The following is a 57,671-nucleotide window of genomic DNA, read 5'->3' as shown; positions in this document are numbered from 1 at the left end:
AGCCTGATCCTCTCCGGGCATCCTATCCCTGCATTGTGGACAGGCAGGAGATAAAGGACATGCTCGGCGGCGGGCCAATGGTCGGCGTGCTGTCCGCTCATGTGGCCTATCCGGGAGTAGCCTGGCTCGTCGTTGCCTGCGACCTGCCATTGCTGGATGATACGACGCTTGCCGCCCTTGTGCATGAACGCAATGCGGATCTGGCTGCCACGGCCTATGTAAGCGAAAGCGACGGACTGCCTGAGCCGCTTTGCACGATATGGGAGCCCGCGACACTGGCTGCCCTGCACAATCAGGCGGCAAACCAGAAAATTCGGCTGCGCCGGATGCTCGGCGGTTCTGCGGTTCGTCGCCTTGAAGTAAAAAAAACAGGTGCGCTGGAAAACGTAAACGTACCTGATGAACGCGACCAGGTGTTGAAACGCCTGGGTTGCTTTGAACAGGAAGTATGATGCTCAATATAGAGTTGCAGTATTTCGCCCAGCTTCAGGATGAAGCCGGACGGGCACACGAAAGACGACAGACCCCGGCCCCCACGGCAGCCGCGCTGTATGATGAACTCCGTGACGCCTATGGCTTTGTGCTTGAACCGGCCCGCATGCGGGTTGCGATCAATTCGGCATTCGCGCCATGGGATCAGCCGCTATGCGAAGGCGATCATGTAGCCTTCATCCCGCCGGTGACGGGCGGATGAACGACTTCATCATGGCGGAGACGCCTGTGGACATCAGCGCGCTGCGCAAGGTGCTCCTTTTCCCTGAAGCGGGCGGGTTCTGCTCCTTTGAAGGGTGGGTCAGGCAGACGAACGAAGGTCGCGCCGTCTCCGGGATTGATTACAATGCTTTCGTTCCACTTGCCCTGACGGAAGGGCAGGCCATCCTGCAAGAGGCGAAACAGCGGTTTGCAATCTGCCGTGCGACTGCCATCCATCGGACCGGCTATCTGTCCATAGGCGAAACGGCAGTGTGGATTGGTGTCTCCGCGGCACATCGCGATGCGGCTTTCGACGCCTGTCGTTACATTATCGATGAAATCAAGCAGCGCGTTCCAATCTGGAAAAATGAACATTATGCGAGTGGAGAGACCGGATGGGTGCCGTGCCATACCCTCTGACCATTGAACAATGTCCCTCTCGATTCCTGAGGCTGCCGTGATGTCCGCTCTCTTTTACCCGTTGGACGTGCGTTCCCTGTCCCGGCCGGATGAAACATTCAGCCTGAACGTGGCAGAAGAAGTGCCGGTCAGTCTTCTGTTCAACGGAATTTTTCCGTATGGCACGATGATGATGACGCCTGCGGACCTGAAAGATTTCGCTTATGGGTATTGTATAACTGAACAGATCGTTGGTTCAGCTGCAGATATTCGTTCGGTGAACATTGTACAGGTGAAAGACGGCCTGACCCTTGATATTTTTATCAAGGGCAGGGCGCTGACGCAGCTCATGCGCCGTAATGTCCGCATGCAGACGGGCCATTCGAGTTGTGGCATATGCGGCAGCGAGACCGTGCCGGAACATGATGCGGTAGCGGCGGTGCCGTTGGAGGATGGGCCGAGCCTGTCCGTAACAGCAATACGCAACGCATTGCATGAACTGCGTAAGTGGCAGACGCTGAACGCGGCGACACGCATGGTGCACGCAGCCGCATGGGCAAACAATAACGGTAATATTCACATGATCCGGGAAGATGTAGGGCGACATAATGCGCTCGATAAACTGATCGGTGTGCGTGCCTGCCATCCTGAAGTTTTTCACGAAGGTTTCTGCCTGCTGACAAGCCGGTATTCATTTGAGATGGCGCTCAAGACCGTGCGGGCAGGTATCGCCGTTGTGGTCGCAATTTCTGCCCCGACCTATCGTGCGTTCCGGACGGCCGAAACAATGAACCAGACCCTGATCGCCATTGCGCGGCAGGACGAGCAGACGCTGTTTTGCGGCGGAAGTCGTCTTACCTGATCATATCCTACATCCTGAACAAATAAAAGATTCCCGTTATTCTGATCGTTCCGGAATATGGAGAAAAATATCACATAAATAGGGAAATGATCGCGCCATATGGCTGGCGGTCAGTAAGTATTCGTGGAGTATGACATGTTTCTCAAGCAGCTGTACTATCTTCGGGAGATAGACAAATTCAAGAGCTTTTCGAAGGCGGCGGCTGCATGCAACGTATCGCAGCCATCCCTCTCGCGTGCCATACGTGTCATGGAGGAAGAGCTCGGCGTTGTTATTGTTGACCGGAAGAGAAAAGTTTTTGGTCTGACACCTGAAGGTACCCAGATACTCAAATGGGGACATGAAATCCTGCACGGTGTTGCAGAGATCCAGAATGTTGTCTCCCTATCCCACCAAAAACTGGCAGGTGCGATCAGAATAGGCGTCATTCCAACGGCCGTTCACATCATCCCTCTCCTGATGGATGCGGTAAAGGAGCGTATCGGGGACTTCGTATGTGACGTTCTGGTTCTTTCCAACGCAGAAATCATTGAAAAGCTGAATATAAAGCAGCTGGACATTGGCATCATGTATTGCGAGGAGTGCCCCAGAGCACCAGCCTTCGCCATGCACGAACTTTATAAGGAAAACCAGGTCCTTGCCGGAGCGGCGGATTACGATTTTCCGCCAGGCGATGAAGTCAGTTGGGAGACGGCCGGACAGTTTCCGCTTGCTTTACTTAACCGAAGCATGCGCTGCAGGCAGTTTATCGATGTGGGGTTCCAGACCGCGGGGGTCAAGCCGGCTGTCCGGCTTGAAACCACCTCGCTGGAACTGATCCATGCTGCGATCATGAAGGGAACGCATGCGACAATATTGCCAATTTCCTCGTTTCCGCTAAGGGTGCCCCCTCGGGGCAGATTGCAGATACGGCGTCTTTCCGGGTTTTCCGCGGGTTCGATTGGTCTGGTGAGATTGTATGAATCCCCGTTGCCCTCTTTTGTGGGGGAGGTCTGGAAGATCATCGTAAAGATAGATTTTGAAGGACAACTGGATGATCTCTGTCGCCAGCAGCGATAATGAATAAAAAACCTTACATAAAGAATATATATTAAAAATAAACGCATAAATACGGTTTATGTTTTTCACCATTTAGAACATATATGGAGCATTCGATGCATGACTGCCCGATCGTTACGCGTATAGGTAGAGACGATATCCGGAGACAGGTTGTAACTATTGTTTTGTCGTATATAAATAACAATAAGATTGCGGCAGATGATATTGATCCATTGATCAGATCTGTCTACGCTGCGCTCAGCGGTGAACGACCCGGGAAATCGGGAAAGGGTCTCAAGAAGAAACCAGCCGTCCCTGTAAGCAAATCAGTGTTTCCTGAATATATCATCTGTCTGGAAGACGGTACAAAGCGTAAAATGCTTAAACGCTATCTCCATACTGTTTACGGTATGACGGTAGATGAATATCGTGAACGATGGGACTTGCCCCGGCACTATCCCATGGTTGCGCCAAATTACGCGATACGACGATCAGCTATCGCACGCGTGGCGGGTTTTGGGCGCGTAGTTCAAAGTCGCGCCGGCGACGATATAGACAAGGGTGTCTAACTTCTTTCGGGCATTCGACGGGCTGTCATATTCTGGATACACTTATCGTTTTAGATATATATGTGTATATAGGCATAAATAAAAATATACATAGACGAATATATTCGGTGAAAGGGACACACCATTCGGTGTGTCCCGATATGATATCTAGAATAATTGTCTACTTCTGCTTGTACAACAGGCGGGCACGCAATGTGCCCCTGAGTGCGCGCAGGCGGTCAAGGAGACGGTTGTCTTTTTCGACATCGTGGCCGGTATCGGCTTCCACCACCACATAGCCCAGTTCGCCCGCTGTCTGCAGGTACTGCGCGGTGATGTTGCAGGACTCACTGGAGAAGATCTCATTGACCTGTGACATGATGCCTGGCACGTTTTTATGCACATGCATGAAGCGCGTGCCGCGCGGGTTCTCGGGCAACTGCACGATAGGGAAGTTCACCGCGCCCAGCGTGGAGCCGACGTCGGAGTATTCCACCAGCTTGCGCGCCACTTCCACGCCAATGCGCTCCTGCGCTTCCGCTGTGGAGGCTCCGATATGGGGCGTGAGGATCACATTATCCAGGCCACGCATGGGCGTTTCCAGAGATTCACCGGCCTGCTTTGGCTCCTTGGGGAACACGTCGATCGCGGCACCCAGCAGGTGGCCGTCCTTCAGGGCGGCGGCCAGCGCGTCGAGGTCCACCACGTTGCCACGGGCGTTGTTGATCAGGAACGACCCCTTTTTCATCGCGCGGATCTGGGCTTCGCCAATCATGCCCGCCGTTTCCGGGGTCTGGGGCACGTGCAGGCTGACAACGTCGCTCTGCGCCAGCAAGGTTTCCAGCGTGTCGACCGGCGTTGCGTTGCCATGCACCAGCTTGTCGATCACGTCGTAATAGAACACGCGCATGCCGAAGGCTTCGGCCAGTACGGAAAGCTGCGACCCGATGGAGCCATACCCCACGATACCCAGCGTCTTGCCGCGCACTTCCCAGCTGTTGGTGGCGGATTTCTTCCAGATCCCGGCATTGCATTCTTCCGACTTGGGGAAGATGCGGCGCATCAGCATCACGATCTCACCCATAACCAGTTCTGCCACCGAGCGGGTGTTGCTGTACGGCGCATTGAACACCGGGATACCGGCCTCACGCGCGGCATCCAGGTCCACCTGATTGGTGCCGATGCAAAAGCAGCCGATGGCGATCAGGCGATCGGCCTTCTCGATCACTTCGCGCGTCAGCTGCGTGCGCGAACGGATGCCCACGATATGTACGCCTTCAAGCGCCTTCTGCAGGGCTTCGCCTTCCAGCGCCGTTTTCAGGAATGTGATGTTTTCGTAGCCGTTGACCTGTAGGAGTCTGACGGCGCTTTCATGAACTCCTTCAAGCAGGAGGATACGGATCTTGTCCTTGGGAAAGGAAAGGTGCCGATTGGATTGGCTGGTCATATCGCATGCTTTCGCTTCGGTAGGGAAGGGCTGGGGCAGGCCGCGCGAATACCCGACACGGTCCAGTTGCTGGAATGCGGCGTAACGCCAGGGAACGGACACTGTCCGGCGCAGGGCGGAGTTTAAGGGATTTGCCTGCCTTCCGTCCGGATCGGTCTTATCGTCCATGTATGAATAAACGTCTGCCCCCAAAACATCCCGACGCTGTCTGTTGTATTTTGATATGCTGTCTATATCGTCATGTAATTAGGTGTCTAATACTATCTGTTTATCTTAATATGCGTTTTGGTTATGACGATATCTGTGTTCCTTTGCTCCCGGTTATGCTGTAAGGTCATCAAATCAGGATTATTTGTCAGGTTTTTCGCCAGAACGCTTTCTCCATGTCTTTCGAAAGCGATACAAGGAGGTTCCATACATTGGTCACACCTCAATCCGTTGATGCCAGGCTGACCCGGGCGGCTGTATTCCTCGTCCTTACCCTGAACGAAGGCGATCGCACCGTTCTTGGCAAACAGGTTCGTGATTTGCTTGGTGATATGTCTTCGTTATTGCGTGGCGTCGGTTTTCGCATACCCGATGGACGCCTGACCTGTGTGACCGGGATCGGGTCGTCAGCCTGGGACGTGATCTTCGGTATGCCCCGTCCACGGGATCTGCATCCGTTCAGGGAAATCCATGGCGTTCATCATGCGCCAACAACATCTGGTGACTTCCTGTTTCACATTCGGGCTACACGAATGGATCTGTGTTTTGAACTTGCCGCGACAATTGTTTCACGCCTTGAAGGTGCAGCAACGGTTGTCGATGAGGTCCACGGGTTCAAATCTTTTGACGAGCGTGATTTGCTTGGTTTTGTGGATGGGACCGAGAACCCGTCAGGTCAGGCGGCCATCAACTCTACGATCATTGGCGAGGAAGATCCGGAATTCGCTGGCGGCAGTTATGTCATTATTCAGAAATACCTACACGACCTGAAAAAATGGAACGCCCTCCCGACCGAAACGCAGGAAGACGTTATTGGTCGCAAGAAGCTTTCCGACATTGAACAGGCAGATGCCGCCAAGAAAAGTTATGCCCACAACGTTCTGACGACGATTGAAGAAAATGGCGAGCAACTTCAGATCGTCCGCGACAATATGCCGTTTGGCCAGGTGGGGAAGGGCGAATTCGGTACATATTTCATCGGATATGCCCGTTCCCCCGCGCGGATGGAACAGATGCTACGAAACATGTTCGTTGGACAGCCGCCGGGGAATTACGACCGTATTCTGGATGTCAGCACGGCAGTCACCGGCGCGCTGTTTTTTATCCCGACAGCTGACTTTCTGGATGGCGCGCCGGACATGGGGCCGCCTGCTTCTTCGGCTGATGCCGCCTTCCATGCAGAGGTATCTCCAGCGCCCGCAATCGTAGCAGCAGCCGATGGCACGTCCCTGCGTATCGGTTCACTCAAAGAGGACTCATGATATGAATAATCTCCATCGTCATCTTGCCCCAATTTCCAGTGCGGCGTGGAGGCAGATTGAAGAGGAAGCTTCACGCACCATACGGCGCCATCTGGCAGGTCGACGCATTGTTGATATGCCTGAGCCAAAGGGACTGTCGCTGGCGGGTATCGGAACTGGGCGCGGCAGCGAGATCGCATCGCCGGATAATGGTATGCATGTTATAAAGCGAGAAGTCCTGCCGCTCATCGAACTGCGTGTTCCCTTTACGCTTTCACGCGACGAAATTGACGCCGTGGAGCGCGGTTCCCTGGACTCCGACTGGCAACCGGTCAAGGACGCCGCAAAGAAAATCGCTTTTGCTGAAGACCGGGCCATTTTCGATGGTTATGATGCCGCCGGGATCCCAGGCATTCGGGCAGCCACGTCCAATATTCACCTGAAACTCCCGTCCGTCGTAAAGGATTACCCGCGCGTCATTGCCCAGGCGCTGACCGAACTGCGTCTGGCCGGTGTTAATGGTCCGTATTCGATTGTTCTGGGCGCGCAGGCCTATCAGGCAATCAGCAGTGGCGATGATGATGGCTATCCTGTTCGTAAACACATCGAGGCCATGATTGACGGCAAACTCATCTGGGCGCCTGCTATTGAAGGGGCATTTGTCGTTACCATGCGTGGTGGTGATCTTGTACTGGATATCGGACAGGATTTTTCGATCGGTTATCTGGCTCACACGGCCGATACTGTCGAACTGTATCTGGAAGAAAGTTTCGTCTTCCGTGTACTGACGACCGAAGCGACGGTCGCCATTGATACATATGGTCAGTCTACAAGATCCTGATACGCAGAAAAGTCGCTATTCTTCGGCGTTGGTCCATGACCGATAATATAAATCATGGAATATCTTGTCGATTAGGTTTCTTTTTATAGCATAAAAGGTTTGAGTTATGTCTGATGATCGCGTTCCGCATGCGGCAAGTTCACTGCGAGACCTTGGACGAAAAGCCTTGCATTCGCCAAAACTTCTTACGCGTGAAGAAGTTATCCGCCTTGCCGAGCACGTGCTCAAAGGCGACGAGCATGCAAACGAACTGGAACGAGAAATAGCCAAAAAGGCAACGCACAATCCCGAAGGCGTTGAAGTCGATCAGTTGGAGCTTCTTGGGAAAAAGATACTCAAAGACAAATAATAGTATCTTATTGTGCGGATCTCGTTGCGGCGTCCTTTGTTTTGTCGTTAGACGAGTATCAACAAACGGGCATTGCTGTTCAGAAACGGAGAAAACATTATGATCCCTTTATTTCTCGATAAAACGACGAACCCACCAGCACCTCAGGAAGATGGTTGGTATGTTCTCAGTGGTTCCAGGATTCTTGACGGTGGCCCATTCACAAGCGAGGGGGAGGCATTGCTCTGGATCGATGATCGGCAGCCAGATCCTGATGCGGGTGGACAGTCACCGTTCTGAACACGCTTAGGTCATTGTTCCAGTGACATTGGTTCTGTAATACACTCAGGCGCTAAGGTAGTAGGAGCGCCTGATTGTCATCGTATAGATAATATGATTTATTCCCGGAATCATGAATTATATTGTAGGAAATAATTTAAGTTATAATATTCTATACTGAATGATTCGGTTTCGTATTTCCTGTATATATTACGGTTTCTTTCGTAATAGCCAAAGCGTTATTAGGTAAGGGACGTTGCAATCGCAGCGCTTCGGCCAGAGGCGCATTTATCCACAGGTCCAGTTCTTCCGGCCGGGTCAGGATGACCGGCATGGCTTTCGGATGAATGGCACCGACCTCCCGATTGGCAGCGGTGGTCAGGAAGCCAAACAGGTCATCCGTCGTCTCGCCATCGGCCAGTTTCCGCACTGACGTCCACTGGCACCAGATCCCGGCGAAGAAAGCCAGCGGTTCCCCATCACTCCGGGCAAACCAGACGGGCCTGCTGGTGCCATCCGGCAGGCGCTCCGGTTCAGAAAAAGACGTGAGCGGCACCAGACAGCGATGCGCGACACCTTCCCAGCGCTTCCACCAGGTTGAAGTCGGATTGCGGATATTGGTTACACCCCGATCGACCCTATGGCCTTTCAGGTAGCCCGGCGGGGTCGGCATGCCCCATCGCGCCATGACCAGTTCGCGGCCATCCGGCGCGTTCCGCACGATGGGCGCCATGGTGTTGGGCCAGATCTCAGGCAGGGGGCAGAGATTGCCGGTGCGGTCGGTCATGACCCTGGCTGCCTCCCGGATCGCCTGCTGGTTGCCGGTCATCGCATAGAGGTTGCACATCACGCCATCCTTTCGCGCGTCCGAATATGGGTGTCCTGCCGGACGGTATCCACCCTGAACAAAGGGGATGGCCGGACTGTTTCTGATAAATCCCTGTAATTCAGACAGTTTTCATCAAGCTTGGACCGTGTGGCAGGCCTGTGCCTGCGTCCGGATCACAGCTGCTTTTCCAGAATGGGTTGACATTCGTCACCGCACCAGAACAAATAATGAACACAATCACTGATTCCGTGCCAGAAACACCCGAATGGACTGTCCGACCCCATGCCCGCACCCCAACCCCATCCTGCGCTGGAGACGCTGAGAGCTCAGGTCAGCCGCCTTGAAGACCAGGGCCGACGCAGACGAGGGGTGCTTCCCTTCGGCGTGCCCGAGATTGACAGTCGCCTGCCAGATGGCGGCCTGGCGCTGGGCGCGCTGCATGAGGTGGCCGGCGGCGGCCATGACGCCCTGAATGCTGCAGCATCCGGCCTGTTTTCTGCCGGGATCGCTGCCCGGACACGAGGAAAGGTGCTGTGGATCGCCACCCGCCAGGACCTGTATGCCCCCGCATTGCAGCAGGTTGGCCTGTCGGCGCGACGGACCATTTACGTCGCGGCCAGTTCGGACGTCGATGTCCTGGCCTGTTTCGAGGAAGCACTGCGCCATCAGGGTCTGGGCGCGGTCGTGGCCGAGGTGGCCCGCCTGTCCATGACAGCGTCACGCCGCCTGCAGCTGGCGGCCGAGACATCCGGCGCACTGGGCATCGCCATACGACGCTGGCGGCGACAGACGGATGCCGCGGATTTCGGCCAGCCCACGGCCTCGGTCACCCGGTGGCGGGTATCCGTCCTGCCATCCGTGCCGCTGCCGGTCCCCGGCGTCGGCCGGTCCCGCTGGCTGCTCGAACTGATCCGTGCCCGCGCGGGCGAATGCGCCGATTTCGAAGTGGAGGCCTGTGATGCCAAAGGGAGACTGGCACCGTGTCGTCTCACTCTACCTGCCGCTCTGGCCGACAGACCGGATCAGAAAGCGGCTGGGGACCGACGCGCCCGCGCCTGACTGCCCACTGGCACTCGTCGGGCGGGAAGGGCGGCGACGGGTCATCCTGTCGGTCGATCTCGCCGCCCGCAGGCTGGGTCTGCGTCCCGGCAGGGCTGGAGCGGCTGGCGCTGTGGTTCCAGCACCGCATCGCCCCCATCGTGGCTCCCGATCCGCCAGATGGCATCGTGCTGGATACGACCGGTGCCGATCACCTGCATGGGGGTGAGGCCGCCATGCTGGAAAACATGGTCACGCGCCTGAAGGAGTCCGGGATTACGGCCCGGGCCGCGATCGCCGATACATGGGGTGCGGCCCATGCGCTGGCGCGCTATGGCCGGGGACGCATTACCCTCGTGCCGCCCGGTGAGACGGCGGCAACGATCACTGATCTGTCCATCGAAGCCCTGCGCCTGCCGGTGGACATCATCGATGGCCTCCATGGGCTGGGCGTGTCACGTATTGGCCCGCTGGCCGGCATGCCGCGCGCGCCGCTGGCCCTGCGCTTCGGCCCGGATGTCACCCGCAGGCTGGACCAGGCTTTCGGGCGGCAGGCGGAAGCCATTGTCCCGGTCCGGCTGCAAGCGCCAGTGCAGGTCAGCCGGAACTTTGCCGAACCGATCAGTGCCGCCGAGACCATAGCCCGCTACATCACCAAACTCGTCCCGCCCCTATGCGCCGGGCTGGAGGAACGCGAGCAGGGCGTGCGCCGCCTTGACCTGCTGCTGCACCGGGTGGACAGCCGCACCGAGGCCGTCCGTGTGGCTACGGCCATGCCGGTGCGGGACGTCAGACGCCTGACCCGTCTGCTCTGTGACAGGATCGAGACCATCGATCCGGGCTTCGGGATCGAGCGCATGGTGCTGACGGCTTCGCTGGCCGAGCCGATCCTGCACCGCCAGGGTGTATCCGCCCTGATCGAGGAGGAAGAGGCCGACGTCTCCGACCTGATCGATACCCTGGCCAACTGGACTTGTGACGGTTTTGTGCCGGTATGTGATCTCTTTTACGCGGCTTTGGCCTCGAAAGCGAGTGGGCTGATACTCCCGAGATAGGAGTGGCGCCGTCGCGGATTATAGAAGCCGTTGATGTATTGAAAGATGGCGGCTATTGCCTGTAATGCGCCCTTTTCCGGTGAGATCGAAGTTGATGAAAGCTATTTCGGCGGACATCGCAAAGGCAAACGGGACAGAGGTGCTACCGGAAAATGCGTTTTTCAGGGTCACAAGAGCATTGTCTCAAGGGTTTGTTGGCCGCAGGTTATGCGCTCAACGCGGTCAGCCTGTGTTCTGATCCTGTCCTTGTATATCCCCCAGGGCAGGGATTGTTCATATTGGGAAAGGGCGGTACGCCGCCTACCCGTGGGGGCGGACGGCGCGCGGATCCATGATCCTTACACGCCCACCATACCCTGTCGCGGGATCAACCGACGCGAATGTCGTGCCACTGCCCGTTGTTCCTGCTGGATTGCAGGGCGGCTTCGATAAAGCGCATGCCCCGCAACCCGGCGCTGAAGCGCGGGAGCAGGGGGGCAGGCTGGTTGGTTAGAAGATTGGCGGCGTCATCATACAGCCGTGCAAAGGCGCTGACGTACCCCTCGGGGTGGCCACGGGGCACAAAAACGGGTTCGGACACATCCGTGCTTCCCCGTTCAAGGATCTGCGTGGCCTTTCCCAATGGGGTAAAGGAAAGCTGGTCGGGATATTCCTGCTGCCAGCCAAGGGCGGCTTTTTCCCCATATATACGGATGCACAGGGCATTGCCGCACCCGGCGGCCACCTGACTGACCCACATTCCGCCCGTGGCATTATCGGCAAAACGCAGCAGTAGCTGGGCACTGTCCGGCACGGCAGCATTTTCATCTATCCGGGTCAGCAGGGCGGAAACCTGCCGGCATTCCAGCCCGCTTGTAAATTCCGCCAGATGGAGTGCATGCGTTCCGATATCCCCTAGGCATCCGCCAGCGCCGCCAAGGCGTATATCCTGTCGCCATCCCAGGTTTCCCGATGATGGCAGCGCCATCCAGTCCTGCGGATATTCCACCTGTATCATGCGGATCCGGCCCAGCGCACCTGATGCCACCAAATGGCGTGCATGGCGGACCATGGCATAACCGCTATAGGTATAGGTGACGATGAACCGGGCATCGGGATCGGGAATGTCGCGGGCAAATGCTTCCGCTTCGGCCGGATCGGCAGATAACGGCTTGTCGCATATGACGGTTATGCCGTGGTCCATGAACGCGCGGGCGACGGGTAGGTGCAGGTAATTGGGGGTCACGATGCTGACGACCTGTATGCCATCAGGGCGTGCAGCTTCCCGTGCCGCCATGTCACGCCAGTCGGCATAGCTGCGATCAGGCGGCAACCCCAGCATGGTTCCGGCCGTCACGGCGCGTTGCGGATCGGACGACAATGCGCCCGCGGCCAGCATGAAACGACCAGTCATGCGTTGTGCCATACGGTGTACATCGCCCATGAAGCCGCCGGGCGCGCCGCCCACCATGCCCAGCCGGATAGGGTGCAGTCGTGTCATTTCAACCCCAGCATATGCCTGTAATACGATCTGTCCCGTGGGGACGAGGCGGCAAAATCATCGAACGCCTGTCCACTTGCATCAATCATGTGACTGTTGATGAAGGCAGCGCCTTCACGCGCGCCCTGTTCGGCGCTTTTGAGAAAGCATTCCCATTCCAACACGGCCCAGCCCGCGTATCCATATTGCGTCAGACGCGAGAAGATGCCCTTGAAATTGATCTGCCCATCCCCCGGTGAACGGAAACGCCCCGCCCGGTCAGACCAGCCTGCGTAACCGCCATAAACCCCCTGCCGCCCCGATGGCAGGAATTCCGCGTCTTTGACGTGGAAGGCCCGGATGCGGCTGTGATAGATGTCGATGAAGGCCAGATAATCCATCTGCTGCAATAGCTGATGACTGGGATCATACAAGATGGCGCAACGGGGATGTTGTCCCGTCGCATCCAGGAAACGTTCGAAACTGGTCCCGTCATGCAGATCTTCACCGGGGTGCAGTTCGTAGCATACATCCGTTCCCGCAAGGTCGAACGCATTGAGGACGGGTGCCCAGCGTCGGGCCAGTTCATCAAACGCCGCGCTGACCAGTTCCGGGGCACGCGGTGGCCATGGGTAAAGATATGGCCATGCCAGAGCCCCCGAAAACGTAGCATGCGCCGTAAGGCCCAGATTGCATGACGCGCGCGCCGCCAGCACAAGCTGCTGCGTTGCCCATTGCGGCCATGCATCGGGGCGGTCTTTCAGTTCCGGCGGGCAGAAATCCGAGAATGCCATCCGGTAGGCTGGATGCACGGCCATCAACTGGCCCTGTATGTGTGTTGACAGTTCAGAAATCTTCATGCCGTAGGCGGCCAGCATGCCCGATACCTCATCACAGTATGTCCGGCTGTCCGCCGCAAGTTCAAGGTTGAAGAAGGAAGGAATGTGCGTGGGAATCTGTATGCCCCTGTACCCCAGCGCGGACGCCCAGCGTGCCATGCCTGCAAGGGTGTTGAAGGGGGGGGCAGGACCAATGAACTGGGCTGCGAAAATGCCCGGACCCAATATTGTTTCCATGGTTATTTACCTTGACTGGCTGAGATGGCGTACAATCCTGCGGTAACGACCCGTCAGCTTGTACGCGGCAATTCGGTATCAGGCTGATTCACGGCGCACCAGATGGGTGGGCATCGTGATCAGCTGCGGTTTCAGGTCAAAGCGTCCTGAACAGGCATCGATCAGCAGTCGCGTTCCGGCTTTGCCAATTTCAACCGTAGGTTGCGATATTGTTGTCAGGCTGGGGGAGGTATAGGCGGAATAGGCAAGGTCGTCATAACCGATGACGGCGACATCTTCGGGCACACGCAGCCCGGCATCCTTGATCCGGCGGATGAAGCCCAGCGCCACTGCGTCACTTACGCCGATGACGGCGGTGGGTTTGTCGGGCAGGTCAAGGAATGTTTCCGCCGCGCGTGTCCCCGATGAAAAATCATAGCTGCCCCCCTCAATGCGGACATGGCCATCCAGCAGGCCGCTTTCTTCCAGCCGCCGGCAGAAGCCCTGGTAACGTGGCCTGTCATGTTCAGATATGTCCAGCGGACCTGCGATATAGGCCAGTTTTACATGTCCCTGCCTGATCAGGTAATCCGCGGCCTGGTAAAGGCCGGCTGCCTCATCGGCGATAAGGCTCGGAATGTTCAGCTGTGTCTGGTCAGTCAGAAGACTGATGAGCGGAAGATGCGCCATTTCCGCCGCCAGGCCACCTGACTGGATAATCTCGGCGGTGCCGGAGATGCTGATGATCCCGTCCGCCAGACCACTCAGCGGGCGCCGATTGGTCGGTGCCATGCCTGATGGATCGGTTTCACGGATGAAGACACTGTAGCCCATCCGTCCTGCCTCGAAGAAAATACCGTGCAGCACATCAATGACAACGGGCGATATCGGCAGCCCCGGTTGGGAAGGGGCCGCGACAAGTAATGTATTGGTCCGCCCGGTACGCAGGCTGCGGGCAAGGTGATTGGCGGTATAGCCCATGCGCCGCGCCGTCTGCGCTACCAGTTTGTGCGTTTCGGGATTGACGCGGTTGGGATTAGAGATGGCGCGGCTGACGGTAGATGGATTTAGCCCCAGTTCCCGCGCGATATCGGCAATCCGGACACGACCGGACCTGGCCGCTCCGACATCATCTTCCGTATTGCCCATAACCTGCGTACGTCCACTGTTGCTGTTTTGCCAATGATATATCCCGCCGAGGTCATTGAACAGAGGCGCGGAGTTGCCATTCATGTCAGGATAGCCTTCACGGTTCAGGAAAAATCGGGCCAAGGACCGCTTCGGGTCAACAGTGGTTGCAGGGAGCCGGAACAGGCATTTCAGGTTTACAGGACTGTTATCCGGATAATCATTTCATTGAGTTTGTTATATATTTCTATGTATACTTGGCAAACGAATGCCATGTGAATACAAACATATAACGATTCCGAAATGTGTGACAAACACCAAAAACGTTCTGGTTGGATAGGAAAAATATATAACAGACAGTAAAATCATATAAATCATAGGTTTATTTAAATAGAAACCGTAAAATCGGCATATCGTTACGAAAAAGAAATTGACGGAAGGAGGGGAGTCTTGATACGGCAATCGTATGCCGTGAAACGTAATGGCTCCAGATTCCTCTACAAAACGTGCCTTGATACATTTTTATCAATAAATCGTGAATGTCGTCTTCTGATGGAAAACGGTTTCTGACGAAGGATTTGCAGAAATGGCCCTGAAGGTTTCTACCTTAACATTTCGATCCGTGCTCCTGAGTTTCTGCAGTACATTCTACTTCCTGCATGACGCGCACGGAAACCCGGTTGCTGCTGCCACGACGGGGATTACGGATACAGCCGGTCATAGTGCCCCCCGCCATCCCCCGACGCGACAGGCTGCAAGCAGGACGGCATCGCCTGCAGCAAACGCGCCTCCCGCGCCGCATGAAGACATTCATGTCACCTCCGGACGGAATGCCGATGACGGCGGCGGGGGGATGATGCGGCTACAAACCGCGCCGCACGGGGTGCAGACGGTCGGGCGGCAGTATATTGAAATGCGCTCGCCGCAGGCTGCGGTCGTGGACCTGATCCGCAATGTGCCGAGCATGAACGTCGCGACCAACAATACATCCGGCATTACGGGCGGGGTGACCGGTGCTGCCGAAATCCGCAGCCTGACGGACGCTGACCAGACGACAACAATCAATGGTGGTCCGGCAACCGGCATCAACTACATCAACCAGGATATTGACGCCGAGGATATCGAGGCGATCAACATCACGCCCGGCAGTGCAAGCACCGACCTACCCGCCACGTCATCGGCGGCTGGCGTCATGTCCCTTGTCACGCACAACGCATCGAAGAAGGCGGGCGGCATGGTCGATTTCTCCTATGGAACAAATAACATGTCCCGTGAGTATATCCGCCTGGAATCCGGCAATATCGGTCATACCAACCTGCGTTCCTATGTATCGTTTTCCCATACGCATGCACGGTCATGGATGGGTGCGGGAATCAACGAACGCAAGAACGTGGATTTCGGCATACAGGACAATTTCAAGAATGGATCGTATTTCAAATTCTTCCTGTCATGGGACCACACGGCCGCCGTGGTCGACAACTATGCCACCGCACAGGAGTTCCTAGACTACAAACATACTGGCAACGGATTTGGCTGGAAGAACTATTACGACAAATCCAATAATAATTATTGGGGCAACAATATGAGTTATTGGAATGAAGTTACGATTTCATCTCCAATCCATATTGAACTGCCTGCACGTTTCGCATTTGACCTGACACCCTATTTCAATACCGGCTTCGGCCCCGAAGGCTATAGCGGTGGCACCACCGCCAGTGGCGAGTATTTCACCAGCAACGGTTCCCCGGTGGCGGCAGGGCAGGCCGTGACGGCGTATTACCAGCAGCAGATGTTCATCCAGACCGGCGCCGTGGCACAGTTGAGCTATCGCCCCGACCGGCATAACCGTGTCAGCCTTGGCTACTGGTATGAAAACGACGACCAGATTTTCAAGGAACCCAATAACCTGACGCAGTCGAATGGCGCGATGCCGAACGTGGACAATACCGCCACGCAGCTGTTCTATGGCAACGGCGAACGGGCCACTGCCCGCACGCGCGCGGGCTATGAACTGCATGCCATTTTCCTGCAGGATCAGGCAAAATACCTGCATGATCATCTGACGGTGGAAGCGGGCCTGAAATATGTCATGACCAATTACTGGTATATGTCGGACGCCAATTCGGCCACCGGGACAAGCCATGACCGTCTGGGCATGAATACCGGCATACCGCTGCCGCATTTTGCCGTAGGTTACCAGATCGATCCGCACAACCAGGTCTATATCAATGCGGAAGGCGATTTCCGCCAGCCGTCGCCCGCCAACCTTGCGGTCAATCCCCGCACCGAATCTCTGCCACGTAACCAGTATGCCATCAAGGAGGAGCTGGGCTACCGTTTCCACAATGACCTGGTCATGGTTGACCTGGCCCTATTTAACTACAACATCACCAACCGGCTTCTGACCACCTATGTCGCGGCAGGGCAGTCCGCTACCATCAATGCGGGTAACCAGACCGCGCGTGGCCTGGATCTTATGGTATCGACAAAGCCGTTCCATGGTTTCAGCCCGTATGCTTCGGTCGAATACCTGCATGCGACGATGGACTCAAATATTCCTCTGGATGGATCCTATATTCCCACCAAGGGACATGAAGCGGTCATGTCACCCAAGGTCATGGCCAATTTCGGGCTGACATACAATTACCGGGGCTTCTTCGCCAATGCCAGCCTGCATTATGCCGGCTCCCAGTCGGTGACGCTGGCGGGTGATGAACGGATGCCAGGTTATGTATCCGATACCCTGTCGCTGGGGTACCGCGCCCGTCCGATCGGATTTGCGAAATCACCAACATTCCGCCTCAACTTTACCAACCTGACCGGCTCCATCGTCCGTACCGCGCCGACCGGCGTCACGACCAATGCGCAGCAGGTCCGACTGATGAACGGGCAGATGTCCAACGCGGATGAAGTGTCCCCCAATACCTTCTTTGTCGAGCCGCGCTTTTCCATGACCGGCACGGTTTCCACGTCATTCTGAACAAAGTTGCCGTAATTGACGAAAGTAAAACCCTGATGTCTGCTGATTTTGGTGCCGACCTTGTTACATTCTACAATCCCGCATTCTGGGGCGTGCCGGATTCCCAGGGAATCGCCACACTGGCCGGACAGGATCCGCGTCATTTCTGGACCCGCATACTTGATACCCTGCACAAAGCGGGCATCCGGGGGATAGAGCTTACATTTCCACCATTCAACTGGTCGGGCCTCATTGAAGCCTTCGGTACGACACAGGACGTACGTGACGAACTGGGGCGCAGAGGGCTGGAGATATGGTCCGCCTTTTTTGCCGACATCGAAGCGGCCCCGCCGGTTGCAGAGCGGGGGACGCAATGGGACAACATGATCCGCTCCGCCACGGATGCGGCCCGTTTCTTGTCACAGACAGGGGGGCGGATCTTGGTGGCCGGACTGCCGCTGCGCCAGACTTTCCTGCACAAGCCGCTATGTTTTGTCGATCTTCATGCGGCCCTGCCGGTGGCGGACCTGCTGAATCATATTGGCGCGGCGACTGCGGAACATGGCATTGCCCTGGCGCTGCATACCGAAGCGCATACGATGTTCTGCCAGTCACGTGACATTGCACTGTTCATGCTGCTGACTGATCCACGTTATGTCGGGCTATGTCCCGACAGTGCGCATATCACGCTGGAAGGCTCCGACCCCATCGAGGTACTGCGCGCCCACCGTGACCGTATCGTGACCGCGCACTGGAAAGACGCCCTTGGCCCTATGCCGCGTGAAACCCCGATTGATGCGCATATCCATGAACGCCACCGGGACTATTTCTGTGAAATGGGCCATGGCGTGGTTGATTTTGCGCAATGGGCGGACGTGCTGGAGCGTGCGCCATTGCTGAGTGGCCCCATACTCGAACTGGATGCCTGCAAGGATCCTGCCGCTGCCCTTGTCCATGCCCGAAAGACATGCGCCCGTATGCTGGCGCGCCAGTAACGGCACCCCGATCCGGTTGTGGATTATTACGAGATATGGAGATTGAGATGAGTCCAGACACGCATGATGTCATTGTGGTCGGTTCTGGCGCGGCGGGCAGTTTTGCAGCAAAGGAACTGACGGAACAGGGACTGCGTGTCCTCCTGCTAGAAGCGGGCCGGTCGATACCGCAGCAGGAACTGTCGGATATCGCGCGCAAGCGCCCCACGCGTGATGCGCAACTGATGCCGCGCATCCGTGCGACACTGTCGGGCCAGCACCTGCAGTCGCGTGTGGCTTTTTTCAATGAACAGATGAAACGCCTGTTCGTGAATGACTGGTCGCATGGGTATACCGCGCCAAAGGACGCCCCGTATCTGTGGATACGGGGTCGTCAGGTCGGCGGGCGGCTGCATGTATTCGGCAGGGTACTGTTCCGGTGGTCGGATTATGATTTCAAGGGTGCAAGCCACCAGACAGGCGGGGTGAACTGGCCTATTTCCTATGCCGATCTGGTGCCTTATTATGAACAGGTCGAACGCTTCCTTGGCATTCACGGAAATATGGATGCGGTGGAGACCGCGCCTGACGGCGTGATGGCCGAACCGGCGGTCCTGACCCCTACGGAGAAATATTTCTGCCAGACGGTTGAGGAAAAATGGCCCGAACGCCATGTCGTGGCCTGGCGCTTTACGCCCCATGACGGTGCGGCCGTGCCCCCGGCCCTGAAGGCTGCGCTGGAGACAGGACGGCTGACCCTGCAATCCGATGCGATCGTGCAGGAAATCACGACGGACCCTGAGACGGGCAGGGCGACCGGCGTGCGCTATATCAACCGCGAGACACGGCAGGCGGCGCATATCCCAGCCCGTGCCGTGGTCATGTGCGCATCACCGGTGGAGACGCTGCGCATCATGCTCAACTCCCGCAGTGCGCGACATCCCGACGGAATTGGTAACAGCACGGGACAACTGGGCCATTATTACATGGACCAGTGCGCATCGCTCATGTTCGGGGCATTTCCCCGCGCCAATGCCACGGGGCAAGCGACCGAACTGCCCGACCACCCGTTTTATGGCAAGACCGGCGGGTTCTATATCCCGCGTTACAGACATACGGACCCCGGCAATCCGCATCCCTACGCGCATGGATATTCGTTCCAGGGATCGATTGATCGCTATGGTGGCCCGTCATCGGCGCAGTCCACGCTGATTTCCATCATGGGATTTGGGGAAATGCTGCCCCATTATGACAACCGCGTCAGTCTGGACCCGAAGCGGACGGACCGCTGGAAAATGCCCCTGCCGCATATCCGCTGCGCTGTGCAGGCGCCCGAACGCGCGACCTTGGAAAGCCAGATCAGGGACTGCGCCCGGATGATCGAGGCAAGCGGCGGTACCGTCCACTTCTGGGCATCGCCGCTGGGGCTGGAGGAGCGCGGGCCGGGACTATACCCGAATCGTAATTTTCTGGCCCGGATGCTGATCCGGCATATGTTCCCCAAAAGCATGGTCATGGGGGCCGCCATTCATGAAAGCGGGGGCGCGCGTATCGGCACGGACCCGAAGGTATCGGTGCTCAACCCGTATAACCAGTGCTGGGACGCGCCTAATGTGGTCGTGACCGACGCCAGCAGCTTTCCCAGTGGAGGGACACTTGGTACGACACTGACCGTCATGGCCATGACAGTACGGGCATGCGTCCATCTGGCGCAGGAATATAAGGCCGGCCGGCTATAACAAGGATAATCCCCATGAAGGCCTTGGCAACACCGCCCTGCGATGACACGCCACCCGTCAGCGACATGGTTCCGGTGACATTGCGTGAAAAGATTGCATATGGTTGTGGTGACCTGTCATCCAATCTGATGTGGGGAATGACGGCATCCTATCTGCTGTATTATTACACGGACATCTACCGGCTGCCGTTGGCGGATGTCGGGTGGATCCTGCTGGTTGCGCGGATATTTGATTCCATATGTGATCCACTGGCAGGTTACCTGATCGACCGCAGGGGCGGCGGGATCATAAGTATTTTCATTGGCAAGCTGAGTGTGCCGTTTGGCATTTCGGCCTTCATGTGTTTCCTGCCGCTGCCATTTTCCGACACAGGCAAAGTCATTTGGGCCTGCCTGTCCTATATCATTTTCGGCGCGGTCTATTCGGGTATCAATACGTCATACGGTACGTTGGGTAATCTCATGACCACCCGGGCCGATGAACGGATCGGCCTGAATGCGTTCCGCATGATGGGGTGTTACGCGGGCCAGTTCATCATTGCGCTGCTGACCATTCCCGCCATCAATTTTCTGGGCGGGGGAAGTGACCCCACCCAGCAGCGCACGGGCATCACGATCTATGTCCTGCTGCTGGCAATACTGGGCAGCCTGTTGTGGCGGATGGTCTATCGTGGCTGCATTATCCGCAATCCCCTGCCGGGGCGCCGGACATCATTGCCGGAACTGCTGTCCGGGCTGATGCGCAACGGACTGTGGCATATCAGTAATGCCGTTGTTTTCCTGCAATTCCTGTGTATTGCCGCAACCAGTGGTTTTGCAGTCTATTATGCCCGCATCGTACTGCATGGATCGGCCACGCTGGGGGGCATGCTGCTAACGCTTGCCACCGTTTGCTGGTTCATCGGGGCGTTGCTGACGCCGGTGGCATGCCGGTGGCGCGGTTACCAGCATGCTTTCGTAGGGGCCGTGATTGTGCAGGCCACTTGCGAAATCTGTATCGGCAACAGCGTAGGGGGAACGTGGGGGATCATCTTTACGTTCGCGTTGTTCAGTATCGTGACGGGCCTTGCCTCACCACTATATTATGTCCTGCTGGCGGATGCGATTGAACATGGCCATATCCGGCATGGAAAAAGCATGGCGGGCATGGCCTACGCACTGAATACGCTGGTCAGCAAGGTTTCCATGGCCATTGGGGGCTTCATTCTGGTCTGGTTCCTCAGGATGGGACATTACACACCGACCGGAAATGCCGATAATCCCGATATCGCGTTCTGGATCCGTATGGGGTTTGTCTGGCTGCCGGCCGTAGCGCTGGTGGGGCAGGGGATTATCCTGTACGGGCTGCTGCATAAAACTCGTGACAGAAGCCTTGCCTGAAACGCGCCATCGGGCCAAGCCTGATGGCTGGCGCGGCGCCGTGCATTTCGTTTCTTTGTAAAAATCAGTGTGAGAATCGGTAATTGTTGCGAATCCGGATCATGTGTTGCTTTCTATAAAAACCCTCAGCATACTGAGTAATTGAAAAGGGAGGGGTCTGATGACAGAATTCGATACCTTGTTGCGTGGCGGTCGAGTGATCGATCCCATGACGGGATATGACGGCATTGCCGATATCGGGGTCAGGGACGGACGCATTATCGCCATCGCACCCCACATCGACCCGGCCGCGACAGCGCGTGATGTAACCGACGTGTCCGGCCAGATCGTCATTGCGGGCATGATCGACACCCACGCCCATATCTACCAGCATGTGACGGGTCGCTTCGGGCTGGAGGCGGATCTGGTTGGCGTGCGTTCTGGTGTGACCACGCTGGTGGACCAGGGAGGCCCCAGTTGCATGACCATTGGCGGGTTCCGGCATTTCATTGCCGAACCGTCGGACAGCCGGGTGCTGTGCTTTCTGTCCGCCTATCTGGTGGGCGGGCTGGAAGGGCACCTGTACCCGGAACTTTATGGTCCCGGACAGACAAATATCGAACATACGGTCCGCGCTGCGCGGGAAAACAGGGATCTGGTGCGCGGCATCAAGGCGCATGCCGAAATTGGTGGCGTTTCCCGCTGGGGGCTGGAAGTGATCCGCATCGGCAAGGAGATCGCGCGGGAGGCCGGTGTTCCGCTGTATATTCATCTGGGTCAGCTATGGCCCATGCCGGATGATGCACCCGATATCGAGCCGGATGAAATCGTGCGTGAACTTGTGCCGATTATGGAGGAAGGCGACGTGCTGGCCCATCCCTTCACCCGGCATCCGGGTGGCTTCATCTCCACCGAAACGGGACAGGTCCATCCGGTGGTCTGGGCCGCGCTGGAACGCGGGGTGACGGTCGATGTCGGGCATGGATCGCATTTTTCCTTCGAAATGGCACGGACCGTTATTGATGCCGGTATCCATCCCTATACGCTGGGGGCGGACATGCATGGCTATAATGTCCGCCTGCCCAAGGGCGGCAGCGATGACGTGCGGGAAAGCAATCCTTTTTTTGGCGTTGCCCCCTTCAACCTGACCAACGCTATGTCGAAGCTGCTGGCGCTGGGGGTTGGAATGGAGGAGGTCATTGCAACCGTCACCTCAAACCCCGCGCGCATGCTGCGTATGGAAGATGAGATCGGGTCCCTTCAGGTGGACAGGGAGGCGGATATTTCCGTCCTCGACCTGCACGAAGGCCAGTTCTCCATGACGGATAACAGCAGGTTCACCATGCAGACGGAACGGATGTTCATGCCCGCGTTCTGCCTGCGGGCGGGCAAGCGCTTCGAGGCCGACAGTCCCCTGATCCCGCCGCTGTCATGATGGTGCGGGCTGATACGGACCCCGCTGCCGCGCCCATGCGTGACTGGGGCATGCTGAGTGCGCGCGAACGCAATGCGGCCTATGACAATGCCGGCGCGGTGCCAGGCAGCCGAGCCTACATGGCAGCGTTGCGCGTGGCTTCGGCACAGGTCATGCAACCCATACCCGATCAGGCCTATGGCGCGGGGGAGCGTAACCGCTGGTCGCTCTATCCCGGCACGCGACCGGATATGCCATGCCTGATATTCATCCATGGCGGTTACTGGCAAATGAACCGGCACGAGGATTTCGCGGCCCTTGTCACGGGCGTGCAGGCGCTGGGCTGGTCCGTGGCCATGCCTGGTCATACGCTGGCGCCACAGGCCTCCCTGTCCCGGATTGTGGCTGAAGTCGATGCGGCCATTGACTGGCTGTCCCGTTATGGCGGGGCGATGGGCATATCGGGACCGTTTCTTGTCGCGGGGTGGTCGGCTGGCGCCACGCTGTCGGCACTGGCGCTGGATCATCCGTCCATCGCGGCGGGGCTTGCGATTTCAGGCATATTTGAACTGGGTCCCCTGCGCGACACATGGCTCAATGACGCGCTGCGTCTTACGGATGATGAGATCATGGACCTGTCCCCCCTGCGGCGTGCCATTTCACCCAAGCCGCTGGGGATCGTGTATGGTACGAGGGAACTGTCCGCGCTGAGCGGGGACAGCCGCGCCTTCCATGATTACCGTACGGCCAGCCATGCGCCGGGCATGCTGCTGCCTGTGCCGGGGGCGGACCATTTCAGCATTCTTGATGGCCTGCGCCAACCTGATGGCGTGCTGGTTCACGCCGCCACGCTCCTCATGTCCATGGTGGACGGGCAGGATAACGCCCATGATCAGGATACTCCGTAAAAAAAAACCACAGGATCTGATTGACAGAAAACGTTTCGATTTGTTTTCATTCCGCCTGGATGTAATTTGGGATCCCAAACTGGATATCACGTGGATTCCCGAAAAGGAAACAAGTATGACCGATGAGATTTCCGACATAAACGTGACCTCCATCATGCCGTTCGTGAAGCCGGACGGCGCGCGCGGCACACTGGCGCAGGGGACGTACGAAACCCTCAAGCGGGAAATCGTCGATTTCCGCATGCCGCCGGGACAGCGTTATTCGGAACATGAACTGACGGCTGTCCTACAGGTGTCCCGTACGCCGTTACGGCTGGCGCTGCACCTGCTGGCGCATGAGGGGTTCGTGCAGCACGTGGGGGGACATTCCTGCTGGCAGGTCAGGCCGGTCGATCTGGAATACTACCGTGACCTGTATGATTTCCGCACGGATATTGAGGTCATCGCCATCCACCGCCTGTGCGCGCAGCCGTCCCGCCCCGACCTATCCACCCTGCGCGCGGTATGGGACGTGCCACACGCGGCGCGGCAGACGGATGGCCTGCTGGTGGCCGAAGCGGACGAAGCCTTCCACCACACGCTGGTGCGTCTTGCAGGCAATGCGGAAATGCTGCGCTCCTTTACCCGCCTGACCGACCGCATCCGCGTGATCCGGCGGCTGGATTTCATAAATCCCGACCGGATCGCCGCCACTTATGACGAACATGCGGCCATCATACGGGCACTGGACAATCCTTGCGCCACAACGGCGGAAGGTCTGATCCGGGCGCATATCGGTGCGTCCCGGACCGAAATCAAGAAAATCACCTATCACCAGATGGCGCAGGCCGTGGCCACGGCAGGCAGTGCGTCCGTCGTCTCGCAATAGAAAACTGCTTCGGCGTGGAAGTGACGTATCATGAATGTTGTCAAGAATATCAGTGAAGACCTGCAGGGCTGTCAGGATGCGGCGCTGCTGAATGACTGGCATGTCGTCGGTTTTTCAACAGACGTGACGCCGGGCGACCTGGTAGCCGTCACCCTTATGGAACGTGACCTCGTGCTGTGGCGCGCAACCGATGGGCAGGTGCATGCGTGGGACGACCTGTGCATCCACCGTGGCGCGCGGCTGTCCAAGGGGTTCGTGCGCAATGATACCGTCATCTGCCCGTATCACGGCTGGACATATGATGGATGCGGCACCTGTATCCTGATCCCGGCCGCACCGGGCGAAAAGCCCATGAAGAAGGCCCGGGCCATTACCCACCATGTGCACGAACGCTACGGATTCATATGGGTGTGCACGGGCACGCCCGCGCGTGATATTCCCGTCTTTCCCGAATGGGATGACCCGGCGTACCAGAAAGTGAACTGCGGTCCCTACCGTTTCCGGTCCGGCTATCGTGCGGTCGAAAACTTCATGGATCCCAGCCATTTTCCCTTTGTCCATGCGGGCGTGAACGGCATTTATGACAATCCCGATCCCATCCCGCCCTATGAGGTGGAGGAAACCGCCGATGGCCTCTTCACGTCCGAGGTACGCGTGACACAGCCCTATGGCGATCCCCGGCAGGTGCCCGTTATCGCCTATTATGCCTATAAATGTTTTCGCCCGCTGGTCGCGTATTTCAAAAAGCGCCTGATCATTTCCGATCCCGCGCGCCAGCATGAAGGCAACGAGGCCGACCGTTTCTGTACCTATCTTACGGCACAGATCGTGGATGAACAGACCAGCATCATCCGTATCTGCTGCGCCACGAATTTCGATCCACAACCCACCGTGGAAGACGTTCGCCGCAGGCAGGATCTGGTCTATGCGCAGGATGCGGCCATTGTCGATACCCAGCGCCCTGAACGCATTCCCGTGGACCTGCGGCAGGAACTGCATCACCGCAGTGACCTGCTGGGACAGAAATACCGTGCATGGATCAAGGGCATGGGCATTACCTATGGCGTTTACTGACCCCGCAGCGCCGGACGGCACGATACCCGTCCGGCTGACCACTATTACCTTCGGCGCGCGGGATCTGTGGACCTTCACGCTGGAAGCCCCTGACGGAAATCCGCTCCCCCCCGCAACGCCGGGGGCGCATATCGACCTGCACCTGCCCGACGGAACTGTCCGGCAGTACTCGCTGCTGTCCACCCGGCCCTATACCATTGGCGTCAAGCGCGAAGCGGAGGGGCGGGGGGCCTCACGCTGGCTGCACGACCATGCGCGTGTAGGCATGATTTTTGCCATAAGCCCGCCCCGCAATGCCTTTGCTTTGCGCGAGGATGCTGCCCATACTGTGCTGCTGGCCGGTGGCGTGGGTATTACACCGCTGCTGCCTATGTATGAACGGCTGCGTAAACTGGAGCGATCGGTCCATCTGCATTACTGGTGCCGTAGCCGCGAACATGCCCTGTTTGTCGGTCGCCTTGAACAGCGGCCTGATGTCACGCTGCATTTCGGTGATGCCACCCGCCCCCGGCTGGTCGATGTGGTGGGGAATATCGTGGCGGGCAGCGAAATCTATTGCTGCGGGCCGGAACGGATGCTGGCGGAACTGGCGCTGGCAACTGCCGGTTTCCCGCCTGAAACCGTTCATGTCGAACGTTTCCATGCCGCCCCGATGCAGGGGGACGAAACCGGGGGAGACGCCTTTACACTGGTTCTGGCGCGTTCGGGGCGTGAACTGCACGTGCCGGCCGACCGCTCCGTGCTGGAGGTGGTGACGGAAGCGGGCATAGATGTGCCGTATTCGTGCGAGGAAGGCATATGTGGCGCGTGCGAGACCATCGTGCTGGAAGGCCAACCCCTGCACCGCGACAGCGTGCGTAGCGCGCAACTGCATGATAGCCGGGGCAGGATGATTATCTGCTGTTCACGCAGCCGCACGCCCCGCCTTGTGCTGGACCTGTAAGGGGTATGTTACCCGATGCGCAGGGGCGCGCGTCCGTGTTCGTTTCCGGCTTCGACCAGATAGGAAAGGTAACTTATGAACAATGCACGTTCATTTTCGGGCAGGGCGGCTACGGTGCGTTCATGCGCGCGCTGGGCCGCACCGTCCATCTGCGCCAGTACGGCCGACCCACGCGCCGTGACACGGATCAGGTTGACCCGCCGGTCGGTTGCCTTCTTGCTGCGGCTGATAAGGCCGTGCGCCTTCAGCCGTGCGATCACGTTGGCCAGCGTCGCCCGGTCCACGCCCACTTCATGCCCCAGGCTGGCCTGATCGATGTCAGGATGGACGGCAGCGACCGTCAGGATGCTGTACTGCACCGGTGTCACGCCAAAGTCCGCGCATTCCTCTGCAAACAGGGATAGGTGGATCTGGTGCAGCCGCCGGATCAGGAAGCCCGCCCGATGGGACAGATGGTTGCGGTAAAAGCTTGATGTGGCATCCGCCGATGGCGGGGCGGCGCTGTCCGGCAGGTCGTTCAATATGGTCTCCAGTCCTGTCGTGTGGTGCAGGTGGGGGTAGGCGAAGGAAAGTTCGTGATGCCAGACAATGTGACCATTGTCCCGTAATCGCAAATTCCGGCCGGAATGGCATGGCCTGATTATTCAGTATGCTGAACTTATGTTTGGAGGAAGGTTGGCCGCGCAGGGAATGGATGATCCCGCCAGCCGGTCAGAAGCCGGCATCACAGGCGGCAATGCATAAGGATGCACAGGGTATCATTATCATCTCCGATGGGGTGACGGACATGCAGCGCAGGAAAATCTGCCTGCGCAAACAGGGGGCAGGATCGTGAAGCTGATGGAAAACTACGATATTATTGTCTGCGGTGGCGGCACATCGGGATGTGTTGTTGCGGGCTGGCTGGCGGATAATCCGCACCTGCGCATTCTGTTGCTGGAAGCAGGCGGCGATGACCGGGTGCCCGTCATTACTGATTCCCGTGTATGGATGTCCAATATCGGCAACCAGTATGACTGGGGTTTCCGCGCCACGTCCCAACCCGCGCTGAACGGCCGGACCCCACCACTGCCCATGGGCCGCGTACTGGGGGGGGGCTCCAGCACCAATGGTCTGGTCTGGGCACGTGGGCATAAGGTCGATTTCGATTACTGGGCCGAGGTCACGGGCGATCCGGGCTGGGGGTATGATGCTGTTGTCGATCTGTACAAACAGCTGGAAGACTGGGACGGGCCGCCTAACAGCCGCCTGCGGGGATCTGGCGGTCCCGTTTATGTCACCCGTCCGGCCAATCCCGTGCCTGTGGCGCACGGACTAGTATGCGCGGCACAGGCGCAGGGGATCCCGGCGGTCGAGGACCTGAATGCCGAAGCCATGGAACAGGCCGGGGCCGCGGGCATTCCCAACGTGACGGTCCGTGGCGATCACCAGCGGGTTTCCATGGCGACGGCTTTCATCCGCCCACGCATGGACCGGCTCAATCTGACGGTCCTGCTGGGCACCACGGTCCGCCGCCTGATCATGCAGGGCAGCCGTGCCATTGGGGTTGAATGCGTGCGCGACGGTCAGGTCCAGCGTTTTTACGCACCCGAAGTCGTACTGAGCCTGGGGGCCATCAATACGCCAAAGGTGCTGATGCTGTCTGGCATAGGAAATGCGGCGCATCTGTGGCAGCATGGCATACGCACGGTCCAGCACCTGCCGGGGGTCGGGCAGAATTTTCAGGATCATATCCTGCTGGCCGGGTGCGTGTTTGAATACCGGCGGCCTGAACCCCCGCGCAATAATTCGGCCGAGTTCACGTTCTTCTGGAAAAGTGATTCCGCCCTGCCGGGACCGGACCTCCAGCCAGTGCTGGAGGAAAAGGCGTTCGGCAGCGAGGTCACGGGGCCGCGCTACAACCTGCCGGTCGACCCCGCACTGTGCTGGACGCTGGCGCCGGGCCTGATCCAGCCCAAAAGCCGGGGTTCGGTGGAACTGACTGGCGCGGACCCTGATGACCCGGTAAGAATCAACGCCAATTTCCTGTCAGAGGAAGCAGATGTCAACGCGCTGCTGCGGGCCACGGAACTGTGCCGTGAAATGGGTAATGCACCGGAATTGCGGGAATTTGTCCGGCGTGAAGTCATGCCCGGCCCACTGGATACGACCGATATGAATACGTTCATACGCGATGCGGCGGGCACCTATTTCCATCAGACCTGTACCGCCAGCATGGGACGTGATGAACGATCGGTGGTGGACGGGTCGCTAAAGGTCCATGGCGTACAGGGACTGCGCATTGCCGATGGGTCGGTCATGCCGCGCATTACCAGTGGCAACACGATGGCCCCCTGCGCCATGATCGGCGCGCGCGCGGTCAGGCTGATCCAGTCGGAATACGGCATGTAATGATTATAATCCGCGAATATGGGCTGGAGAAATAAACGGTGAACCCTGAATCCTTTTCCCTGACTAATAGTGTGCCGACCTACCGGCTGTATATTGATGGTGCGTGGGTGCACGGTACGGGACAGCCACTGGCTGATGATTTCAACCCTGCTGATCGTTCCCTGTTCGCCCGTGTGGAACAGGCAGGGCCGGCGGAAGTCGAACGCGCGCTGGATGCCGCCGCACGCGCAGCCCGGACATGGGGAGCGACACTGGCAGGCGCGCGTGAATGCCTGTTATTACGTGTGCGCGACGTCATACACCGCCGCCGGGATGAAATACGCGATGCGCTGATTGCGGAATGCGGCTCCGTCTTTTCCAAGGCATTGTGGGAAATCGATTACGTCATCGACCTTTTGCAAAGTGCTGTCGGCGATGTCCGGCATGCATTCGGTGAAACGATGCCCATGACACAGGCAGGGCAGGTTTCCATGTCGGTGCGGCGGCCGTTGGGGGTCATTGTCGGGATCGCGCCCTTCAACTCCCCTTTTCTGCTGTCCATGAAGAAAGTGGTCATGGCACTAGCGGCGGGGAATACCTTTATCCTGAAACCGTCGGAGGAAACGCCTGTTTCGGGCCTACTGATCGCCGATATATTTGCCGAGGCCGGATTGCCGCCAGGTGTGCTGAACGTCGTGGTCGGGGACCGTGTAGCAGTGGGGGAGGCACTGGTGCGTGACCCGCGTGTACGCAAGATCACGTTTACCGGTTCAACGTGCACGGGCAAACATCTGGCGATGGAGGCGGCGCGCAACCTGAAGCGCTTTACATTGGAAATGGGCGGGAAAAGCCCGCTGATCGTGCTGAAGGATGCCGATCCGGATTATGCTGTGGATGCAGCGGCATTTGGCATTTTCCTGCATCAGGGGCAGGTCTGCATGGCCAGTTCGCGCGTGATCGTGGAAGCACCGCTATATGATGCATTCTGTGAAAAATTCGTCGCAAAGGCCCGCACGATCAGGACAGGCGACCCACGCGACCCGGCAACGGTGATCGGACCGCTGATCCGTCCTGCGCAATGCGACTTCATTGACGGGCATATCGTGGATGCCCGCGCCCATGGCGCCACGGTCATGCTGGGTGGTACGCATGATGGCCCGTATTACGCGCCAACCATCCTGACAGGCGTGACACCGGCGATGCGTATTTATCATGAGGAAAGCTTCGGTCCCATCGTATCCATCTTTCGTGCGCAGGATGCGGAAGATGCGTTGAGACTGGCGAATGACACGTCATACGGCCTGTCCGCCGCCGTTATCACCAATGATCTGCAAAAAGCGTTTGACCTGTCGCTGCGCCTTGAATCCGGCATGGTCCATGTCAATGACTGCACTATTTCAGATGAACCCCACGTGCCCTTTGGCGGCGTAAAGAACAGTGGCTTTGGCAGGGAAGGCGGACGCTATTCCATGGAAGAAATGACGGAAGTAAAATGGATCACGATCCAGCTGGGAAAGAACAGTTTTCCCTTCTGATGTCTCCCCGGGCTGATTTATTGTCGTTGCAGTACGTCCTGCACCATAGTGCCGTGATTACGGGAGCAGACAGCATCATGCCGATGGGCAGGGTATACGCGTGTATTTTCACCAAGAAGAACAGTGACGGCAGTCCCGCCATGCTGTCCGATTGCGTGAAACAGCCATAGGAGACGAAGACTGGCTGTCTGTCGCTTTCTGGCGTCATGACATCCGCATGGCTGATTTCGGATGGAAGGGAGGACGGATCGCGGTCAGCAGGAACGCAATCCGGGTGCACAGGTCGTCAGGCCCACGCCGCAGGGTGCCCCACTGCTGTGGTCACGGCACTGGAGTGGGGTCCGCCTGTCTGTACGCAGCCAGACGGCTCATCGCCTCACAGAGAGCCTCGGCATCTGCCGCATCATTCTTGCTGCGCCTGACGTACGGTTTGACAAGCTGTGGCGCCATCAGCCTTACTTTGTGGCCAAGTGCGCCAAGGGTTCTGGCCCGGTGATGGGAGGCCTCACAGGCTTCAATGCCAATCACTGTCGGCGGAAGTTTCTCGAAAAACCGGATCATCTGATGCCGGCTCAGTTTCCGGCTTGGCGCAACCTGATCTTCGGCATTCACGCCGTGGAGTTGAAACACTTTTCTCAAGCGGCATTCGGCCGGTCAGCGTGGGTTCTCCAACAAGTGCATCGAGATAGACCGTGATGGCCGTACATTCCGCAAGGCAGGTTCCATCCTCAAGTTCGAAGACCGGCAAGGTTCCGGAATAATTTTTGGCGAGGAAATCAGCTTTTTTGTGTTCGCCTTTCCACAGGTTGATCGGCACGAATTCGACATCAGACAAGAGATTTTTTGCAGTCAGGGCAATCCGGACGCGGGCCGGATAGGAGCCGGTGGGCTAGAGCACGTCCACTGAACGATGAATCGTGTGGGGTGACAAGGGGCATAGATTGTGATTCACCGTTTCCATTGATGGAGATGGTGATGGCACGAGCATTGAGTGACGATCTTCGGGTGCGCGTTCTGGAAGCCGGAGCAGCGTGCGGGTCAGCCCGTTCAGTGGCGAAGCGGTTCGGGATCGGGATTTCGACGGCGATCCGGTGGCTCCGGCGTGAGCGTGAAAGCGGCGAACGGGCGGCGCGGCGTCCGGGCAAGCCACGCGGCTCAAAGCTGGACGGACATGAAGCCTTTATCGTCGGCATGATCGAAGCGCAGAAAGATATCACGCTCAAGGAGATGGTAGCGCGCCTGAAGGATGAGCAATCCGTCGGGATCGGCCGCAGCATGCTCAGTCGATGGCTGCGTCAGCATAGGTGGACATTCAAAAAAAGACCGCACATGCATTGGAGCAGGAGCGTGAAGATATCCTGAAACGTCGGCAGGACTGGTTCGACGGCCAGGCTGACCTCGATCCGCACCGTCTGGTCTTCATTGATGAAACCTGTCTCTCCACGAAGATGGCCCGTCTGCGTGGTCGTGCTTTACGCGGAGAACGCTGTCGGGCAGGCGTTCCTCATGGCCATTGGAAAACCACCACTTTCACCGCTGGCCTGCGCCTCACGGGCATGACCGCACCCTTCGTCCATGATGGCGCCATGAACAGCGAGATTTTTCAGGCCTATGTGGAGCATGTTCTCGTGCCGACGCTGAGCCCAGGCGATATTATCGTGCTGGACAATCTGCCCGTCCACAAGGTTCCGGGAGCGCGGAAGGCCATCGAACGAGTGGGGGCACAGATGATGTTCCTGCCTCCCTATAGTCCCGATTTCAACCCGATCGAAATGGCATTCGCCAAACTCAAAGCCCTTTTACGCGCCAGGGCAGCAAGAACCGTCACAACCTTGTGGGATGCCGCCGGATCAGTCCTGGATGCTTTCACTCCTGACGCATGCGCCAACTTCTTTACAGCCGCTGGATATGAGCCGGAATAAAGTGGACGTGCTCTAGCCATAAGACGGGCCGCGCAGATGCATGGCTATAACGGCCTGAATTTCCGTGATCTGGCGGAGGAAGTCGGCATCAAGGCAGCCAGTATCTATTATTACTTTCCCAGCAAGGCCGATCTGGGTGCTGCGGTTGCACGGCGTTATTGGGAGGATATCAGGGCCGCGCTTGACGCCATGCAGGCAGAAACTCCCGATCTCCGCCTATGTCTGCGCCGTTATCCCGAGATGTTCCGCCGATCGCTCGAAAACGGCAACCGCCTGTGCCTGTGCAGTTTCATGAGTGCTGAATATGCGGACCTGCCGGAAGCCGTCAGGCATGAGGTTCAGACTTTTGCCGACATCAATGTCGCATGGCTGGATACGATCCTATCCGCGATGCTTCGAAGCAGCCTGCCTCCATCCAGCGACGAGATTGCTGATAGACTGCCGACCAGGGCGGCAGATCGTTCGGCATGACGCGCTAGGCAATCCCGTAGCGGATCACGTAGCGCAGACCGTTGAACAGTTCGCGCAGATCATGCCGCCGCTGTTCCACATCCTCTCGCATCAGAACCAGATACGGGACAACCAACGACCATTCTTCGTCTGATACGTCAGAGGAATACGGCTTCCGAACTTGCGTCATTCAGCATTACTGAACCAATCATGCACGAAAGTACATAACACCCTCTAGGGTAGCGAGTTCGTTAGTGCTGTCTATCCGCACGCGATGCTGCAAAAAAAATCAATAGCGTCTTGGCTATGCTCGTCCCCTATTTTTTTCTTGAAAACCGACCGTCCGGACGGTATTTAATAGGCATGACCAGAAAACCAAAACGCACCAACAAACCCGAAGTCGTAAAGAACGACCTGCTTAACGCAGCAGGCCGGATACTGATCACGAACGGCATTCAGGCGTTTACACTGGAACTGGTAGCCAGGGAGGCAAACGTCAGCAAAGGCGGCCTGCTGCACCATTTCCCGAACAAGAAAGCCCTGCTGGACGGGCTTTTCATGCGTGAAATGGACCTGTTCAGGCGTGAGATGCTTACCTCCATGCAGGATGATCCTGTTGCGTTCGGCAGGTCTGCGCGGGCGTATATCGGGTTTAACCATGATGAAGCGAAAGAGACGCCGGTCATCATTCGTCATCTGCTTGCAGCCATGCTGATTGATCCACAACTCAGTCAGGAATGGATCCAGCATTACTGGAGCGTTATCCGCTCCATCGGCCTGTTCGAGAACATGACTCCAGCCCTTCTGCTCGCCTGTATGGCTGCTGATGGCCTTTCCCTGTGGGACATTCTGGAGGCTGGTATTATAGACCAGACCATGCGCGACAGCCTGCATGACCTGATGGTGCAGTTAACACAGGCCCCTGATAAAGCCGGCTGAAATGCAGGGAATTTTCTCTTTGTCATGGACGGTTGTTTCAGGTGTCATGGCAACCGCGGCGCAGAAACAGGCTCTGGGTTTTACCAGAGCTCCGCCAATGGCCGTCATGATGGCAGGCTATATATCGTCGTTCATCTTTTTTGCTGGCTGGTTCTACTTCCGGAACCGGTTTAATGGGCAACAGGCCACCATGATTATTCTTGTCCTGTTGGGAATTTCGGCTATCGCGGCACTGCCGTAAAGAAAAAATCCTGTATTTTTCGGAAATCAACATGTCCTGTCGAACGTGCACAGACATCCTGACAAGGGTGCTGCCTCTGGTTGCGGCATCATGCCTTTTAGGGTGCAAGCCGACCTCTTCCCCGGTAAAACATGCAGCCCTACCGGTTGTGCAGGCCCTCAGAGTGCATGACGCCTCTCCACAGAAGGCTGTCTTCATTGGATTATACGAGGCCGAAAGAAGTATTTCTCTCGCCCCGACACAGGCCGGGCGCCTGACATCAGTATCGGTTGTCAGCGGTCAATATGTTCATCAGGGCGATGTTCTAGCCACATTTGAAGACAGGCTACTGCTAGAGATGGAAGCCCAGGCACAGGGCGAGGTTGATGCCGCCCGCGCCGAAATGAATCAGGCTGCCGCAACATATAAAAGAAGCCGGGGACTGGACACCATAGGGGGGCTATCCGCCGGAGCAGTCGAAGAACGTGCCTATTCGTGGCATCTGGCACAGGGAAAATACAGATCAGCCCTTGCCGCCCTGACGCAGGCCCAGATTCAGGTGGCTGAAAGCAGAATCCGGGCGTCTGAAGATGGCTGGATCATGAGCGTCACGGGTGTTCCGGGTAGCCTGGTTGGTGCCGGGAGCGAAATCATACGGCTGTCCGCAGGGGCACCTGAAGTCCATTTCAAGGTTCCATCATCTTCATTCTGGAGTGTTGGTGCCAGGGCGGAAGTTGGCCTGCCTGATCAGGATGGCCAGCCCGTTCAGGCTGCCATCAGGGAAATTGGCGCGGTTGATGCAACCAGCCAGATGCAGGATGTCAAATTGGAACTGGATCATCCGCTTCCCGTGGCTGTCAACAGCCTCGTCACTGTTGTCCTTGCCGCGCATGACGTGTCCCATGCCGTGCGCGTGCCGCTTACTGCCGTGGATTCAGCAGGCCAGACGCATGCCCATCTGTGGGGGTTGACGGATGGGCAGGCGCCCCATCTTGTCCTGCGACGCGTCCGTATTGTCGGGCTGAGAGGGGCAGATGCGCTGGTTGAAGGCCTGACGGACGGTGAATGGATTGTCACCAATACTGACGGTTCGTTCCAGCAGGGACAGGCTGTTCTTGTTGCCGGGCAGGCAGGTGAACGCTGATGATGGATCGTTTCAACGTCTCACGCTGGGCTGTTGGCCATCCGGCACTTGTCAGCTTCATGATGGCCTGTCTTTTCCTTGCCGGTGGATACGGTTTTTTTCACCTGGGCCGGGCGGAAGATCCCGCTTTCACGCTCAAGAACATGATTGTTTCTGCCCAATGGCCGGGCGCAAGCGCCCAGCAGATGCAAAGGCAGGTTGCCGAACCACTTGAGCAGGGGCTGCGTGATATCGAAGCCATAGATGTTCTCAGCACATATTGCGTTCCGGCAGCCTGCGTGACGCAGATATTCCTGCGCGATGACGAACGAAAGGAACGTGTTCCGGTTATCTGGCAGCGGGTCCGTAATCGACTGTCCGACCTTTCTCCCAGCCTGCCGTCTGGCGTGACGCTCGCCGCCAATGATGATTATGCCGATGTCTATGGCTATGTATTTACCCTGACCGGGGGAGAAAATGCAGACCTCATCAGGGAATCCGAATATCTGAAGAAGATTTTCCAGGCTGTTCATGGCGTAGGCAAGGTCCAGATCAGCGGCGAGATCCCCCGGCAGGTTAGCGTCGATCTTGATCCGCAACAGACTGCCGCAAGGGGAATAAGTCCCGATCAGGTGGCAAGGTCGCTTCAGGGCCGATCGGCCCTGGCATCTGGTGGCTCGGTGGATTTTACAACCGTTGTTCCCATGAATATGTCCGGGGCCCTCGACGGTGTGCAGTCCGTTGAAGAGACGCCACTGGCAGGCCATTCCGGCACCATCCGTGTCAGGGATATTGCCCAGGTGAGCCGTGAGTATGCAGACCCGGCACCGTCGCTGATCCGTTACGGGGGCAGGCCGGCCGTTGTCATTGCTGTCGCAATGGCTGACGGCGCGGACGGACTTGCGCTGGGCAGGGCGCTTGAGAAGGCGGCGGCCTCGGCAACGCTGCCCGCGGGGATGACGCTGACGCAGGTGGAAGACCAGAGCCGGGTTATCCGGGAGGCCGTAAATACATTCCTGATCAAGTTCGTCGTGGCGCTGAGTGTTGTTCTTCTGGTGGCTTTTGTCAGCCTGGGCCTGAAAGCGGGGATTATCGTAGCCTGCTCCGTGCCGCTGACGCTTGCCGGGGTCAGCCTGTATATGGGCACGGAGCATATCGGGCTCGACCGTATTTCGCTTGGCGCTCTCATCCTTTCCCTCGGGCTGCTGGTAGATGATGCCATCATCAGTATCGAAGCGATGGTCGTGAAGCTTGAACAGGGGCGCAGCCGCGAAGAGGCAGCCTCTTTCGCGTGGAGCCACACCGCATTTCCAATGCTGACGGGCACGGTGCTGACGGTTGTAAGCTTTCTGCCGGTTGGCCTGGCGCAGTCGACAACGGGTGAATACGCCGGTGAAATTTTCTGGGTCAGTGCCGCGGCACTGCTGTTCAGCTGGGTTGTGGCGGTCGTTTTCATCCCGTTTCTGGGGGTTCATCTCTTGCCTGAGGCCAGGCAGCCCTCACAGGCATCACGTGAGTCCCGGCTGACGGGTATGCTGCGCCACATGCTTAGCGCCAGCCTGCGATATAAAAAAGCCGTAGCGGGTGGCACGGTCATGCTGCTGATCGTAGCGTGCGGCGGTTTTATGTTTGTTGACCAGCAGTTTTTCCCGCAATCCGATCGCCCGGAAGTGATCGTGGATGTTGCCATGCCACCGGGAACAGCCATTGGGGAAACCGATGCGGCCGTCGGCATCATGGAAAAGCGCCTGGCGGGAAGCCCATCGCTGCGCCACATGCAGGCCCATATTGGCGATGGCGCGCCGCGCTTTTACCTTCCGTATGCCCCGGCCACACCCAGTGCCGCCCACGCGACACTCCTTCTGGTTGCACAGGACCTTGATGCACGGGAACAGCTTATCCAGCAGGTTGAGGCAATCTCCCTGCCTGCAGGCGTGCACCTGCATGTGCAGCGTCTGTCGCTGGGCCCCACCGCTGACTTTCCGGTACAGTACCGCATCATAGGGCCAGATCTGGACACCTTGCGGGCCATTGCACGCAACGTGGATGAAATCCTGCGCGGTACACAAGGCGCGGTCTCGGTGCAGGCAGACTGGGGGAACCGGACACCCAGCCTGACCCTTGAAGCGGATCCGGATAAACTCGCATATTTCCAGACAGATCGCGCCAGTGTTGCCGCACAGCTTCAGGCGGCCATTTCCGGACAGGTCGCAGGTGATATTCCCGATGGTCACCATCATATCCCGGTCATGGTGCGGGCCGCCCGCTCCGTGCGCTCTGATCCCGGGCTATGGACGAACCTCCCCATTGTAACGGGAACCGGGGTCGTGCCGCTTGGTCAGCTTGGCACCATACAGGTGACAACCGACTTCCCGATCCTGTGGCAGAGAAATGGCGAACTCTGCATGACCGTTCAGTCGGGTGTTGCAACGGACATCCAGCCCGCGACTGTGGTGCAGCGCGCAACGCCAGCAATGGAAGCCCTGCGCATGCGCCTTCCTGCGGGATACAGGATTGAAACGGGGGGAGACGTGGAGCTTTCCTCAACAGCGGATAGTGCGATCTTCGCTTTCCTTCCGCTGACCGGGGGGCTGATGCTTCTGGCGCTGATGATTCAGTTGCAAAGCTTCAGCCGCTCCCTGCTTGTGCTGTTTTCGGCACCACTTGGCCTGATCGGGATGGTGCCCGGCCTGCTGGTGACAGGGGCGCCGTTTGGCTTTGTGGCCCTGCTAGGGCTTATTGCCCTGGCCGGCATGATCATGCGCAATACGATCCTGCTGGTCGATCAGATCCAGGCCAGTCACCAGGGCGCCACATCGCTGCATGCGGCCATCATTGATGCGACGCTGACCCGCGTGCGCCCTGTCTGCCTGACGGCGGTGGCGGCAATTCTGGCTTTCATTCCCCTGAGCTTCAATGTGTTCTGGGGGCCAATGGCCATTGTCATGATTGGCGGGCTTGTTGGTGGCACGGCCCTGACCCTGATTGCCGTGCCCGCGTTCTACGCTGTCCTGTTCGACCGCAAGGCCACCACCATGAAAGCAGCCGTCCATGTCTGAAATGCGCTCTTTCCATTACAGGGCGCGCATGCTTCTGTTTCCCGTGCTGCTTGTGGTAGCCGGCTGCACTATGGGGCCAGATTTCGTGCGGCCGAAGCCGGTGCTGCCGGAGCAGTGGCAGAATGCCGGGGCTGTGGTGCACTCGCCCCCGTCATCCCTGCCTTGGTGGCGTATGTTCAATGATCCTGTGCTCGATCAGCTCATGCTTCGTGCCGAAAGCGGAAATCTTGATATGGCGCTGGCACGTGAACGGGTCAAAGCCGCCCGCATACAGCGTCGCGCCGCATCGGCTGAGAGTCTTCCGTCACTGAACGGGCAGGCTTCCTATACGCATGACCGCCTTGCCACAGCGGGGGTAGGGGAGGTTTTGCAGCCCCTGCTGGGTCTTGCCCCGGATGCACTGAGGCAGGAGCCGGAAGGTGTCTCCTATACAAATTACAGTATTGGCGCGGTGGCCTCATGGGAACTGGATATCTGGGGACGCCAGCGTCGGCTAAGGGAGGCGGCAAAGGCGGAGTTGTCTGCCGTACAGGCCGATGTGGATGCCATGCATCTTTCGACACAGGCAGAAATTGCAAGAACCTATTTTCAGTGGCTGTGGGTTTCGGACCGCCTGAAACGCGCCGAAAAATCGCTGGAACGGGCAACGCAGCTTCTGGCCATAGCCAAGGCTGTCAATGCACGCGGTCTCCTTGCAGGTGTTGATCTGGAGAAGCAGCAAAGCGTTACTCAGGCCGCACTTGGTGAAAAAGATGAACTTGCCCTGCAACAGGCTTCGTTACATCGGGCACTGGCCGTGCTTGCGGCAGGGCGACCGGATGCGGACATACCCGAACTGGCAAAACCCGCAGACCTTCTGGATGTGACAATGCCACAGGTTGCTGTTGACATTCCTTCCGATATGGCCCGGAAACGTCCGGATATCCGGGCGGCGGAAGCGCGGCTTCACGCGGCCACAGCGACGATTGGCATGGCGCAGGCCGATTTCTATCCGCAGGTTACCCTGACAGGGCAGATCAGTCTCGATGCCCTGACGGTGGCCGAACTGGGGTGGAATGCACGCAACACGTCCTTTGGTCCGACACTTACCCTCCCGATCTTTAATGGGGGGCGTCTGTCCAGTCAGCTTGCGCTGCGCCATTCTGAACAGAGGAGCGCGGGTATATTTTATCAAAGCGTCGTTCTGAATGCATGGGTTGAGATCGAAAACCTGTTGTCACACGAAAAATTTTTCAGGTCACAATATCAAAGGCAGCTCTCTCTCCTTGATGCTGAAAAATCGCGCACTGCAGTAATTCAGAAACGCTATCAGCATGGTGACATGTCACGGGAGGAACTATTGACTGCCGCTCTTTCTGAAAGTGAAAGTGAAGCAAACCTTGCCAGAACATATGTAGCGTTGCTGACCAATGCCGTTGATCTCAAAACAGCACTGGGTATCTAGCATTACTTTGGCAGAAAATTCGGAATAAGGATTCCCAACGGGCGTGATGGGTGTTTCATGGAAGACCAGCTATAGAGTTCCAGACCGACAGATATGTGAGGTTCGCGATATCCATTTTGTTGGCATAAGAAATCTTATAAGACCTAAAAATCTAATTGCAGGATCTGAATTGCCCCGGGTTTTGTGGAGACGTTTTTATCTGAACTACGCAGCTAATGCATGTGATTTCTGTTGTGCATAAAAGCGAGCCTCAGCTTCTGCTGGCGGGATGTTTCCAATGGCGGACAGGATCCGTCGATTGTTGAACCAGTCGACCCATTTAAGTGTTGCCAGTTCAACCGCTTCTTTGTTTTTCCATGGCCCCTGCCGATAGATGAGTTCGGTTTTGTAGAGACCATTTATGGTCTCAGCCAGAGCGTTATCATAGGAATCTCCAACGCTTCCGACAGAAGCAACGAGACCCGCTTCAGCCAGTCTTTGCGTGTAGCGAATGGACACATACTGACAGCCGCGGTCCGAATGATGGGTCACTTTTCCCTCAGGCCGCCTCTGGCACAGAGCCTGCTCCAGGGCGTCCAGCACGAAGTCGGTATGGGCGGTGGACGAGACGCGCCAGCCCACAATCACGCGGGCAAACACATCAATGATGAAGGCCACATAAACAAAGCCCTGCCATATGGAAACGTAAGTAAAATCCGAAACCCAGAGCCTATTGGGGGCTGGAGCATGAAACTGGCGTTGCACCAGATCCTGCGGACACGGACGTTGCGGATCAGGTCGGGTGGTTATGACCCCCTTGCCACGAATGACGCCTTTAAGTCCCATCTGGCGCATCAGCCGCTCTACCGTGCAGCGGGCGATAGTCCTGCCTTCGCGTCTGAGCTGATGCCAGACCTTGCGCACTCCGTAGACACAAAAATTATCGTTCCATACCCTGCGGATTTCATCGCACAGTTCTTTGTCTTTCTGGCGGCGCACACAGGGATTTTTCTGCCTGGCCACGGTTGCATAATAGACAGATGGCGCAATCGGCAGGATCTTGCAGACTGACCCGACACCATATGTCTGCCGGTGTTCATCAATGAAGCGCGTCATGGCCTGAACCGGCGGTCGAGTTCCGCCTGGGCAAAATATGCCGACGCCTTACGCAGGATTTCATTGGCCTGACGCAATTCGCGGTTCTCCCGCTCCAGTTGCCTGATCTTCTCCCGATCAGGCAACTCACTCACCGCAGGCGCATTGGCCCGCTCATGCAGACGGGTCCATTTTGACAGCGTGTCAGGGTGAATATCCAGCTTTGGAGCGATCATCATCACCGCAGACCACCGCGCAGGATGGTTCTTCTCTTCCTCCAGAACCATGCGGGCTGCACGTTCACGAAACTCAGGCGGAAAACGCTTCGATTTGTTACTCATGAATTCTTCTTACCTCACGGGTCTTGCTGTCTCCACAAAACCCGGGGCAATTCATATGCCCGGGGAGGAAGCCTGGCTGATTGACGAGCACCGTTCCACCGGAGAACGGAAATACTATCTGTCCAACCTGTCTGCCGACACCTCCCTCAGGCTACTGGCCGCTGCGATCAAGGCCCGATGGGTCTGCGAACAGGCGCATCAGCAACTCAAGGAGGAACTGGGCCTCGATCACTTTGAGGGACGATCATGGATAGGCCTGCACGGACACGCCCTGATGTCCGTGATGGCCTACACCTTTCTCCAGTCCCGGCGCCTCACGGTGGTCGGACGAAAAAAAGAGTCACCGGCCCACCACCACAGCCCAGTCTGCCAGCAATACGACAGGCCATTCTTGATCGCATCCTGCGACCACCCATCGGGCAATGCCCGCACTGTGGAGACCTTCTACTCCAGACCCCGCAACACATTCTGCCAAAGTAGTGCTAGTATGGTGCATTAGCCCTATACATTATAGTGAACATGCTCTTTATAGTCGATTGGTCTCAGAGCCTGAATCAGAAAGCGGTTTGATTGATTTTCCGCAGAACTCTGCGGATATGGGCGATCATCAACCACGCGCAGGATGACGAGATTGTTGCCTCGACATCCTTCGTGAGGCGCCGGCAGTGTCCGAGCGCATGCAAAGCTGCGCTCCACGATCCAGCGTTTGGGCAGGACGACGAAGCCTTCGGCCCGATCGCTACGCTTGACGATTTCGATCGTCCATCGGCCGAGTTCAGCCAGCGCACCACGCAACTTCTCGCCAGCATACCCGCCATCACCAATCAGATCGCTACCAGCGGCGCGCCGTCACGATCCTGAATGTCGGCGGGATGCACGACAGCTGCCACGACATGACCCAGCGTGTCGGTCGTGATATGCCGCCTGCGGCCCTTGATCTTCTTGCCCGCGTCATAACCGCGTGGACCGCCGTTTTCAGCGGTTTTAACCGACTGGCTGTCAATAATGCCTGCCGAAGGCGTGGCGTCTTGCCCGTCCTGCTCACGCGACAGGATCACGAGAATATGGTTCATCGCTTCCCATCGTCCCTCGCGGATCCAACGGTAGAAATAGCCCTGCACGGTCGTGAACGCGGGAAAGTTACGAGGCAATTGTCGCCACTGGCAACCCGTAGTGACGATATAAAGGATCGCCTCCATGACCCGGCGCAAATCCGTACGTCATGGTCTCCCCAGTCGTTTCCTCTCGGGCATCAAAGGCGCAATCAGCGCCCACTCCGCATCATGAAGGTCGCTTGCATACTCCAGGTCGTCCCGGCGATACTGCGCGCGGGTGATTTCAGTCCAGGCCATCTTGATCTCATCAGGTTTTCACAAACCCAGGAATCATAACCCGGTGAAATCACTCAACTTACTTTTCGGTCAGACACTCAGGGAACATTTTTTCTGTTATGATGAGAGAAAAATAGAAAATGACAAAAACATTAATTACATTTATATTTTCGTGCCCCAGAATGTAAATGATTCATATCAAAAATACTATATTTACTTCATTATGACAAAAGAACAATTTGTTCATAACATGAAGTTCCTCCTCAAACAACACAATAGACGGTGTCGCATCTTGTAATGGTCATGATGCATTCTGTCTGGAGTGAGACCTCATTTATGATATGATTCTAAAGTAATTCCAGTTCTCTACGGAGGGTTGGGGCGAGCAGGCCACCAATTCCGCTGCCATTACTATTTTATTTTAGATACCTTGACTAACATATTTATATTTGATAGATTAAAGTGAAAATTTTCGCTAGATATAGATAATGAACACCATATCCCTTGTTCGTCTTTGCCGACCACATCAATATATAAAGAACCTTTTTGTTTTTGCTGGTCCTGTGTTCTATAACATTCGTGAATACGATCTTCTTCTAAAAGATTTACTTTCATTTATAGCCTTCTCAATGATGGCAAGTGCAATATATGTCTTTAATGACATAATTGATGTCAATGCAGACAGGCAGCATCCAGTCAAATGTAATCGTCCGATTGCCAGTGGGAAAGTATCAGTCAGGGTTGCCATTATTCTGGCAATCTCCCTTGTTGTCATTGCATTGGGGATGGGGATGATCATAGGTCTCTGGGCGCTGACGTTTCTTGTACTCTACATGGTCATCAATATTGGATACTCTCTTCGCTGGAAGCATATCCCCGTCATTGATGTGTTCCTGATTTCTTCAGGCTTCATGCTGCGTATCCTAATCGGCACGGTAGGGCTGGGCATTCATGCCACGTCATGGATCCTGCTGTGTGGCCTCATGTTGACCCTTTTCCTGGGGTTTGCGAAGCGGTGCGCCGAGCTGCTGGCGCTGGAAAACAGCAACGATGTCAATCCCGCTTCTATTCGCCGCGTGCTGGATGACTATTCTCCTGAAATGATCGAGCAGTTCACCGCCATCAGCGCAGCCTGCACCATCATCTGCTATAGCCTGTATACCGTCTCGCCTGAAACTGTGGCGCGACACCACACCGCAAACCTGATCTATACGGTTCCCTTGGTGGTTTACGGCATTTTTCGCTATCTTTTCCTCCTGCATCGGGGGGCTGGCGGCAATGACACCGCGCACGACCTGCTGCGCGATCCGCACCTGCTGATAACCGGGCTGCTCTGGCTCATGGTCACGATAGGGGTCATTGTATGGCCGGTCTGAAAATTCCCTCCCAGCAAGCGCTCAGTCGCGGTATTGTCCTATCCGGTGTACTGGCAGCGCTAGGGTATCTGGGGTTTTCCCTTTGGGCGGGCTGGGGTGAGGTCCTTCATGCCCTCGGCACGGTCGGTACCGGGGGTATTTTTCTGGCCCTTGTCCTTTCGCTGGTCAATTACGGGCTACGCTTCGTGCGCTGGCAGATATACCTGTCGAGGCTGGGCCACAGGGTGGGTGTGGTTGATAGTGCCCTGATCTATTTTTCCGGCTTTGCCCTCACCACCACGCCCGGCAAGGCGGGTGAACTGCTACGCGGCATCTTTCTTGAAAGTCGAGGCATGCCGTTTTCACGTAGCATTGCTGCATTGCTGAGCGAGCGCCTGTCCGACATGATCGCCATCGTAGTGATCGGGCTGCCGGGCCTGTCTCTCTATCCGCCCGCTCGTCCCATCGCCGCTCTCTGCCTTGTCCTGATCTTCATTTTCGGATTTGTCGTGTTGTACGGGCGCATACTGGAAACCATCGCGACATGGGTTTCCGCCAGTCGGTTCAAAGCTGTCAGGGCGCTGCGGCACCTGCTTGATATCCTGATCGAAGCCCGGCAGTGCTACACGGTCAATGTCATCGTGATGATGCTGCCCCTCTCGCTGGCTGCATGGTCGGCCGAGGCCTTCGCCTTTCACCTTGTACTCGAACGCATGGAGGCGGATGTCGGGTTGTGGACGTCAATGTCCATATATGCGCTGGGCATGCTGATCGGCGGCATAAGTTTCATGCCCGGCGGACTGGGCGGCACCGAGGCGGTAATGACGACGCTGCTGGTCATGACAGGCGTCTCCAGTGTCGATTCTGTCGCCGCAACCATCATCATCCGTTTGACAACGCTGTGGTTTGCCGTGTTTCTTGGCCTTGTCGTGCTGCTGGCGGGGCGCAGGCGACTGATGCCACCAACGCAGCAGGCCGCCGCATGAGAGACGATATCAGATCCTGGAACCGCCTACCTACAGTCGGACACAGGCATGTGCTTGAAGTGAGGACACGCAATGACCGCCTGCCCCTGCCGCCGGGTGATGAGACCTGCATTCCCTTTGGCAACGGGCGCAGTTATGGCGATGTCTGCCTCAATCCGGGTGCGACCGTGTTGCGGACCCGCGCGCTCGACCACCTGATTGCCTTTGACCGCGCGTGCGGCCGCGTAACCTGCGAAAGCGGGATGCTGCTAGCTGATCTGCTTGAACTGGTCGTGCCGCAGGGCTGGTTTCCGGCCGCCACGCCGGGCACGCGCTTCGTGACGTTGGGCGGCTGTGTCGCCAATGACGTGCATGGTAAGAACCACCACGACACCGGCAGTTTTGGCAACCATGTCCGCTCATTCGAACTCCTACGCTCGGATGGGCAGCGCCTGACCTGCTCGGCGGAGCACAATGCCGACTGGTTTGCCGCCACCATCGGAGGGCTGGGCCTGACCGGCCTGATCACGCAGGTAACGTTTGACCTGTTGCCGGTCTCCAACCCGTTCATGATCACGCAGGGCTACCGGTTCGCCACGCTTGATGAATTCTGGCGCCTCAATGCGTGCGCCGAGCGCGAATGGCCTTATACGGTGGCCTGGATAGACTGCACGCGCCACAGTGGGCGCGGTATCCTGTTTGCGGGTCAGCATGCGCCGCCGCAGCCTGAACTGCCGCCATGGAAGGACCACCACCGCGATGTGCCGGTGGATCTGCCGTTCTCATGCATCAACAGCCTCTCTCTTCGGGTGTTCAATGAAGTTTACTACCGACAGAAATTACCACGTGGCCGCCACCTGACCCATTACGTACCCTATTTCTACCCACTGGATGCGGTCAAAAACTGGAACCGCATCTATGGCACAAGGGGGTTCTACCAGTATCAGTGCGTGCTGCCGCCGCAGGTTTCGGCAGACGGCATTGCCGACATGATGCGCCAGATCGCGGGCTCGGGCATGGGGTCATTCTTGGCAGTGCTCAAGACTTTTGGCTCCCGCCCTGCCAGCGGGATGCTCTCTTTTCCCCGCCCTGGCGCTACACTGGCGCTTGACTTCCCCAATCTGGGTGAAAAAACGCTGCGGTTGCTGAACCGCCTGGACAGCATTGTTGCTTCGTCTGGTGGCGCCCTGTATCCCGCCAAAGATGCTCGCATGTCGGGTGCCATGTTCCGCCGGGGTTTTCCGCAGTGGGAAAAGATGCTGGCCTTTATCGATCCTCGATTTTCCTCGGGGTTCTGGCGTCGTGTAAATGAACCTGAGGGATGACCCTAAATGAGCAATATCATTATATTCGGCGCCACGTCGGCCATTGCCCGCGCATGTACGCGCGACTGGATTGCGGCGGGCCATAATCTCTTTCTGGTCGGGCGCAACGCGGACAAGCTGGAGATCATGCGCACCGACCTGCTGGCGCGAAGCACGCAGGGGCAAGTTGTCGAGATTGCCACCGCCGACCTCAATGATTTTTCCACGCATGAACCCCTTTACGCCAAGGCTGCCGAGGTCCTTGGTATGCCGGATACCGTGCTGGTCGCGCATGGCTCCCTGCCGGACCAGAAAGCCTGCGAGGCTTCGGTTGACCTGACGATGTGTGAAATCCGCACCAATGCGCTGAGCGTCATTTCGCTGGCGACACTGGCGGCCAACCTGTTCGAGCCGCGCCGGGAAGGCACGATTGCCGTGATCGGCTCCGTGGCGGGCGATCGTGGCCGCCAGAGCAATTACGTTTATGGAGCGGCCAAGGGCATGGTCGATATCTTCCTGCAAGGGCTGCGTAACCGCCTTGCCAAGGCATCCATTACGGTCCTGACCATCAAGCCCGGCTTTGTCGATACCCCGATGACGGCGCATATCCCCACCAAGGGGGCCCTGTGGGCGACACCGAATGATATCGGGCAGGGGATCATCCATGCCGTCAATCATAAAAGGGACGTCGTCTATCTGCCGTGGTTCTGGCGGATCATCATGCTGATTATCCGGTTCATTCCCGAAGCCATCTTCAAAAGACTCTCCCTGTGAGCCGCAAGCTTGCCGTGTTTGATTTTGACGGTACGCTGACACGACACGACTCCCTCATTCCCTTCCTGCACGCCGTTCGGGGCAGCGTGCGGCTGGGCTATGGCATGATGAAAAGCTTGCCTTGGCTGGTTGGGTATGCCCTGAAATGCATACCCAATGACACCGCCAAGCAGCGCCTGCTGCGTTATACGCTTGGCGGCCTGCCCCTGGACCGCCTGCAGGAAGCAGGACGTGCGTTTGCACACAACAGGATTCCCACCATGCTGCGGCCGGACATGATGGCCCGCCTGCGACAGCACCAGGCGCAGGGCGATGATTGCATCCTGCTCAGCGCTTCACTTGACCTCTATCTGGTGCCGTGGGCGCGCATGGTGGGATTTCATAATGTGCTGTGTTCTTCATTGGAAATGAACAAAAAGCAGCGGGTGACCGGTCAACTGAAAGGCAATAATTGTTACGGAACAGAAAAAGTGCGTCGCATAAAAGAATATATATCAAGACCCGGATGCTGCTATGGGTACATTACAGCATATGGAGATTCATCAGGTGATATTCCATTGCTGAAATTCTCAGATGAAGGATATATGGTAAAAAATAAAATCAATAAAACAAATTAAAAAATTATTATTTGCATTAAATATTAAAAAATATATCATAATACTAATGTGGATATTCTTGTGGACCCGACTTAAATACAAGACACCCTCCGGGATTTTGGAAGATAAACTTGAATTTTTTTACCCATCATATTGCAAATATTTTTCTATATCATCCTAAATATTTGCAATAATCGCGTATTGTGCGCCATTGTCAAGCACAATACGGGTAACGGCATGCCAGCGATCTTGCCCATGTTAGAGTCCGTTTGAGAATGGTCATGGGTGGACAATTCTGCGGAGCATGAGGCTACCGAGAGCGACATGGATCATTGCTTTCGAGACGTCGATCCTCTGCTCGTAATCCCGAACGAGGCGCTTCCAGCGCATCATCCAACCGAAAGTGAGCTCGACGACCCAGCGCCGGTGCAACACCTTGAAGCCCGACTCCTTGTTGGAGCGGCGAATGATCTCGAGGACGAAATCCTGATAGGTCGCGGCATCCATAAGACGGGTGCGGTCGTAGGCACCGTTAGTGAACAGATGCTTGAGCCAGGGCCATCGCTTGCGAATGGCCACGACGATTGCTTGAGCACCAGCACTATCAGAGATATCGGCGGTGGTCAGATTGACCATGAGCAATCGGCCATCTGTATCGACGACAATGTGTCGTTTACGACCGACGACCTTCTTGCCAGCATCAAAGCCCCGCGTTTCCGCGGCTGGTGCCTTGATGGACTGGCTATCAACGACGGCGGCCGTCGGGCTCTGCTCGCGCCCTTCGCGTTCACGGTCGAGCATCAGTGCGACGTCGTGGATCGTGCGAAACAGGAGCCGGCGCATGAAGCGGCGGAACCACCAATACACTGTCTGCCAGGGTGGAAAGTCGTTCGGCAGCATCCACCATCCACCGCCTGTTCGTGCCAGATAGCGAAGCGCATCAAGCACATCGCGCAGGTCCGTTACAAGCTTGCGACCGCGCTTGGCCGCTGACGGCAGAAACAACTGAATGAACAGCCATTCCTCATCCGTCAGATCGGTCGGGTAGCGCTTTAATCGCTTCTCAAATCCAGCCATCCGGCCACGGCTCGCTCGGGTCTACATCCCCCGCTTGAATCACGCCCAAGCCACCGCATCAACACATTCTCAAACGGCCTCTTAGGGTGCTGTTATTTTTTGAGAACCCATCCTGAATTTCGTGTGTTTGGTGTGATGCTGAGGAAGGAGAAGCATCATGGCTCGACGCAAGAAGCCCGTTATTACCGGCGCCGTTCTGAACGAAGTGGCAGCCTGGCAGAACCGGCCGCTGGAGGCGTTTTATCCGGTGGTGTTCTTCGATGTCCTGCGGGTGAAGATCCGTGATGAAGGCATGGTGCGCAACAAGGCGGTGCATATCGCCCTGGGCATACGCGCCGACGGCACGAAGGAGGTCCTCGGCTTGTGGATCGAGCAGAACGAGGGTGACGTGCCCCCCGAAAAAAATGTGCCCATTTTAAAGTAGAGTCCGATCGAGAAGGATACAGACGGATGAAACGCAGTCGCTTTACGGAAGAGCAGATCATAGGGATCCTGAAGGAACAGGAAACTGGGCTGAAGGTCTCTGATCTTTGCCGAAAACACGGGATCAATGACGCAACCTTCTACAAATGGAAGCCCCGCTATGGTGGTCTTGAAGTGTCCAAGGCCAAACGGCTGAAGGCGCTGGAAGATGAAAACAGCCGCCTGAAACGTCTTCTGGCGGATGCCATGCTGGATAATGCGGCGCTGAAGGAAATCGTTGGAAAAAAGTGGTGACGCCTGTCGCCAGGCGGTCGACCATATTCGCGGTGTTCTGGCCCTGAGCGAACGCCGTGCCTATGCGCTTGTCGGTCTTGCCCGCCGTGTTGCGCGCTATATTTCGACCAGGGCGGACGATGTCGTCCTGCGCCAGCGTCTGCGGGGACTGGCGGGCCAGCGGCGCCGCTTTGGATACCGCCGCCTGAGCTATCTTCTGGCGCGGGAAGGCCTCACACCCAATCACAAGAAGCTGTTCCGGCTGTATCGAGAGGAAGGGCTGTCGGTTCGTAAACGTGGCGGTCGTAAACGGGCGATGGGCACGCGCTCGCCGATGATGCTGCCCGACGGGCCAAACCAGCGATGGAGCCTGGACTTCGTCTCGGACGCGCTGAACAACGGACGGCGGTTCCGTGTATTGACGGTGGTGGACGATTACACGCGCGAATGCCTCGCGCTGGTGGCGGATACGTCGTTGTCAGGCGAGCGGCTCGGCCGCGAACTCGACCGGATCGGGGAACATCGTGGCTTTCCCTTGATGATCGTCAGCGACAACGTCCTATATCGGGAAGCATCAGGTCGATTTGGCAACACGTCTCCATCGGCAGTTTGCACTGTCGTTGAAAAATACTGCAAGCAAAAACCAGGCGGTCTCTACCGCAAAATAAAGGTGCTCCCTGCTATAGCAAACACAAAGTCCAGAGCGGCGTGATGGCGCCGTGGCTCTAACCGTCCTGAAGATGGGGTGCGATAACCCAGGTGGAGGACCCAAACATTGTCTACAGGGTCGCTGAAGCGCCCTCACGGCACTGAGTGAGAGGGGTTCCTCCACCTGGAACCGGCCCCTCAACGAAGGGCCGGTAATCGTCACCGCGTTTAATGATCGCGTGCACAACGCGTCCCATCTTTGCGGTGATGGCTGTGAACGCCTTGCGGCGCAGGTCCGGATCATGCCGGTCCCTGGCCACATAGCGATCGAACTTGTCACGGAAGCTGTTCTCGCGCTGACGAATGGCGACCTGAGCTGCCATCCACAATCTGCGGCGCAAGCGAGCATTGCCGCGCTTGGACAGCTTCGTTTTGCCGCGATACTGACCCGACTGGTAGGTGGACAGATCCAGACCGCAGAATTTGAGAAATTGCCGATGATGACGAAAACGTCTCAGATCGCCCGCCTCGGCCAGGATTGTCAGGGCATGGATCGGCCCGATGCCTGGCACCTGCTGCAGACGCCGGAAATCGGCATGCTCGCCCAGCAGTTCGATTGCCGCAACCTCAATGTCGTCGCGCTGGGCAATCAGGCGCCGCGCCTCTCCCAGCACCAGCCTGAACATCTCGATCGCAGGAGCATCCGGGGCAATCGGCAAGGCGATGGATGTCTGGGCTGTTTCCCAGATGTCGCCAAGCAGACGAGACTTGCTGACCTTGCGACCGACGACGTCCCAGGCTGCCGCGACAAACGCATCCTTGCCGAGCGCCGTGATGCTGGCCGGAACCGGGAATTGCTCGAGCAGAGCGAAAAACCAGTCGCTGCGGGTATTGCCCCTGAAACGCTCGATCTCCGGAAAATAAAGCGGCAGATAATGGGTAAGGATCCGGTGCTGGACCTCAGTTTTGGCACGGGAAATCACCTCATGCGTAACGGACAATTCCTGAACGTCATTGATCCTGTTGGCCAGCGGATCGTGATACGGTTTGGTTGCACCGATCTGGAGCATGTGCAGGATGACCTGCGCATCCTTGGGATCATTCTTGTCCCAGCCATTGTGCAGAGCTTCGCGTGTGCGGGCGAGGGCGACCGAAGAAATCAGGCGCGTATCAAACCCGGCCTGCACCAGGCGCCAGGCCAATGGCCGATGATAATGGCCGGTCGGTTCGAAGCCAACAATGACCGGTCGTGGCGCCAGAGCCTGGAGCTCTGCCACGAAGCGGTCATGCTCGATGCGCGTGTTAGCCACGGTCAGACGCCGTCGCCGCCGACTGTCAGGCATTTCGATCAGGACCTCATTGCGGGATTTGGCGACATCGATGGCGACGAGGACAGCAATCATTGGTGTAGTATCGGATCTGGTCACGGTCGGTTGTCTCCTCTGTGTGGCTGGACACCATCACTATGGAGACATGTCGCCTGGTCATGGCCGCCGATCTGGCCTTAAGGCCAGATCGGCATTACCGATGCCGACGCTTCCTGATGTGCTACGGGACGGAATTCACATCCCATGCCATTCTGAAATGGGCCGACGGGATGCAGATCGAATGGCATTATATCGCCCCGGGAAAGCCGCAGCAGAACGGGTTTGTCGAAGGTTTCAATGGCCGGCTCAGGGATGAATGTCTCAACGAAACGCTGTTCACATCCCTGACGCATGCCCGCCAGATTCTGGCTGACTGGCGGGAAGACTACAATACGGTACGCCCACATTCCCAACTGAATGGCATGACACCGGATCAGGTCGCCAGACAAGGGTCTCGGGGGCATGCCCCCGAGACCCTTGCTATTCCATCAACTCCAAGCCATGAAAAACGGGAACTCTCCTTTTGAGTGGATACAAAAAGGGGGGCACGTCAGTCTCAGGACCCTCACGATCGGCTTGCTGCAGTGCCACGCGCGTCATTGCCTGCGGCAGATCGAGGCGCAGGTCACATCCCTCGATGCGGCAACTGACGCGCTCGTGGCGGAAGATGCGCATCTGTCTCGGCACCGGGACGTGCTGGCCAGTATTCCGGGACTGGTACCGGTCACGGCTCATGCGCTTCTGGCCGACATGCCCGAACTCGGCATGATGGAAGAAGGTCAGGCAGCTGCACTGGCCGGGCTGGCACCCATCACGCGCCAGTCCGGCACATGGCGAGGCCGCAGCTTCATCCAGGGTGGTCGTGCCACCGTAAGACAAGCTCTCTACATGCCGGCCATCGTCGCCATGCGGTTCAACCCAGACCTCAAGCGTGTTTACGATCGCCTTATCGCAAAGGGAAAATACGCCAAGATCGCCATTACCGCAATCATGCGAAAGCTCGTTGTTCTCGCAAACGCCCTGCTTCACAAAGATCGGCTTTGGACGCCAAAAGCGGCTTGACCACAACGGATACTCTCAGGTCGATGAGTATTCGTCTTGGTCAAGTGTGGCGTGGTTCCCATAACCTGTCATTGCGTAACAGGACATTCGCCAGAATGACGAGACGCCGCATGAGAGCGGTCAGAGCCACTTTTGCGTGCTTTCCCTTATCCGTCAGACTAAGATAAATGCTTCGAAGGTCAGGGTTATGCCGCATGGCAACCAGAGCAGGCATGTACAGGGCGTTTCTGACATGAATCCGACCACCCCGAATAAAGCTTTTACCCTGCCACTTTCCTGATTGCCTGGTGACAGGAGCCAGACCTGCGAGCGCAGCAACCTGCCCATTTTCCAGTGTTCCCAGCTCGGGGATATCAGCGATCAGCATCGCAGCCGGCCTCTCCGATACCTGGAATACTGACCAGAATAGCGTGTTTTCGAGAGAGGCTCTCGTCTGTCGAGATCAGTTCGCTGATTGCCTGATCGATGGCTGCGATCTGAGCCTCTATCTGACGAAGTCTATAGCGTGTCAGACGTTTTAGGAGACTGAGCTGCAGGTTTTGCTGGCGATTGAGCAGGGCTGTCCTGTCACGGGTCAGATTTCGTCGTCCAGCTGCCAGCTCCTGGAGCGCAGACTGCAGCTCGTTGCAGATCGTAGACGTCCTGGGTTCAAGAAGTGCTCCCATCCTGGCCAGCATCATGGCATCTACCTGATCCGTTTTTGCAAGCTTCCCTGTTGCTTCAGCAAACTTTCTTGCGTGCCGCGGATTGATCCGTGAAAATGGGATGCCGGCCTTGGCCAGATGACTCTCCAGTTGACGATGGAAAGGGCCGGTCGCCTCGAAGACAACATGCACAGCATGTTGCCTGCCAATCCATCGTAGAAGCGTTCTGAGGCCTTTCGTATCGTTGGAAGTCTGGATCAGGTCACCAGATGGATATTGAGCGGCATCAAGGTGATCCTTGGAAACGTCAATGCCAACAACAACGTCATGACTCTCCAGCTTTGAGCATGTCTGTGCCATTTCCCATTGTCCTATGCTTGTCATCCAGGATTTTCTCCCAGGTATCCGTTCAGGCCCGAGAAAAAGAAGAGGCGGTCATACTCATTCGCGGCCCATCATGGCCTGTCCTGACTCGACCCGCTCTCTCCAGCAGTCACGAGGTGGCCACCTCCTGACTGCTGCCTTTGTCGCATACAGCGACCCGGATTTCATAAGACAAGTCCTGAGCCTAATATGTCATGTCACGAAAACACCCACGGAAATAATTTCGTAGTATTATCATGGCCGGTGTGAATATGGCGCCGCGTTTCCAACCAAGTCCAACATTCATTGTCGGTATCTGATCTGATAAGGTCGCCGTCTCGATACGCTTACCTTCCAGTGACCATGGTCGGTACACCATATCAGAAAGAATGGTGACACCCTGTCCATTTGCCACCATAGAGCGTACTGCCTCTACCGACGAAGTTCGAAGTATAACATTTGGTCTATGCTTTGATTTTTTCCAATATTGCAATGAAGTATTGGCAGCCTCATCAATGGTCAGCATTACGTAAGATTCATCAGAAATATCGGCAAGCGAAAGTTCTGGCCTTTCCAGCAATGGATGTTGGTGGCAAACCCATAACCGGCGGTATGAAGAAATAAGAGGTTCCGATCCAATATCCTGATTATGGATATTGGACGTAAGAAGAACTGCAATGTCGTAATCTCCCTTCACCAGGCCTAGTTCAATGTTTCTTCTTGTTATTTCGTGAATATTTATAGTTAAATCAGGATACATTTTCTTGAGACGTTTAAGGTGGGGCGGTAGAAAATATCCAATGACGGTATAGGTAGCGGCAACGGAAATTGTTCCGCTGAATTTTTCAAGCACTGATCCAACACCAAGCGCTTCATCAACCTTGTTTAGCACATCATAGGCATGAGCTAGAAACTGGCGTCCTGTTTTTGTCAGTTCCATGCCATGAGGCAGACGAGAAAATAACGGCGTTCCAACAGACATTTCCAGTTCGCGAATGGAAGTCGTAATGGCTGATTGCGATATGGATAGTTCTGTAGCCGCCTGAGAAATTTTTCCGAACTGGGCTACCGCCACAAAATACCGAAGCTGTCTTAGGGTCAGGGACATGGAATATCCTTCATAATAGCACTGTGCACGTTCTGATTTTTCAATATCACGCCCACTGAATTTTATATTTTCCAAACAGCATACATGCCTGATAGATTCGATATCAATACGAAACATCCTCGGGAGGCATTGCTTGCATGCGCAGTAACCGAGGCTGGTGGGAAATAGCGTCATGCCCTTAAAAAAAATCGATCTGAACTGTGATATGGGAGAAGGATTTGGCCATTGGCTGATAGGCGATGGCGACGATGATCATATCCTGAATTATATCAGTTCAGCCAATATAGCAGCGGGATTTCACGCAGGTGACCCTGATATCATGAACCGGATTGTCGCTGCGGCTGTACAACATAATGTAGGCATCGGGGTCCATCCGGGTTTTCAGGACTTGCGGGGGTTCGGACGGCGTCATATCCAGGCTGAGACAGCTTCTCTGGTCAACGACGTTATCTACCAGATGGGTGCGCTTGAGGTCTTTGCTCGCCTATATCAGGTTCCACTAGCCCATATCAAACTGCATGGCGCTTTGTTCATGCATGCCGCGAGAGATCATGAATTCGCGCAGCTTGTTTTGGAACGCATACATGCACTTTATCCGGATGTGCCCTTTTACTGTCTTTGTGGTTCAGCCTCCTATCAGGCAGCCTGCATGATTGGACATCCAGTCGTGCGGGAATTTTATGCCGATCGAGCATATGATGCCTCCGGGTTGATTGTCTTTAGTCGCAATTCGCCGGAATGGGATGTGGATTACATGACGCAGCGCGTGCTGCGTGCATGCATGGAAGGAAAAGTGCGGACAGTTGAAGGCTTGGAACTGGATGTTTCCTTCGACAGCATATGTTTCCATTCCGATACGCATGGCGCACTTGCTGTCGCGAAAAGCCTACGTGACACCTTGACACGTCATGACATCCAGATTGCCAGACGTAATTGATATTTCGGTAAAACACTGGAAAAGAAGGGATCATATCATGTCTTCCAACGCGATTGCGGCACCCATGCCTGGTATTTTTTACAATCAACCCGGTATAGACCAACCCCCATATTTTCAGCCGGACGATATCGTCATTACCGGGGCAACCATCGGGTTGATCGAGGTCATGAAAACTTTCACACCTGTCACCGCGCCGGTTGGTGGCCTGTTCAAAGGTTATCTTGTCGAAAATGAAGATGCAGTAATGGCGGGAGATCTGCTGGCTGAAATTCTGGTTTGAACAGGGAGAAAGGATTATGTCGATTTCAAAGCTTCTAATTGCGAACAGGGGTGAAATCGCCGTTCGCATCAACCGGGCTGCGCAGGCGCTGGGTATCAGCACCGTTCAGGTGGTAAGCAGGGCTGACCGGGACATGCTTGCGGCACAACTGGCTGATGAAGTGATTGAAATCGGCCCGGCACCTGCATTGCGTTCCTATTTGTCCATTCCCGCCATCTTGGATGCTGCGCGGCGAACTGGTGCTGATGCAATTCACCCCGGATACGGTTTTCTGGCCGAAAACGCTGCCTTCGCCCAGAGTGTGGAAGATGCAGGCCTAATCTTTGTTGGACCAAAAGCTGCAATAATTCGCCAAATGGGGGACAAAATTTCTGCTTTGACAGCAGCAAGGGAAGCTGGTGTTCCTACATTGCCTGGTAGCGATGGTAGTGTGGCAGACAGTGCAACCGCACGTGCGATTGCCCATGATATCGGTTATCCCGTTATGATTAAGGCCACGGCAGGTGGTGGTGGGCGTGGCATTCGCGTGGCGAGGAATGAAACACAACTGGAAGAATTATTTGCTCAGGCCATGCAGGAGGCAGCAAGCGCCTTTGGCAATGGAAGCGTATATCTGGAACGCATGATTGAGTATGGCCGCCATATCGAAGTTCAGGTTTTGGGAGACGGTCATGACGTCATACATCTTTATGAACGGGATTGTTCGGTCCAGCGACGTCGGCAGAAGGTGTGGGAAGAAGCGCCTGCTACCTGTCTTTCTCCATCTGTTCGCGCAGCATTGTGCCAATCTGCCGTGAATTTAGCCCGGCAAGTTGGTTATAATTCTGCAGGAACAGTTGAGTACCTTTATGATCAAGTGGAGGAAAAATTCTATTTTCTGGAAATGAATACCCGTATCCAGGTTGAACATCCAGTAACGGAAATGGTGACAGGGGTTGATATCGTGGTAGAAATGCTACGTATCGCGGACGGGGAAAGGTTGCACTTCAAACAATCCGATATTCATCTCCATGGCCATGCCATTGAATGCCGGATCAATGCTGAGGATCCCGAGCGTAATTTTCTTCCCGCACCGGGGCAGGTCAAGAAACTGGTTATGCCACAAGGCACCGGGGTGCGCGTTGATACTTTTCTATATGAAGGTTACACGGTGCCGCCTTTTTATGACTCTCTTGTTGCAAAAATCATCGTTCATGCTGACCAACGTGCACAGACCCTCGCAACATTGCGTAAAACACTAGATTCCACACGGGTAGAGGGCTTTGCCACAACGCTTCCCCTTCACGTCAGGCTGGCTGGCACGTCGGAAGTGGCTACAGCAACCTATGATACAGGTTGGCTGGAACGTTGGCTATCACAGGATCAGCTGTTACACGGGAGTGCCATGTCATGACCCGTTATACTTTTGGAGGTGATGAGCAGATCCTGGCTATTTTTAGTGATGAAATGAGCCTGAAAGCTTGTTTCAGGGGATTTCATCTTGCTGATGTCATCCGGAGCAGGAAGATTGCTGGCATTACTGAAATCTGCGCGGGTAATGTCGCCCTGATGCTTCGGTTTGATCCAGATATCATTGCGCCAGATATACTTATGAACGAACTGGAACAACTGGATTCAACCCTTTCCGCAGAGGAAGGTAGTTTTGAAACGCGTGTGATTGAAGTGCCGGTTCTTTACGGTGATCCCTGGACGCATGAAACTCTTATGCGATTTCGCGACAGGCACCAGAACCCGGAACTTACCGATCTGTCCTACGCCGCTGCCATCAATGGCTATCCGAATGTAGCTGCTTTCATAAAAGCCCATACCAGTGCGCCCTGGATTACTTCGATGGTGGGTTTTGTTGCAGGATTGCCTTTCCTATACCAGATGGTTGAACAGGAACAGCAGATCCAGGTGCCGAAATATCTAAGGCCCAGAACGGATACGCCAGCCCTCTCAATCGGGCACGGTGGTTGTTTTGGTTCGATCTATCCGGTCCGCGGGGCGGGGGGGTATCAGTT

Annotated in this window: 48 protein-coding genes, 12 pseudogenes and 1 other annotated feature (1 of these 61 running past the window's edge); of the genes and pseudogenes, 44 read left to right on the top strand and 16 right to left on the bottom strand. The window is 56.6% G+C overall.

Going from position 1 to position 57,671, the window contains the following annotated elements; genetic code table 11:
- The 6 genes from F1542_RS00745 to F1542_RS00720 form a co-directional block, all read left to right on the top strand.
- Window positions 1–452, top strand: the 3' portion of a protein-coding gene (locus F1542_RS00745) for an NTP transferase domain-containing protein (RefSeq protein ID WP_193731319.1). Its footprint begins 166 nt before the window's first position; only the last 452 of its 618 coding nucleotides appear in the window; its start codon lies off the left edge, out of view; its stop codon occupies window positions 450–452.
- Window positions 449–694 (top strand): MoaD/ThiS family protein, encoded by a 246-nt coding sequence (locus F1542_RS00740; RefSeq protein ID WP_227672330.1) that lies wholly within the window; start codon window positions 449–451, stop codon window positions 692–694. Before F1542_RS00745 ends, F1542_RS00740 begins: the two co-directional genes overlap by 4 nt.
- Entirely contained in the window at window positions 691–1,113 is a 423-nt protein-coding gene (locus F1542_RS00735; protein WP_193731318.1) for a molybdenum cofactor biosynthesis protein MoaE, read from the top strand. Before F1542_RS00740 ends, F1542_RS00735 begins: the two co-directional genes overlap by 4 nt.
- Before the next feature lie 40 nt (window positions 1,114–1,153).
- A complete protein-coding gene (fdhD, locus tag F1542_RS00730) occupies window positions 1,154–1,954 on the top strand; it encodes a formate dehydrogenase accessory sulfurtransferase FdhD (RefSeq protein WP_193731317.1) in 801 nt (266 codons plus the stop codon).
- 135 nt (window positions 1,955–2,089) lie between these two features.
- A complete protein-coding gene (locus F1542_RS00725) occupies window positions 2,090–3,013 on the top strand; it encodes a LysR family transcriptional regulator (protein WP_193731316.1) in 924 nt (307 codons plus the stop codon).
- 83 nt (window positions 3,014–3,096) lie between these two features.
- Complete coding sequence (locus F1542_RS00720) at window positions 3,097–3,561, top strand: MucR family transcriptional regulator (RefSeq protein WP_346011734.1); 465 nt, start codon at window positions 3,097–3,099, stop codon at window positions 3,559–3,561.
- A 160-nt stretch (window positions 3,562–3,721) separates the two neighbouring features.
- On the opposite strand, the gene serA is transcribed toward F1542_RS00720, so the two are convergent.
- Window positions 3,722–4,987: a phosphoglycerate dehydrogenase gene (gene serA / locus F1542_RS00715; protein WP_193731327.1), complete on the bottom strand. Its 1,266-nt coding sequence runs from the start codon at window positions 4,985–4,987 to the stop codon at window positions 3,722–3,724.
- A gap of 383 nt (window positions 4,988–5,370) precedes the next feature.
- On the opposite strand from serA, the gene F1542_RS00710 reads away from it, so the two are divergent.
- The 3 genes from F1542_RS00710 to F1542_RS00700 all read left to right on the top strand — a co-directional run bounded on the left by F1542_RS00710 (window position 5,371) and on the right by F1542_RS00700 (window position 7,625).
- The gene (locus F1542_RS00710; RefSeq protein ID WP_408886212.1) at window positions 5,371–6,456 is read left to right on the top strand and encodes a Dyp-type peroxidase; all 1,086 of its coding nucleotides are present in this window, start codon (window positions 5,371–5,373) and stop codon (window positions 6,454–6,456) included.
- Window position 6,457: 1 nt separating this feature from the next.
- Window positions 6,458–7,276 carry a family 1 encapsulin nanocompartment shell protein gene (locus F1542_RS00705; RefSeq protein WP_193731313.1) on the top strand — a complete coding sequence of 273 codons (819 nt, stop codon included), beginning with the start codon at window positions 6,458–6,460 and terminating at the stop codon, window positions 7,274–7,276.
- Between the two features lie 106 nt (window positions 7,277–7,382).
- Window positions 7,383–7,625, top strand: coding sequence for a hypothetical protein (locus F1542_RS00700; RefSeq protein ID WP_193731312.1), 243 nt, complete (start codon window positions 7,383–7,385; stop codon window positions 7,623–7,625).
- A gap of 430 nt (window positions 7,626–8,055) precedes the next feature.
- Here F1542_RS00700 and F1542_RS00695 read toward each other — a convergent pair whose 3' ends face one another.
- Window positions 8,056–8,730, bottom strand: a complete 675-nt coding sequence (locus F1542_RS00695) for an SOS response-associated peptidase (protein ID WP_193731311.1) — start codon at window positions 8,728–8,730, stop codon at window positions 8,056–8,058.
- Window positions 8,731–8,994: 264 nt separating this feature from the next.
- Here F1542_RS00695 and F1542_RS00690 point away from each other — a divergent pair, with 264 nt between their 5' ends.
- Both F1542_RS00690 and F1542_RS00685 read left to right on the top strand, forming a co-directional pair.
- Window positions 8,995–9,771, top strand: a complete 777-nt coding sequence (locus F1542_RS00690; protein WP_193731310.1) for an ImuA family protein — start codon at window positions 8,995–8,997, stop codon at window positions 9,769–9,771.
- A gap of 43 nt (window positions 9,772–9,814) precedes the next feature.
- Window positions 9,815–10,718 (top strand): annotated as a pseudogene (locus tag F1542_RS00685) (Y-family DNA polymerase); the annotation flags it as partial.
- 38 nt (window positions 10,719–10,756) lie between these two features.
- Here the strand turns inward: F1542_RS00685 and F1542_RS17420 are convergent.
- Window positions 10,757–10,867, bottom strand: a pseudogene (locus F1542_RS17420) (IS3 family transposase); the annotation flags it as partial.
- Window positions 10,868–10,877: 10 nt separating this feature from the next.
- Here F1542_RS17420 and F1542_RS00680 point away from each other — a divergent pair.
- Window positions 10,878–10,959, top strand: a pseudogene (locus tag F1542_RS00680) (IS1595 family transposase); the annotation flags it as partial.
- 213 nt (window positions 10,960–11,172) lie between these two features.
- Here F1542_RS00680 and F1542_RS00675 read toward each other — a convergent pair.
- From F1542_RS00675 to F1542_RS00665, 3 genes are all read right to left on the bottom strand, one after another.
- The gene (locus tag F1542_RS00675) at window positions 11,173–12,285 is read right to left on the bottom strand and encodes a Gfo/Idh/MocA family protein (protein ID WP_193731309.1); all 1,113 of its coding nucleotides are present in this window, start codon (window positions 12,283–12,285) and stop codon (window positions 11,173–11,175) included.
- Window positions 12,282–13,340 (bottom strand): sugar phosphate isomerase/epimerase, encoded by a 1,059-nt coding sequence (locus F1542_RS00670; RefSeq protein ID WP_193731308.1) that lies wholly within the window; start codon window positions 13,338–13,340, stop codon window positions 12,282–12,284. Before F1542_RS00670 ends, F1542_RS00675 begins: the two co-directional genes overlap by 4 nt.
- A gap of 78 nt (window positions 13,341–13,418) precedes the next feature.
- Window positions 13,419–14,468, bottom strand: coding sequence for a LacI family DNA-binding transcriptional regulator (locus F1542_RS00665; RefSeq protein ID WP_193731307.1), 1,050 nt, complete (start codon window positions 14,466–14,468; stop codon window positions 13,419–13,421).
- A gap of 832 nt (window positions 14,469–15,300) precedes the next feature.
- Here F1542_RS00665 and F1542_RS00660 point away from each other — a divergent pair.
- The 9 genes from F1542_RS00660 (at window position 15,301) to F1542_RS00620 (ending at window position 26,684) form a co-directional block, all read left to right on the top strand.
- Entirely contained in the window at window positions 15,301–17,427 is a 2,127-nt protein-coding gene (locus F1542_RS00660; protein WP_227672329.1) for a TonB-dependent receptor, read from the top strand.
- Window positions 17,428–17,462: 35 nt separating this feature from the next.
- On the top strand, window positions 17,463–18,401 hold the full coding sequence (locus F1542_RS00655) for a sugar phosphate isomerase/epimerase (RefSeq protein ID WP_193731305.1): 939 nt from the start codon (window positions 17,463–17,465) through the stop codon (window positions 18,399–18,401).
- A gap of 47 nt (window positions 18,402–18,448) precedes the next feature.
- Window positions 18,449–20,119: a GMC oxidoreductase gene (locus F1542_RS17390; protein WP_193731304.1), complete on the top strand. Its 1,671-nt coding sequence runs from the start codon at window positions 18,449–18,451 to the stop codon at window positions 20,117–20,119.
- A 14-nt stretch (window positions 20,120–20,133) separates the two neighbouring features.
- On the top strand, window positions 20,134–21,498 hold the full coding sequence (locus F1542_RS00645; RefSeq protein WP_193731303.1) for an MFS transporter: 1,365 nt from the start codon (window positions 20,134–20,136) through the stop codon (window positions 21,496–21,498).
- Window positions 21,499–21,658: 160 nt separating this feature from the next.
- The gene (locus F1542_RS00640) at window positions 21,659–22,912 is read left to right on the top strand and encodes an amidohydrolase/deacetylase family metallohydrolase (RefSeq protein ID WP_193731302.1); all 1,254 of its coding nucleotides are present in this window, start codon (window positions 21,659–21,661) and stop codon (window positions 22,910–22,912) included.
- Window positions 22,909–23,799: an alpha/beta hydrolase gene (locus F1542_RS00635; protein WP_227672328.1), complete on the top strand. Its 891-nt coding sequence runs from the start codon at window positions 22,909–22,911 to the stop codon at window positions 23,797–23,799. The genes F1542_RS00640 and F1542_RS00635 overlap by 4 nt, the downstream gene beginning before the upstream one ends.
- Window positions 23,800–23,914: 115 nt before the next feature.
- On the top strand, window positions 23,915–24,667 hold the full coding sequence (locus tag F1542_RS00630) for a GntR family transcriptional regulator (RefSeq protein WP_227672327.1): 753 nt from the start codon (window positions 23,915–23,917) through the stop codon (window positions 24,665–24,667).
- A 30-nt stretch (window positions 24,668–24,697) separates the two neighbouring features.
- On the top strand, window positions 24,698–25,741 hold the full coding sequence (locus tag F1542_RS00625; protein WP_193731301.1) for an aromatic ring-hydroxylating dioxygenase subunit alpha: 1,044 nt from the start codon (window positions 24,698–24,700) through the stop codon (window positions 25,739–25,741).
- On the top strand, window positions 25,728–26,684 hold the full coding sequence (locus F1542_RS00620) for a PDR/VanB family oxidoreductase (protein WP_193731300.1): 957 nt from the start codon (window positions 25,728–25,730) through the stop codon (window positions 26,682–26,684). The genes F1542_RS00625 and F1542_RS00620 overlap by 14 nt, the downstream gene beginning before the upstream one ends.
- Window positions 26,685–26,692: 8 nt before the next feature.
- Here the strand turns inward: F1542_RS00620 and F1542_RS00615 are convergent, their stop codons facing one another.
- Window positions 26,693–27,205, bottom strand: coding sequence for a MarR family winged helix-turn-helix transcriptional regulator (locus F1542_RS00615; RefSeq protein ID WP_227672326.1), 513 nt, complete (start codon window positions 27,203–27,205; stop codon window positions 26,693–26,695).
- 319 nt (window positions 27,206–27,524) lie between these two features.
- Here F1542_RS00615 and F1542_RS00610 point away from each other — a divergent pair, with 319 nt between their 5' ends.
- Window positions 27,525–29,075: a GMC family oxidoreductase gene (locus F1542_RS00610; protein WP_193731299.1), complete on the top strand. Its 1,551-nt coding sequence runs from the start codon at window positions 27,525–27,527 to the stop codon at window positions 29,073–29,075.
- A 38-nt stretch (window positions 29,076–29,113) separates the two neighbouring features.
- Entirely contained in the window at window positions 29,114–30,589 is a 1,476-nt protein-coding gene (locus F1542_RS00605; RefSeq protein WP_346011733.1) for an aldehyde dehydrogenase family protein, read from the top strand.
- A 363-nt stretch (window positions 30,590–30,952) separates the two neighbouring features.
- Here F1542_RS00605 and F1542_RS16985 read toward each other — a convergent pair.
- A pseudogene (locus tag F1542_RS16985) lies at window positions 30,953–31,228 on the bottom strand (IS110 family transposase); the annotation flags it as partial.
- A 34-nt stretch (window positions 31,229–31,262) separates the two neighbouring features.
- Window positions 31,263–31,457: pseudogene (locus tag F1542_RS17310) on the bottom strand (glutathione S-transferase N-terminal domain-containing protein); the annotation flags it as partial.
- Between the two features lie 107 nt (window positions 31,458–31,564).
- Here F1542_RS17310 and F1542_RS00595 point away from each other — a divergent pair.
- Window positions 31,565–32,511 (top strand): IS630 family transposase gene (locus F1542_RS00595; protein ID WP_227672325.1). Its coding sequence is split into 2 segments (ribosomal slippage): window positions 31,565–31,904 and window positions 31,904–32,511, totalling 948 coding nucleotides; the frame shifts between segments, so codons are not numbered across the junction.
- An 18-nt stretch (window positions 32,512–32,529) separates the two neighbouring features.
- Window positions 32,530–32,982: a helix-turn-helix domain-containing protein gene (locus tag F1542_RS00590; RefSeq protein WP_346011735.1), complete on the top strand. Its 453-nt coding sequence runs from the start codon at window positions 32,530–32,532 to the stop codon at window positions 32,980–32,982.
- Here F1542_RS00590 and F1542_RS00585 read toward each other — a convergent pair.
- A pseudogene (locus F1542_RS00585) lies at window positions 32,909–33,151 on the bottom strand (transposase); the annotation flags it as partial. The gene F1542_RS00590 and the pseudogene F1542_RS00585 overlap by 74 nt on opposite strands.
- 116 nt (window positions 33,152–33,267) lie before the next feature.
- Here F1542_RS00585 and F1542_RS00580 point away from each other — a divergent pair.
- From F1542_RS00580 to F1542_RS00560, 5 genes are all read left to right on the top strand, one after another.
- Window positions 33,268–33,900, top strand: a complete 633-nt coding sequence (locus F1542_RS00580; RefSeq protein WP_227672333.1) for a TetR/AcrR family transcriptional regulator — start codon at window positions 33,268–33,270, stop codon at window positions 33,898–33,900.
- 46 nt (window positions 33,901–33,946) lie between these two features.
- Window positions 33,947–34,141 (top strand): hypothetical protein, encoded by a 195-nt coding sequence (locus F1542_RS00575; RefSeq protein ID WP_227672323.1) that lies wholly within the window; start codon window positions 33,947–33,949, stop codon window positions 34,139–34,141.
- Window positions 34,142–34,289: 148 nt separating this feature from the next.
- Window positions 34,290–35,264 (top strand): efflux RND transporter periplasmic adaptor subunit, encoded by a 975-nt coding sequence (locus tag F1542_RS00570; protein ID WP_408886210.1) that lies wholly within the window; start codon window positions 34,290–34,292, stop codon window positions 35,262–35,264.
- Window positions 35,264–38,302 (top strand): efflux RND transporter permease subunit, encoded by a 3,039-nt coding sequence (locus F1542_RS00565; RefSeq protein ID WP_193731296.1) that lies wholly within the window; start codon window positions 35,264–35,266, stop codon window positions 38,300–38,302. The genes F1542_RS00570 and F1542_RS00565 overlap by 1 nt, the downstream gene beginning before the upstream one ends.
- Window positions 38,295–39,746 (top strand): efflux transporter outer membrane subunit, encoded by a 1,452-nt coding sequence (locus F1542_RS00560; RefSeq protein WP_193731295.1) that lies wholly within the window; start codon window positions 38,295–38,297, stop codon window positions 39,744–39,746. Before F1542_RS00565 ends, F1542_RS00560 begins: the two co-directional genes overlap by 8 nt.
- Before the next feature lie 204 nt (window positions 39,747–39,950).
- Here the strand turns inward: F1542_RS00560 and F1542_RS00555 are convergent.
- Window positions 39,951–41,161, bottom strand: a protein-coding gene (locus tag F1542_RS00555; RefSeq protein WP_193731294.1) for an IS3 family transposase whose coding sequence is annotated in 2 segments (ribosomal slippage) — window positions 39,951–40,876 and window positions 40,876–41,161 — 1,212 coding nt in all. Because the reading frame shifts where the segments join, the coding sequence is not laid out codon by codon here.
- Window positions 40,767–40,883, bottom strand: a sequence feature (AL1L pseudoknot). Its footprint overlaps the gene before it by 117 nt.
- 43 nt (window positions 41,162–41,204) lie before the next feature.
- Between F1542_RS00555 and F1542_RS00550 the strand changes: the two are divergent.
- Window positions 41,205–41,553, top strand: a pseudogene (locus tag F1542_RS00550) (transposase); the annotation flags it as partial.
- Window positions 41,554–41,715: 162 nt separating this feature from the next.
- Here F1542_RS00550 and F1542_RS00545 read toward each other — a convergent pair.
- Window positions 41,716–42,513, bottom strand: a pseudogene (locus F1542_RS00545) (IS5 family transposase).
- 467 nt (window positions 42,514–42,980) lie between these two features.
- On the opposite strand from F1542_RS00545, the gene F1542_RS00540 reads away from it, so the two are divergent.
- Genes F1542_RS00540 through F1542_RS00520 form a run of 5 tightly spaced genes read left to right on the top strand, consistent with a single transcriptional unit; the run spans window position 42,981 to window position 47,507 of the window.
- A complete protein-coding gene (locus F1542_RS00540) occupies window positions 42,981–43,868 on the top strand; it encodes a decaprenyl-phosphate phosphoribosyltransferase (RefSeq protein ID WP_193731293.1) in 888 nt (295 codons plus the stop codon).
- The gene (locus F1542_RS00535; protein ID WP_193731292.1) at window positions 43,856–44,833 is read left to right on the top strand and encodes a lysylphosphatidylglycerol synthase transmembrane domain-containing protein; all 978 of its coding nucleotides are present in this window, start codon (window positions 43,856–43,858) and stop codon (window positions 44,831–44,833) included. Before F1542_RS00540 ends, F1542_RS00535 begins: the two co-directional genes overlap by 13 nt.
- A gap of 59 nt (window positions 44,834–44,892) precedes the next feature.
- Entirely contained in the window at window positions 44,893–46,137 is a 1,245-nt protein-coding gene (locus tag F1542_RS00530; protein WP_346011732.1) for an FAD-binding oxidoreductase, read from the top strand.
- A gap of 6 nt (window positions 46,138–46,143) precedes the next feature.
- Complete coding sequence (locus F1542_RS00525; RefSeq protein ID WP_193731290.1) at window positions 46,144–46,890, top strand: SDR family oxidoreductase; 747 nt, start codon at window positions 46,144–46,146, stop codon at window positions 46,888–46,890.
- Complete coding sequence (locus F1542_RS00520) at window positions 46,887–47,507, top strand: HAD family hydrolase (protein ID WP_193731289.1); 621 nt, start codon at window positions 46,887–46,889, stop codon at window positions 47,505–47,507. Before F1542_RS00525 ends, F1542_RS00520 begins: the two co-directional genes overlap by 4 nt.
- A gap of 258 nt (window positions 47,508–47,765) precedes the next feature.
- Here the strand turns inward: F1542_RS00520 and F1542_RS00515 are convergent, their stop codons facing one another.
- Window positions 47,766–48,563 (bottom strand): IS5 family transposase, encoded by a 798-nt coding sequence (locus tag F1542_RS00515; RefSeq protein WP_193731288.1) that lies wholly within the window; start codon window positions 48,561–48,563, stop codon window positions 47,766–47,768.
- Window positions 48,564–48,744: 181 nt separating this feature from the next.
- Here F1542_RS00515 and F1542_RS00510 point away from each other — a divergent pair.
- Together F1542_RS00510 and F1542_RS00505 are read left to right on the top strand one after the other, a co-directional pair.
- Window positions 48,745–48,948: pseudogene (locus F1542_RS00510) on the top strand (transposase); the annotation flags it as partial.
- Between the two features lie 65 nt (window positions 48,949–49,013).
- Window positions 49,014–49,815 (top strand): annotated as a pseudogene (locus F1542_RS00505) (IS3 family transposase); the annotation flags it as partial.
- Window positions 49,816–50,038: 223 nt separating this feature from the next.
- Here F1542_RS00505 and F1542_RS00500 read toward each other — a convergent pair.
- A complete protein-coding gene (locus F1542_RS00500; RefSeq protein WP_408886208.1) occupies window positions 50,039–51,334 on the bottom strand; it encodes an IS110 family transposase in 1,296 nt (431 codons plus the stop codon).
- Between the two features lie 125 nt (window positions 51,335–51,459).
- Between F1542_RS00500 and F1542_RS00495 the strand changes: the two are divergent.
- A pseudogene (locus tag F1542_RS00495) lies at window positions 51,460–51,801 on the top strand (transposase); the annotation flags it as partial.
- 49 nt (window positions 51,802–51,850) lie between these two features.
- Window positions 51,851–52,336, top strand: coding sequence for a transposase (locus F1542_RS00490; RefSeq protein ID WP_227672321.1), 486 nt, complete (start codon window positions 51,851–51,853; stop codon window positions 52,334–52,336).
- A 40-nt stretch (window positions 52,337–52,376) separates the two neighbouring features.
- Here the strand turns inward: F1542_RS00490 and F1542_RS00485 are convergent.
- Together F1542_RS00485 and F1542_RS00480 are read right to left on the bottom strand one after the other, a co-directional pair.
- A pseudogene (locus F1542_RS00485) lies at window positions 52,377–53,340 on the bottom strand (IS110 family transposase).
- A 208-nt stretch (window positions 53,341–53,548) separates the two neighbouring features.
- A complete protein-coding gene (locus F1542_RS00480) occupies window positions 53,549–54,451 on the bottom strand; it encodes a LysR family transcriptional regulator (protein ID WP_193731287.1) in 903 nt (300 codons plus the stop codon).
- 157 nt (window positions 54,452–54,608) lie between these two features.
- On the opposite strand from F1542_RS00480, the gene F1542_RS00475 reads away from it, so the two are divergent.
- The 4 genes from F1542_RS00475 to F1542_RS00460 all read left to right on the top strand — a co-directional run.
- Window positions 54,609–55,388 carry a 5-oxoprolinase subunit PxpA gene (locus F1542_RS00475; RefSeq protein WP_346011731.1) on the top strand — a complete coding sequence of 260 codons (780 nt, stop codon included), beginning with the start codon at window positions 54,609–54,611 and terminating at the stop codon, window positions 55,386–55,388.
- A gap of 37 nt (window positions 55,389–55,425) precedes the next feature.
- Window positions 55,426–55,668 (top strand): biotin/lipoyl-containing protein, encoded by a 243-nt coding sequence (locus tag F1542_RS00470; RefSeq protein WP_193731285.1) that lies wholly within the window; start codon window positions 55,426–55,428, stop codon window positions 55,666–55,668.
- A 16-nt stretch (window positions 55,669–55,684) separates the two neighbouring features.
- Window positions 55,685–57,061, top strand: coding sequence for an acetyl-CoA carboxylase biotin carboxylase subunit (locus tag F1542_RS00465; protein ID WP_193731284.1), 1,377 nt, complete (start codon window positions 55,685–55,687; stop codon window positions 57,059–57,061).
- On the top strand, window positions 57,058–57,671 hold a 614-nt coding region (locus F1542_RS00460), incomplete at its 3' end, for an allophanate hydrolase subunit 1 (RefSeq protein WP_193731283.1). The genes F1542_RS00465 and F1542_RS00460, both read left to right, overlap by 4 nt.

The organism is Komagataeibacter sp. FXV3, from assembly GCF_015155755.1.
Classification (GTDB): domain Bacteria; phylum Pseudomonadota; class Alphaproteobacteria; order Acetobacterales; family Acetobacteraceae; genus Komagataeibacter.
Note: the sequence above shows the minus strand (reverse complement) of the source record. Positions and strands in the feature narration are given on the sequence as shown.

Bases quoted from the DNA above. Each gene is read 5' to 3' on its own strand.
- F1542_RS00740 (WP_227672330.1), top strand. From the start codon at position 449: ATGATGCTCAATATAGAGTTGCAGTATTTCGCCCAGCTTCAGGATGAA.
- F1542_RS00735 (WP_193731318.1), top strand. From the start codon at position 691: ATGAACGACTTCATCATGGCGGAGACGCCTGTGGACATCAGCGCGCTG.
- fdhD (WP_193731317.1), top strand. From the start codon at position 1,154: ATGTCCGCTCTCTTTTACCCGTTGGACGTGCGTTCCCTGTCCCGGCCG.
- F1542_RS00725 (WP_193731316.1), top strand. From the start codon at position 2,090: ATGTTTCTCAAGCAGCTGTACTATCTTCGGGAGATAGACAAATTCAAG.
- F1542_RS00720 (WP_346011734.1), top strand. From the start codon at position 3,097: ATGGAGCATTCGATGCATGACTGCCCGATCGTTACGCGTATAGGTAGA.
- serA (WP_193731327.1), bottom strand. From the start codon at position 4,987: ATGACCAGCCAATCCAATCGGCACCTTTCCTTTCCCAAGGACAAGATC.
- F1542_RS00710 (WP_408886212.1), top strand. From the start codon at position 5,371: ATGTCTTTCGAAAGCGATACAAGGAGGTTCCATACATTGGTCACACCT.
- F1542_RS00705 (WP_193731313.1), top strand. From the start codon at position 6,458: ATGAATAATCTCCATCGTCATCTTGCCCCAATTTCCAGTGCGGCGTGG.
- F1542_RS00700 (WP_193731312.1), top strand. From the start codon at position 7,383: ATGTCTGATGATCGCGTTCCGCATGCGGCAAGTTCACTGCGAGACCTT.
- F1542_RS00695 (WP_193731311.1), bottom strand. From the start codon at position 8,730: ATGTGCAACCTCTATGCGATGACCGGCAACCAGCAGGCGATCCGGGAG.
- F1542_RS00690 (WP_193731310.1), top strand. From the start codon at position 8,995: ATGCCCGCACCCCAACCCCATCCTGCGCTGGAGACGCTGAGAGCTCAG.
- F1542_RS00675 (WP_193731309.1), bottom strand. From the start codon at position 12,285: ATGACACGACTGCACCCTATCCGGCTGGGCATGGTGGGCGGCGCGCCC.
- F1542_RS00670 (WP_193731308.1), bottom strand. From the start codon at position 13,340: ATGGAAACAATATTGGGTCCGGGCATTTTCGCAGCCCAGTTCATTGGT.
- F1542_RS00665 (WP_193731307.1), bottom strand. From the start codon at position 14,468: ATGGGCAATACGGAAGATGATGTCGGAGCGGCCAGGTCCGGTCGTGTC.
- F1542_RS00660 (WP_227672329.1), top strand. From the start codon at position 15,301: ATGATGCGGCTACAAACCGCGCCGCACGGGGTGCAGACGGTCGGGCGG.
- F1542_RS00655 (WP_193731305.1), top strand. From the start codon at position 17,463: ATGTCTGCTGATTTTGGTGCCGACCTTGTTACATTCTACAATCCCGCA.
- F1542_RS17390 (WP_193731304.1), top strand. From the start codon at position 18,449: ATGAGTCCAGACACGCATGATGTCATTGTGGTCGGTTCTGGCGCGGCG.
- F1542_RS00645 (WP_193731303.1), top strand. From the start codon at position 20,134: ATGAAGGCCTTGGCAACACCGCCCTGCGATGACACGCCACCCGTCAGC.
- F1542_RS00640 (WP_193731302.1), top strand. From the start codon at position 21,659: ATGACAGAATTCGATACCTTGTTGCGTGGCGGTCGAGTGATCGATCCC.
- F1542_RS00635 (WP_227672328.1), top strand. From the start codon at position 22,909: ATGATGGTGCGGGCTGATACGGACCCCGCTGCCGCGCCCATGCGTGAC.
- F1542_RS00630 (WP_227672327.1), top strand. From the start codon at position 23,915: ATGACCGATGAGATTTCCGACATAAACGTGACCTCCATCATGCCGTTC.
- F1542_RS00625 (WP_193731301.1), top strand. From the start codon at position 24,698: ATGAATGTTGTCAAGAATATCAGTGAAGACCTGCAGGGCTGTCAGGAT.
- F1542_RS00620 (WP_193731300.1), top strand. From the start codon at position 25,728: ATGGCGTTTACTGACCCCGCAGCGCCGGACGGCACGATACCCGTCCGG.
- F1542_RS00610 (WP_193731299.1), top strand. From the start codon at position 27,525: ATGGAAAACTACGATATTATTGTCTGCGGTGGCGGCACATCGGGATGT.
- F1542_RS00580 (WP_227672333.1), top strand. From the start codon at position 33,268: ATGCTCGTCCCCTATTTTTTTCTTGAAAACCGACCGTCCGGACGGTAT.
- F1542_RS00575 (WP_227672323.1), top strand. From the start codon at position 33,947: ATGGCAACCGCGGCGCAGAAACAGGCTCTGGGTTTTACCAGAGCTCCG.
- F1542_RS00565 (WP_193731296.1), top strand. From the start codon at position 35,264: ATGATGGATCGTTTCAACGTCTCACGCTGGGCTGTTGGCCATCCGGCA.
- F1542_RS00560 (WP_193731295.1), top strand. From the start codon at position 38,295: ATGTCTGAAATGCGCTCTTTCCATTACAGGGCGCGCATGCTTCTGTTT.
- F1542_RS00540 (WP_193731293.1), top strand. From the start codon at position 42,981: ATGAACACCATATCCCTTGTTCGTCTTTGCCGACCACATCAATATATA.
- F1542_RS00535 (WP_193731292.1), top strand. From the start codon at position 43,856: ATGGCCGGTCTGAAAATTCCCTCCCAGCAAGCGCTCAGTCGCGGTATT.
- F1542_RS00525 (WP_193731290.1), top strand. From the start codon at position 46,144: ATGAGCAATATCATTATATTCGGCGCCACGTCGGCCATTGCCCGCGCA.
- F1542_RS00515 (WP_193731288.1), bottom strand. From the start codon at position 48,563: ATGGCTGGATTTGAGAAGCGATTAAAGCGCTACCCGACCGATCTGACG.
- F1542_RS00480 (WP_193731287.1), bottom strand. From the start codon at position 54,451: ATGTCCCTGACCCTAAGACAGCTTCGGTATTTTGTGGCGGTAGCCCAG.
- F1542_RS00470 (WP_193731285.1), top strand. From the start codon at position 55,426: ATGTCTTCCAACGCGATTGCGGCACCCATGCCTGGTATTTTTTACAAT.
- F1542_RS00465 (WP_193731284.1), top strand. From the start codon at position 55,685: ATGTCGATTTCAAAGCTTCTAATTGCGAACAGGGGTGAAATCGCCGTT.